This is a genomic window from Bifidobacterium sp. ESL0745 (assembly GCF_029433335.1).
Classification (GTDB): domain Bacteria; phylum Actinomycetota; class Actinomycetes; order Actinomycetales; family Bifidobacteriaceae; genus Bifidobacterium.
Window position 1 is genome coordinate 1,613,781 of record NZ_JAQTHX010000001.1, and the last position, 57,671, is coordinate 1,671,451.

Sequence of the window (57,671 nt, forward strand, 5' to 3'; positions counted from 1 at the left end):
TAGCTGATCTCTGCGGTGACCTCTGTGTTCGCCGGGGTGCTCACCTTGAGGGTCCTTGTTGCTTCGCTCATCTTGTCTGCTCCTTGCCTTGCCGACAATGTCCATAATACTCGGATATCCGAGTAAAGAAAATCGGACAAGCCCGGGAGTGTCGCGATTTGATTTCTTAAAACAGGCTGTATCGAAAATGTGAGCTCCAGTCAGCGCAGTGCATGGAGCGCCGTCGTAATCAGTCTCCCAAACTGATTACGACGGTTCCTTCCACCCGATTTGCTCAAGTCCCAGCTTGTTGTCCATCTTCTCCATCGCCCGCATGCGCTCACTGTCATCGGCGTGACGGTAATGTTCCACCATCGCAATACTGCTGTGGCCGACGATCTCCTCGATAAGTTGAAAATCAACGCCTGCGCTCGCGAGAAGCGTAACCACGCTATGCCTTGTCTCGTGGCCGGTGTGTTTTGTCGGGTCAATGCACGAAGCGAGCATCAAGTCGTCAAAGCGATTGTTGTCGACATGCCCGCTTATCGGTGACCCATCCGGCTGACGGAAGATAAGGCCATAGGGATTCGGCTGGGTCCTTGTCGCTTTCCGGTATCTTTTCAGCGCCTCAGCGAGCGGAGGGATGATCGGCACGATTCTTCCGGTCTTGCTTTTGGGCCTTGATAGGACGAAAGCGCCGGTAAGAGGGCGCATTTCGTAGCCGTCTGGCACGCGCCATACCGCTTTCGGGCATAGGCCCCCTTTGCCTTTCCCACACGGATACCGGCCATTGGCATCCGGAAGCCCACAACCATGATCTCGCGGTGCTTCCTGTAGTTTCCAATTGACCTTGTACTCGTTTTTCCGAGCATCATAATCGTCCCATGTCGCCCCAAGAATCTCGCCCTGGCGCATACCAGTCAGCAGGCGGAACCACCATATCGTTCCCTCCTCGATGGGCATGTTTGCCGACACACGAAGCATAGCCTGCATCTCCGGCACCGAAAATGCCGTGCGCTCGCCGGTATCGTCCTTTCGTTTCGGCGTCCTGACGGCGGAGACGGGATTGACAGATATAAGCCGATCCGCGAGCGCCGCTTGCATGATTTGGTTGATGCAGGTGTGGGTTTGGCGTTTGAGGCTGATGCTTGCGGGGCCTTTGGGGTTGCCGTGTTTGTCGTAGGCTTGGAGGTTGTTGAGTATGGTGTTGATGGTGGTGGGGACGATTTTGCTGAGTGGTGTTTGTCGGTATGGGTTGAGGTGGTATTTGACGATGGTTTTGTATCCGGTGTAGGTTTTGGGGTCTACTTCGTGGATTTTCTGTTCGAGCCATCTGTCTGCGTAGTCGCCGAGTGTGATTCTGCTGTCGAGTGGGGCTCCGTTCTGTTTGATTTCGTTGAGGAGCTCTTCTGCTTTTGCCTGGCATTCGCGGTAGGTTGCGGCGGTGACGGTTTTCTTCTTCCGATTGCCGTTGGGGTAGTGGCCTATGTCGATGCGGACGCGCCATCTTTCGTTGCCGTTCGAGTCTGTGTATTTTCGTGCCTTGTATTTTCCCGTCGCGCTTCTTGCCATTGCTAACCTCCCCATGTATCCCTAATGTATCCCAAACGATTATATAGCGATTAACAAGTGATTGCTTCCATAAGTGCCCTAAAACATTGGTATTTCAACGTTCCTGATTTTTCATCGTTGAAATATCACCGTTTTAAAACAGTATACATCCTGACTCTTAATCAGCGTGTCCGGGGTTCGAATCCCCGTGGGGGCACCGATGAAATCCGCAGAATCGCAAGGTTCTGCGGATTTTTGATTCTTCAGTGGTCTAGCCTCGCGCCGCAGTATCGCGGTATCGCGCCGCGGTCCATAGTGACACTTTCGCTCCCTGTCTCTTCAAAAAAGACAGGGAGCGAAAGCCGGGCGTCTCCGCGCCTAGCGTCTCCGTGCGCCGCACCTGTGGAACGCGATGGCGATTCCGACAATGAACGCGGCAGCCAAAGCCAGAATTGTCAATTCTGCGGGGACAGCGACACTTGAGCCGGTTTGAGCCAGCTCAGACGTCTTAGGTTTGTCCGAGTTTCCGGATGCAGGCGTTTGCGTGGGAGCCTTTGAACCATCACCGTTGGCATTGTTTACCTGGGTGGGAGTACCCGGTTGAGGGATGGCTGGCGTAGTAGGTTTGACCGGCTGGCCGGGACTAGTTGGCTTTGTCGGTTGCTCCGGTTGGCTGGGCTGTTCGGGCTGGCTTGGCTGATCCGGTTTGCTAGGCTGCTCAGGCTTTCCGGGTTTCGCCGGTTCGACCTTCCATTTGGCATACAGGGTGATGTCAGCGGTCACCGGCGTCGCAGTGTCGTAATCGCTGTAGGTCTCGCCCTGCTTGGTCTGCCACCCCTGGAAAACATGGCCTTGATAGGTCGGCGAAGTAACGGTGCCGATAGGGTCGCCGTCGGGGACGGTGATAGGGCTGACCGGCGTGCCGCCCCGGGTGTCGAAGGTGACGGTGTGAACGGCTTTCCATTTGGCGTACAGAGTGATGTCCGCCGTAACGGGCGTGGAAGTGTCGTAATCGGTATAAGTCTCACCCTGCTTGGTCTGCCACCCCTTAAAAGCGTGACCTTGGTAGGTGGGCGAAGTGACAGTGCCCAGCGGCTGGTTATCGTCGACGAAAGCTTGGTCGATGGGTGTTCCGCCTTGGGTGTCGAAGGTGACGGTGTGCATGGCGATGGACCCTCGCGTGATGGTTCCGTCGAATGATTTGGCTACCGATCCGAAAGCGATGTCTTTGGCGAATTTGAGCTGGACGTTGTTGGGCTGGCCTTTCATAACGTCCCTCGTCCAAGTGACGATGCCCGTGGCGGAGTCGTAGGTTCCTCCCGCAGGCGTGATCGTTGTCGGCGCGATAAAATTTCCATTCTGGTCTTTAGCGGTTTTGAGCGTTACTGGCCACGAAGTCGCAGAACTTTCCGTAACGTTTTGAAGGCCTAATACGACATGGTGGTCATTACTTTCTTCAAGATTGGTGAGATTCTTTAGCGGCGTGATATCGGTAATCTGGCAGCCGTATATTTTAAGCCCTTTAAGGTGGGTGAGCCCGGCCAACGGCGTGATATCGCTGATGGGGTTGTACCACATGCCTAGATCGACAAGGTTGGTGAGTCCGGTCAGCGAGGTGATGTCGCTGATGTTGTCGCTAAAAATTTCCAAGTAGGTGAGATGGGTAAAACGGCTGAGCGTCGATATGTCGCTGAGCTGCGGAAGCTGGCCCAGCTCAAGGTGTTCCAGCTTGGTCATGTTCTTCAGCGGCGTGATGTCCTTGATGCTTTGATGTTCGGTCGTTCCACTAACCCTAGCGTTGTTGTTGCCCAAAGTGAGGGTGGTGAGATCGGTAAGCCCTACAAGGTCGCTGATATCAAGGATTTTGTTGGTACCGAGCCGCAGTTCGGTAAGCGTGGTCAGATTTTTAAGTGGTGAAACATTGACGATCCGGTTGGTGTTGATGCAGAGTCGATTGAGATTAGTGAGGTTGCTGAGCGCCGAGATGTTGCTGATGCGGTTGTTGTTGAGATTGAGGTCGTTTAGGTTGGTGAGGTTCTCGAGATCTGAGATGTTGCTGATGCTGTTGCTATAAAGGCTGAGATAAGTCAGACCGGTGAGGCTCCTGAGGGGTGAGATGTCGCTGATCGAATAATTCTCGCTGGCATCAAGGCTGGTCAGGCCATTGAGGTCGGAGAGAGATGAGAGGTCTGAAATCTGGTTTTCCGCAAGGTTGAGGTTGGTTAGGCTGTGGAGATCCCTCAGGTCGGTGATGTCGGTCAAGCTGTTTTTGCTGAGGTTCAGCTTGTTGAGGTGGGTCAGCTCTTTGAGATTCCCAAGGCTGCTGATCGAGTTTTCGCTGAGATCGAGGTCGGTGAGGTTGCTGAGGTCTTTGAGGTTGTCAAGCGGGCCAAGATTGCTGATGAGATTATGGCCGAGATCCAGCTTGGTGAGTCCGGTAAGGGGCTTGAGATGACTGAGAGTGCTCAGGTCGCTGATTTGATTGCCGCTGACATCGAGCTCGGTAAGGTTGGTGAATTTTTCCAGTCCTGTGAGATCTTGGATTTGTCCGCCGCTATCGCTGTGCAGGTTCAAGGATGTAGTGTTATTGATTGTGGTTTGGAACAATACGTCTGTGGTCTGTTCGGATAGCCGTGAGGCCACGTATTGTGCAAGGTTCTGGTCGGGGAAACATTCGGCAATGGTGCTTGTGTCTACCGTGCATCCGCTTCGGACTTCAGGTTCCTCTTGCGCGCTCGGCGTTGCAGGCGCGATTGATTTGTTAACCTGTGTGGTATCGCGACCGGCTTGGCCGGTTTTGGCCAATTGCTGGTCGCTGGCATCGGCATGCGCGTCGGGCTGTTTTTGTTCCGACTTGCTGGCTTCGCTCTTGCCTGTTTCTGCGCTCGCGCCGGCTTGTGCAGGCTGCACGTTGCTGCTTTGCTGACCTTGCGTTTGTGTCGGCTGAGTGGCGCTGGATTGCTGGTTTTGCGTTTGTGCAGGCTGAGCGATGCTGGATTGCTGGCTTTGCGCCGGTACGTCACTTTGAGATTGTGTATTGGTTTCTGCCATAGCGCTGGCGGGTATCAACATGGCGAATCCTGCGATTGCAACGATTGACGCTCCCAGCATTCTCCGGATCCCGGCCCTGCTTGGCAATTGTTTCTTTGTTGACAAAACGGAATTATCCCTTCCTTGAGTAAGACAATTCGCAGTACTCTGTAAATCATGATGCTGTAATTTTGTATAATAGTTAACACAACTTATTGTATGACTTTAGTTATCTAATTTTTCTTGTTTTTCGTTTGCTGCGTTCTTATTGCATAATTTTGATTCCCTTATGACAACGATTGACGACACCTGCAAACATCTATAAGGCCACTCAACCCACCTCGTTCAGGGACGTCGACCGCCGCACTGTCTATAGCGGACCCGTTACGAATGGCCCTACCCGCCAATCTGCTTCAAGCTCAGACGCCGTCTCCTGCACCCTCACCAAATCAACCGGGGCGCTGCTGCCCGGGGCCTGCCTGCTCATGCTCGGCGCAACCGCCGTCCTGCGCGACCGCCAACACAACAGTCGCCCTATATGAATACTTTCCAGCAACACTTGAAAATCAAGGATCGCGAATCTGATACCGCTGTGCCAAGTTTGCTGTTATGGCTGAAACGGGCTCATTGCGAAAGGACATCACTCAAGTTGCCAAAGGATTTGCCTCATTGACTTCGCCAATGACGTGGCCTATTACTTTGTCTTCCACTCACCGGTATGTGCGTGTCGACGGCTTCGTTGGCAGCCAATATAAACTTACCAAGTTGTAGCCGACTTGCCGTCTCTGGCTTTGGCTTGACGTGTCTTTTTTACCTAGTAATAGAGTCAATGCTGCCTTGTATGTCATGGATATTAGATAATATTATGGTATTACGTTTGGGCAGTCAGTCCGCGTTGTTGGGGTATTGATCAGGCTTATCGGGGAGTTGAGGGCGATGCTACGCAAAAGGGTCGTGTCCGCGCTGCTGTGCGCCGCCGCCGCGCTCGCATGCCTCGCCCCCATGCCCACGACCATGGCGGGCCAACCCGACCCGGCCACGGACACGCCAACATCCACGTCCACACCGGCATCCTCGAAACCGAAGAAAACCCGGAACGCTTCCGACACCGGCAAACAGTCCACACCTGCTCCCTCCTCCCCGTCGACGGCGAAAACCCCAAGCACCTCTGATACCGGCAAGCAGACTGCGGTCGGCAAAACCGGAACAGGACAATCCGAACTTCCAGGGAAACAATCACAGACGCCGACACAGCAGCCGACGGTCGGCCCGCAGGACAACACCTGTACACCTTTGACCCGCACCTGGAATGGCAGCGATCACGGCGGCTCCTCTGGCGACACCATCAACTGGAACATCACCACCGACTGCAAGATGACCATCACCAGCGGTACCCTCAGCCAAAACTACAACGCAACCGACCTGCCATGGCAACAGACCACGTATAAAACCCAGATAACTGAACTCACTGCTCAGAACCTCACTCTAGGCGTCTACTTTAACAGCATGGCCAGCTGGTTCAGCGGCATGACCTCCCTCGCCACCATTACCATCCCCGACCTGGACATCACCCACCTCGACGGATCCACAGGGATGAACGGAATATTTGCAGGCTGCACGGACCTCACCACCATGAAAATGGAAGGTTGGCAGACCAATCAAGACACCTACAAGCTAATCCCAACAGCCATCAGGACCTCACCAATCAAAACCGAACCAATTGTCACCACCGTCGACCTCGCTCGACTGAACACCGGCAATGCCACCAGCATCTCCAAGATGTTTGCCACTGATAACCTCATAGAAGGGCCGTCGGCTACGGACTGGGACCTCACCGGCTGGACACTGCCCAACGTCAGCAGCTCGGATGGATCGACTTCAGCTACAGCATTGTTTTCTGGTAACTCTAATGTCAAGCGCATCACCGCCACCGATTGGCACTACCGGTGCGACGGAATCAGTCTCAATAATATGTTCTACAACTGCACGAATCTTGAGACCGTCAACCTCAGTCACCTTGTCACCAGCCACAACAACAGTCTACACAGCTTCTTCGCGGGCTGTCCCAACCTCGCCAGCCTTGACCTCAGCGGTTGGGACACTAGCAACGTCTACAACATGGAATACATGTTTCAAGGCTGTGCGAAACTGGAGAGTCTGAACCTGTCCGACTGGGACACCAGCAATGTCATCACTATGCCATCTATGTTTAACGGTGACACCAAACTTTCCGACCTGGACATGAGCAACTGGAACATCAGCAAGCTGAACAGAAACAGTACGAACAACATGTTCACGGGATGTTCGAGCCTGAAAACCCTGAAAATGAAAAACTGGACAATCAGCGATAGCATCGTCACAAACCACACACTGGCGAAGGCCATAGCCAGCGCGCCCGCTGCGACCAAAGCCGACCTCGAAAAGCTGGACGTTGGCACAGCCACCTCTTTACTCGACATGTTTGCCAACACCAGTACGGGATCTACAATCACGGATTGGGACCTCACTGGCTGGAACCTCCGCAACGTCACTGATGCCAGTAACCTGTTTGAGGGAAACCAGACCGTCACGCATGTCACCGCTACTGATTGGTCTTATGGCTCTAGTGTTGAAACCAGCATCAGAGGCATGTTCAACGACTGCGTCAATCTCGAATCTGCCGACCTCACCAACCTTGCCACTAACAACGTCACCGACATGAGCTACATGTTCCAAAACTGCTCCAGCCTCACCAGCCTCGACCTCAGCAGCTTCAACATCGGTAGCAGCACCTCTATAGACTACATATTGTACGGCTGTAATGGGATCACGCAGCTGCGTTTGGGCCCGGACGAGGACAAATTGACGCCGCAAGTGCAGAGCGGTGTATTCACCACGGGCCGCGCAGCGATCGTCATGGTCGAGGGACGACAGACCGGTGACGGGAACCAGTACTCCTTCTACTCAGACAAAACCCCCGAAAACGTCTATCAGGTAAGCGCAGCGACTTGGTTCAAGGTCGCCGACAGGGGCATCCGGTACGGGCGTCCCACCGATACCGGATTCTTCCCGCCGGCATGCGTCAATTGGGACAACAAACCGACAGGCACCTGCACCGTCGCGGGATCGGACGGGATGACGGTGCCTGCGAACCAGAAGCTCAAGGACTGGAAGTCCATCGACGGCAGCACCACCTACATACCCGGCGGCACCGTATCGATGCCCACCACTGCGCGTTTCATCACCGTCGAACCGGAATGGGAAGTACAAGTGACGCCGGTGTCCTCGCTGCCCTTCACCGGCGGCAGGCACTGGATGCTCGCCGGGATGCTGCTGCTCGGAGCCTCCCTGCTCGCACTGACCGCGACCGCCACTCTCCGCGACCACCAACGCAACAGCCACTCCTTATAACGACAGCATAAGATGACAATTCGTTGCTGTGTCGGGATTGTTGACTTTGCACCTTCAATCGTCGCAGCCTCAATGGTCTTATTCCGACCTTGATCGACCGTAAGGCTGACCGGTCAAGTCTTCCAATGTAGCGCGGACCGAAGAATTAACGTCGTGCGGGTCGCCGCCGGCACGAACACGAGCGGACTCGGCGAGCGCGATGCCGTCCGTATGCTTATCGAGGTTGAAACGGCGAACAACGATGATGCAGATGACGATCGAAAGAGCGTACCAGCCAATCATCAACGCCCCCAAACCGTTACACGCCAAAGCGGTCTGCACTTTGCTCGAGGAGTCGAAACCGACGAAGCCCAGAATGGCGCCGACGGCAATCGCCGAAAATCCCGAAACCAGCTGACGTAGCCCTGCCTGCATACCGCTGAATGTCGAAGCCCGATATTTGCCCGAAACGACCTGATCGACATCGGCGATAAACGGAAAGACAGCCCACGGCAAGTAACCGGAAGGCGCTTTGGCGACGAAGAAAAACAGTGCGCCGGCCACCGCGAATACCGTCCACCATGGCTCTGGAAGCACCCCGACCAAGCGCCACGCGGCGAAAATCCAGAACAGGCCGATGATACTCACGGCAAAACTCGCCTGATACATGCGTTTCGGGCCGACTTTGATCATGGCCGCGCCGAACAGCGGATTCAACGGCACGGTGATGATCCCGGAGCTCAACAGCAGCGAGGCAAAGGCGGCGGATTTGTTCCAGTCGTAGATGACGAAGAAGACGAAGGTCTGGCTGAACACGTCGCCGGCGGTGAGCATCAGCAGATAAAGCGCCAGATGGCGGCGGAAAATCGCGATGCGCAATGTGCTGACATATTCGCGGACCATGACAGCCAAGCGGTGTCTCCAAAGTCTGGCCTCGGCCTGCACCGACGGATGTTCGGGACTGGCGTGCCCGGCAGTCCCCTCGGCCGCAACATACTCGCCGAACCCCGCTTCCTCAGGGGTCATCTCCCAAGTGCTTTTCCAGCAGACGAAAACGGCCAGGGCGAAACAAATCGTGATGGCGATGGTGAAAATCATATATCCCAGCGGCCTGTGCTCGCCGAATACCGAAAGCGTGCCGCCCCCAATCAGCAGGATCAGTGTGCCGGCGGCCCCGGAAATCAGGAGGCGCACCGTCGAAAGCTTGGTGCGGTCATCGAAACCATAAGCCATCTCGCCGGGCAGCGTGTTGTAGGCCGAGGCGAAAAGCTGGGCAACGCTGACCCAGAGCACGTAGACCAAGCAATAAACTGCGAACGGCAGACCAGGGATCCATAGGAGAATGCCGAGCAGAATAAGCGGTGGCACAATCATCAGCGGCAAATGGCGACGGCCGAAACGACGGCCAATTGAAAAACGATAAAGGTTATCGCCCAAGATGCCGAATGAAAGTGCCGCCACGCCACTGATAATGGCGCTCAGACCGACCACCGATTGCGCCAACGAGATGGACATGCCGCAGAACCGCGTCCAGAAGAGCACCAGATAGGTGCCGATCAGCGTGAGTTGGCCGCCGCCATAAATGTCACCAACGCCGTAGCCGATGGCATTGGCCAGCGTGATTGGGTCTTTGCGGGAGTGATGATGCGGGTGAAGGCGAAGGCGGTGCTGACGGGGTTGCGTTTCTTTAGGTTGCGTTTGCGTAGGCCGTGGTTCCGCTGGGTGTATTTCCATGGGTTGCGATTGCGGAAGTTCCTGCTGACGCTCTTGGTTGTCTCCTCGTCGAGACTGGATCAAGGTCACACGCTCCCCACGTCGGATATCATAAATTCCAACTTTTATAATAGACAAATGGTGTGGCAACGCGCGGTAAAACGCGATATTCCTCAGGTTTGGTAGGTGGAGACAAAGAAAATAACCGGAAACGCGAAGCGGCCTGCAAACGTTCGTAGGAGACAATCGACATTGGCCGGTGACGTCAATGCCGAAATTCCTACGAAAGCCTGCAAGCCGCTTTGTGGATACTACTGCGTTTTATATCCTAGCTTTTCCTATCGGTTCCTATCAGCTCCGATCAGTGACCGAACGGAGTCAGCGGTTCGATGCGATTGGCCAGGCCGTGCTTCTTCAGCAGCTGGCAAATCGGCACCAGCCCTTCGGAATGATAGGTGCGGGCGAAGGCGTCCACATCCGCCTGGGTGTGGTTGTCGTCCGGCTCAAGCACCAACTGCTCGACAGGCAGCGGGCGCACGCCGGTGATCTTCACATCGATGACCACCGGGCCGTCCTGCGGCTTGGCGGCTTCGGCGAACGCCGCGTCGAGCTCGGCGAGCGTGTGGACTTCAAAGCCCTTGGCCCCCAGGCCCGCGGCCGCGTCGGCATAGTTGGCATCGATCAGGTCGACGCCGGAATGAGGCTGGCCGTTGTCATCCTGCTCACCGACGATGAAGCCCAGCTGCTCGTTGGTCAGCACGATATTGATAATCGGCTCATGATACTTGACCTGCGTCAAAATATCCTGCATGTTCATCGCGAAACCGCCGTCGCCGCTAATAGAGAAGACCTGACGGCCGGGGTAGCTTTCCTGCGCGCCGATGGCCGCCGGCACAGCGTTGCCCATGGTGGCGTACCATGCCGAGGTCGCGATCTTCTGGGTGGGCTTGACCTTGAGGTAACGATACGACTCGATGGTCACGTTGCCGACGTCCACCGAGAAGATGGCGTCGTCCTTGGCCATGCGGTTGATGCGGGAGAAAACGGTGTCGATTTCGAGCGGGGTGCGCTCAAGGTCTTCGCGGGCGGCGAGCCAGTCGACCCAGTTGGCCTGATCCTCGACCAGCACGTCGTAATACGGACGCGAATCGACGGTCGGCGCGACGTCGACCATCGCCTTCAACGTCTCCTTGGCGTCCGCCACGATGCCCAGGTCGACGTGATGGCGCTTGGCGATGTCGGTCTGCTTGTTGTTGACCTGAATGAACTTCGTATCCGGATGCACAAAGTACGAGGTGAACGGCATGTTCGTGCCGATAAAGAGGACCGCGTCAGCGCTGGAAGCCGCGTCCACGCCCGGCTTGGAGGCCACGCGACCGGCGCTGAGGACATACGCCTTCTCGTCTTCCGGCAGCACACCGATGCCCAGCACCGACGACATCATCGGAATCTTCATCTTGTCGGAAAGCGCCTTCAGCTCGGCGGCGGCGTCCTTGGCTCCGGCGCCGAAGTAAATCAGCGGCTTTTCGGCGTTGTTGAGGATTTCGACGGCCTTGGCCACGTCTTCGGCATCCGGCTTGAGGCAGGACTTGCCAAGCGTGAAATCGTGCGCGGTGGAATAGACGACGTCATCGATCGGGGTCCAACCCAAGTCCTTGGGGATCACGACCACGGCGACGCCGGAGTGCTCGTAGGCCTGGCGAATGGCCTGATCGACCACACTCGGCAGTTGCGCGGCGGTCATCACCGTGCGATCGTACACGGAGACGTCCTCGAAAATCGGTGCTTCGTCAATCTCCTGGAAATTATCGGTGTTCATCTTCACCGTCGGCACCTGGGCCACCAGCGCGAGCACTGGAACGTGGTCGTGCTTGGCGTCGTACAGGCCGTTGAGAAGATGGACGGCACCCGGGCCTGCCGAACCGAAGCACACACCGATCTTACCGGTGAACTTGGCCTCGCCAGCGGCGGCAAGCGCGCCCGCTTCCTCGTGGCGAACCTGAATGTATTTCATGTTGTCACGCTCGTCATACAGCGCGTTCATGGTCGAATCGAACGATCCTCCCGGAAGACCGAAGATATGGGTCACGCCCCAATCCTCAAGTACCTTGATCATCGCGTCTGATGCATTGATTTTGTCAGCCATCATCGGCCCCTTTCGCTTCTTTGCCGTTTCTTGATTCACGATGTCGGGCTGCGTTCGCTGCTGCCTTACGCCATGCCGCCCCGCGCTCGTCATCAAAACGTGAGGCCGTGCAACCGCTTCGTTGGCAAGGAATCAACAAACGCTTTCGCATCGGTTGACTCATAGATTAATGCAACTACTTGGTATTTGCACAGACGTCAAAGCATTTTCCAGCCGTAAGCAAATGTGATGTAACTGACCATGTGATGTTCCTCGCATTAGGTGAGCTTTTGTTAGAAAGGGTTTACAGTGGATTGACTTTACTTTTACCGGCAATGCAACCAAGCGATAACAGGGAAGCGAATAAATACGGCGGCTCAATCGACAAGACCGAACAAAAAACGTGAGGCCGTACCCGTAACGAAACGGGACGGCCTCACGCCAACATGTCAGATGAAAGGTGGTTTGTCTTAAGCGTCAGACTCGCGGAATCAGCCGCAAATCAGCGCTCGCGTATCGCCTCCCTCAGCGGCAGGACGCTGGTCGGGGAAACCGACAGCTCGTCCAGGCCATGCTCGAGGAACGTTTCGGTCAAATCCAAATCGGCACCGAGCTCGCCGCAAATGCCGCACCAGATGCCGGCGGCGTGCGCGGCGTCGACGGTCATCTTGATCATGCGCAGCACGGCCGGCGAATGCGGGTCGGCGAAACGCGTGAGATTGGGGTTCTGTCGGTCGCAGGCCAGGGTGTACTGGGTCAGGTCGTTGGTGCCGATGGAGAAGAAATCGACTTCCTTCGCCAGCTCCGGCGCCATCACGACGGAGGCCGGAGTCTCCACCATAATGCCGACGTTGATGCCGTCATTGAAAGCGATGTCTTCGCTGCGCAGTTCGACCTTGACCTCGTCGATGATCTTCTTGGCGTCGCAGACCTCGGCCACCGAAGTGATCATCGGCAGCATGATGGCGAGGTTGCCGAAAGCCGAAGCGCGAAGCAACGCACGCAGCTGGACCTTGAAGATCTCCGGTTGCGTCAGGCAGATGCGGATGGCGCGGTAGCCAAGCGCGGGATTGTCCTCGTGCTTCAGGTTGAAGTAACCGACCTGCTTGTCCGCTCCGATATCGAGGGTGCGGATGATGACCAGGCGGTCCCCCATCTTCTGGGCGACTTCCTTGTAGGCCTCGAACTGGAAGTCCTCAGTCGGGAAGTCCTCGCTCTCAAGGTAAAGGAACTCGCTGCGATAGAGGCCGATGCCCTCGGCATCGTTGGCCAGAACCGAGGTGACGTCGGAAGGGCGTCCGATGTTCGCGTAAAGGCGGACGGTCTGTCCCTCCTTGGTCTGCGTAGGCTTGCCCTTAAGCTCCTGCAGCAGGCGAAGATGATCCTCGTAGCCCTTCTTCTTGTCCTGATAGGACTGGAGGCTCTCTTCGTCGGGATCGACCAGCACGAGACCGGCCGAACCGTCGACAATGGCCATCTTGCCGTCGTCCTCCGGGTCGAAATCCTTGCCCAAACCGATGACCGCGGGCAGACCCATGGTGCGGGCCAGAATCGCGGTATGCGAGTTGGCGGAACCCTTGGCGGTGACGAAGCCCAAAACCTTGGATCGGTCGAGCTGTACCGTTTCGCTCGGGGTGAGGTCGTCGGCCGCGATGATATGCGGGTCGTCCGGATCGGTTTCGGCGGTGTCGCGGCCTTCGAGAATCGTGATGACGCGCTTGGAGACGTCACGCACGTCCGAGGCGCGGGCCTGCATATACGAGTCGTTCATCGCGGCGAACATCGCGGCGAACTGCTCGGCGGTGCCGTTGACGGCGAATTCCGCGTTGACCTTGGAGGTGGTGATCATCCCTTCGATGCTCTCCACATAGTCGGGGTCTTTGAGCATGAGGCGGTGGGCGTCAAAGAGTTCGGCCTTGCCTTCGCCCAGTTCGGCGGCGGTCTTGTCGCGCAGCTTGCCGAGCTGATCGATGGCGGTATCGCGGGCGGCGCGGAAGCGCTCGACTTCCGCCGCCGGATCGCTGACCACGCGGCGCTCGACCGACCCGTCTCCGGACGCGAGCACATGGATGGTGCCGATGGCGACCCCTGCGGAAACGCCAGTTCCCTGGATCTTGCGCATCACAGATTCTCCTTAAGGAATTGTTCAAACTCGACGAAAGCGGTGGCTTCATCCTCACCGTCGATGTTTACGGTGATGGTGTCGCCGCACTTGGCGCCGAGTCCCATGACGCCGAAAATGCGCTTGGCATCAACGGTTTTGTCGCCGTCGGTCAGCGTTATCGAAGACTGATAACTTTGCGCTTTTTCAACGACTTTGCCCGCCGGACGTGCATGCATGCCTTCGGGGTCAGTTACGGTAAAAGTGAATGAGGTTGCCATAATTATTCTCCTAACGGGAGCCGGTGCCAATATTGGCTTATCAGCGCCAATACCAGAGCCGGCCCGAATGTGAATCGTTCAGTTTTTCGAGACGAAACGGCCCGTGTCGAAACGGAAGCCGGTCGACTGCTCGTACTCGGAAACCATCTGGTTCCAGGAATTCTCGATGTTGTCGGTGAGCCCGAAGAGGCCGCTACGACCGATGACGTAGATGTCGGGAGCCGCATCGGAAATCATCTTCCAGTGCTTGAGGTTGGTGGAACCATCCATCTCGATCTCGTAGCTGTAGCCCTTTTCCTCGCGTAGGTGACGAAGTTCGACGATCTTGTCCAGCGTAGATTTGAGGAACGGCTGGCCGGCGAAACCGGGATCGATGGTCATGATCATGACGCTGTCGAGCTGGTCGATATAGGACATGATCGCGCTGATCGGCGTCTCCGGGTTAAGTACGACTCCGGCTTTGAGGCCGGCGTCATGGATCTTCTTGATCAGGCTGAACGCCTTGCCATTGATCACTTCGGAGGGCATGTTGATGCGCTCGCATTTGATTGCGATAAGCTGGTCGACCCAAAACTCGGCATCGGTCACCATGAGGTGGGCGTCCATCGGCACGTCCGAAATCTTGCGCACCTCTTCAAGGAACCACGGCGACAAAGAAATATTCGGCACGAAATGACCGTCCATGATGTCGATGTGGTAGGCGTTGACCTTGTCGTTCAGGAACGTGACCTGTTCCTTGAACTGGTCCAAGTCCATCGTCATCAGCGATGGTGCCAGCTGGATCTTGCGTGTGGTGTTCAATGTCTCTGTCATTACTATGTTTATTACCTTCCGATAATGAGACCGGCGCTTTGTTCGACCGCTGGTTGTTTTGCGACGTGTACCGGCCGGTTACCGGCCACCCGCCATTTGGCTGCGGGCCGGTAACCGACCATGCGACGGCCGACTTACGCCGGCCGACCGCGATTGACGATCCGCGGCTCAGTTGCTGATCTGGATATCGTCCAGATCGAGCTCTTCCTCTTCCTCGTTGGCACCCGCGGTGATGCCCGCGACTTCCTCCGGGGTGAGATTCTTCTTGATGAGCGCGTAGACGACGCCGGTGACCAGGACGTTGGCGGCGATGGCCAAGAGGCCGACCCACCAGTTCTTGCCCATGGTAGGCAGCATCAGGAAGCCACCGAACGGAACCGTCGCGCCTTCCCCGCCGGTCAGCGACATCAAAATCGCGCCTTCACACACACCACCACAGGCAGCGGCGACGATGCCACGGACGATGTCGTTCATGACGATCGGGATGGAGCCCTCGACGATGTTGACCACGCCCATCGGCACGGCGGACTTCAGGGTCTCCACCTCTTCATGCGTGTAGATGTTCTTGCGGAAGAGCTTGGCGACGAGATAGGCGAAACCGAAACCGATCGGGGTCGCAGTGTTGGTCAGCTGCAGGGCGGTGACCGGACCGTTGATGCCCTGCGCCTGCAGGGTCAACGCAAAGGCGAATACGGTCTTGTTGATCGGGCCGCCGAAATCGACGATGGACAGGCCGCCGATGACCGCGCCGAGCGCGAGGTTGGAAGCGCCGTTGAGGCTCTTCAGGAGGTTGGTGAGCCAGTCGGTGAACCACGAAACCGGCGTGCCGATGACGTAGACCATCAACAGGCCGCTCAACAGCGATGCAATGAACGGCACGATCAGTGTCGGCATCAGGCCCTTGGCCCAGTTGGGGACCTTGAAATACTTCAAGACCGCGAAGGCGAGCCAGCCGGCGATGTAACCGCCGATGATGCCGCCGATGAAGCCGGCGCTGATGGCCACGGCCGCGAGGCCGGTGACGAAACCGGGGGCGATGCCGGGCTTACCGGCAATCGAGAAGGCGATGCCGACGGCGATGATGACCGGCAGCAGGCCAAGCGCCTTGCCACCCAAGGTCGCGAGCGCCTGGAAGAAATCGAACTTGCCGATGACCAGCGTGTCCTGCGCCTTGCCGCCGAACGCCATGCCGATGGCGATGATGAAGCCGGCGCCGCACACGATCGGGATCATGTACGAGATGGCGGTCAGCAGGTGACCCTTGAAATTAGCTTTTTTCCAAAAATCCTTCATAATTGACTTTCCTGATCCCTTTTACTTTCCTGCGATCTCATGCATCTTGGCGATGAGCTTCTTCGGGGACTTGATCGCGGTCTCGGTAGAAACCTTGACGACTTTATGGCCTTTGAAACGCTCTTCGCCGGAAATCTTGACGTCCACCGCGAGGATGGCGATGTCGGCGTCGTCGATCTCTTCCTGCGTCAAGGCGTTCTCGATGCCGATGGTGCCCTGGGTCTCGATCTTGATCTCGTCCCCGGCGGCCTTGGCGGCGTCCTCGAGTTTCTGCTGGGCGAGGTAGGTGTGCGCGATACCGATCGTGCACGCGGTCACTCCAACAATCTTCATGTTGTTCTCCTTGTGATTTCAGCGATCATCGATGATGATCATTGATATTGCTTTCTTGATTCGGGCCTTGCTCTGTTGCCCGGCCCTTCAAGTCTTTAAAACCGGTATTCGAACCGCCGGCTAAGGTACATAACCCTGCGCTTCGGTTTCCGGTTTCCGGTTTTCTAGTCCTGGGTCAGTGCCGTGATGACGTCGTCCACGCTTGCGGCCTTGAGCAGGGCCGAAACGACCTCTTCCTTGCCGAGCTTGCGGGCGAGCATCGAAAGCAGCTGCAGGTGGCGCTTGCTGCCGGCATCGTCGGCCCCGACGGCGAAAAGCACCACGACTTTGGCGCCGGTGTCGTCAAGCGATTCCCACTCGATTTCGTCGTGCAGAATGGCGATGGCGATGCCGTTCTTCCTCACGGTTTCGCTGCGGCCATGGGGAATGGCGACATGCTCGCCGATGCCGGTGGCCCCTTGCGTCTCACGCTCATAGATCGCCTTGACGAACTCGTCGACGGAGGCGATATAGCCGTTGTCGCACAGGCGCTGCGAAAGCTCGCGGAACACCGCTTCCTTGCTGTCCGCATGGAAATCGGTGACGATCGTCCCGCGGTCGAGTGCCTCATTCAGTGATAAAGTCTCCACTGCTGTTTTCCCTTCATTCATTGGTTGCTGGTTGTTTGAATGCAAGCCGGTTGCCGGTTGCCGGTGGTTGATTGCCAGCCGGTCGGTTGTTGGTTTGGATTGGTTTGGATTGGTTTGGATTGGTTTGGATTGGTTTAGATTGGTTCGGATTGGTTCGGATTGGTTCGCTGGTTGGCCGCCCGTCAAGTGATGGGCGACGTTTGGTTGGGTCGATCGCTTGCGAAAACGACGAACGTTTCGTTTTGTGTTTCATCACCATCCGGAATCCCCATCAGGCCTCAGCACGTCTTCGACGTCCGAAAGCGGACCGGTAGCGATTTTTCGCATGGCCTCGTCACAGGCAAGCCGGTGGTACAGGTCCTTCAACGGCTCGATATCGGAGGCGACAGGATCGCCGGGTATCAGCGTGAAAAGCACACGGTCGACGGCTGCCGGCCCCTGCCACCCTGTACAGACCCGCTTGAGCTTGAGGAACACCATTGCGGTCTCAACCACCGAATCGCTCTGGATATGCGGATTCGCAAGGGTCGGAGCAAGCAGGGTCTCCCCTGCGTATTCGCGGCTTACCAGCAACGCGGCCACATTCTTACGTTCCGCAACCAGTCCTTTTTGCCACGCAAAGTCCGCAAACCAGGCGAACAACAACGGCTTATCACAAATGGATAAAACGTCCGACGGCTCCCATTCGATCAGGCACTTCATCGCAGCACCGCCTTTCGACGGATCGTGTCGGCCTTGCGCTCCATACGTTCCTGGTCCTCGAGGGTGAGCATGGCACTGACCACAAGTGTCGGCACGCCGATTGTGTCCGCGAGGTTGACGGTGGAAATCACCAGGTCGACTTCCGGGTGCTCTTCAAGCGCAGTTTCCAGATCTTTGGTGGCCACCGTCATGACGATGTTAAATTGCGAGAAGCGACGCTCGATTTTCGATTGCAACAGCTGTGCAGTGCCCAATCCCGTGGTGCAGACCAAAAGGATATTGACCGGCGTCTGCTGGCTTTCCAACGCCTGTGCGAAATAGACGACGATGAAACCGACTTCCTCGTCATCGATCGCTGCCAGCCCGAAATGCTCGGCCATACGCTTTGTCGCCTGCTTGACCACGTCGAAAAGCCGCGGATACTCCAGCCGTATCTGCTCAAGCAGGTTGTTCTTCACCTTGATGCCATTGGTGAGCCTGTTGAGCAACGGTTTCATATGCTTGGCAAGATTCGAGTAAAGCTCATCGCATTCGATGTTGCTGTAGCCGGGATCCGCTGTCACTTCGTCAATGAGATAGCGTGTGACCTCGCGCACCTTGTCGGGGATGTCCTGCGAACGCGCCAGTCCATTATCGATTCTCGATGAGGTGAGATATTGATAAAGGTAATACGTTTCGATTTCCGGAAGTTCCGTGTCGAGATATGTATCGAGATTGCCGATGATCTTGCGGCACACATCCGCCATTTTCGGATGCTTGGCGAAATCCTCTTGCGCCTGCGCACTGAAACCGTCTTCGGCAAGCAGACCGACCTTGCGGTGCCGTTCGATCAGGATGTAAAGGTGAGTGAACAGGTTGACACTGTAAGGGTACGGAATTTCGGCGCGGGTCAGGTCCTCGATCAGGTCGAGCTGATGGGAGACGAACGCCGCGTCGCGCTGGTGGATGCGCTGGTCGGGCTGCATGAACCTGCCGCTCTCTTCCACGTTGTCGTCGTCAAACAGCAGATCGGTGATGGCTTTACGGACGTTTTTTTCCACGCCCGAAACCCAGACGTAGTCGTTGACGTGTTCCAACGAAAGCGCGAATCGTGAAAGGATGTCCCGCAGGGTTTTCATATCAGAGGCGATGGCGGAATCACTGATATAGAATTTCCCCCACAGCTCGCAGATACGGTAGCGTTGCGGCGAGGTCATCAACAGGCGCTTGAGCACTTCGTCCCGACGCTCGACCGGCGTGAGCTTGCCGACGCGCTCGAACCGCTTGGCATCAGCCTGCTTGTGCTCGAAATAATGGCGGTAATTAAGCCGGTAACCACGCCCGCGCACGGATTCAACCATCACGCCCTCGCCTGAGTAGCGTTCGTTGATCTGTGAGACCAGTCGCGTCACGGTTTTGGTGGAGACGCCGAGCATGGCCGACAGTTCGGTGCCCGAAACGAATGTTCGCCGGTTCAACAGATATTCGATAAGATGCTTTTTGCTGTCAGTCGTCATCGCCACGCCTCCTTACTCGTCCGATGCTAATGAAACAGGGCGGGGAAACTCCGGCTTGACGTGCACAAGTGAGTCCGTAGCTAACGGACAATTCCCCCATAACCCAAAATGGGCATGAGGGTATATAGTAACCAATTATTTTTGGGTGAGGTGGAAGCGTAAAGGCTTTAAATCATGCGGAAAATATGATAATGCATGATTTATATTCGACATAAACAGATATGTCTAAATAAATTGTCGAATTGTCGAATTGCGAGTCTGTCCGGCATCTGTAATGACCACTTTTTACTTACTTGCTGCCGACAGCCAGCGAGAACGGACGGGGCACGGGGTCAATTTGAGGAAAACAAAACGCGACGAGCCTGCAATCCGGGCGAAATCAGCGGTCAGACTTCGACCTGCTGCATTTCCACCTTAGGATCCTTGCGAATCTTGATGGAGATTAATGTAATGCATAGCGCCACCAGTGCAAGCACAATCACCAGGCCGAAGGCGTTGGTCGCGCCCGCCGCGGACGCCGCCTTGGCATCGTGTGGAATGTGGGCCTCGCTCAACGAAAGCGACGCCGAAAGCACCGTGGTCCCCAGCGACCCGGCGTACTGCTGCAGCACATTGAACAGCGAGTTGAAATCGGTCTGCTGCTCTCCCGAAACGAATTTGCTGGCATCCGACATCGTGTTGCCGTAACCGAAGTTGAAGCCGGCGCGCATGAACATATAGAGCAGCGTCAGAATCACGACGGTCGCCTTGCCAGTCAAGGCCCATAGGGCGCTCGCGCCGATAATCAGCGAGATATTGGAGACCAGCAGCACCAGCGTCGGGCCGCGGCGGTCGTAAAGCCTGCCGACGAACGGGGCGATGAATGCGCCGAGCAACGAGCCGGGCAGCAGCATCAAGCCGGCGGCCAGCGAATTGATGCCAAGGAAGTTCTCGGCGAAAACCGGCAGCAGGAACGAGCTGCCGATGTTGATGAACTGCAGGATGGAATAGTTGGCGCCACGAAGGGCCACGATCGGCTTCTTGAACAGGCGCAGGTTGAGCAGCGGGGACTTGAAGCTCAGGCACCGCCAGACGAACAGCGCCAGCAGGACCGCCGCCACGCAGATGGCGATGCCGACCTTGTACGACCAACCGCCGTTGGCGCCAAACTGGTCGAAAATTTCGGTGAAGCTCAACATGAAGAAGCTCAGCAGCACCAGCCCGATGCCGTCGAAGGATTCGCTCGCCCCTTCGGCCTTAAGCCTCAGATTGCCTTCGCCAAGTGCCCAGGCCACGACAAGCAGCGGCAAGGTGAATACGAAGATGATGCGCCAAGAGAAGTAGTAATTGATCAGACCGCCGTAGGTGGGCCCGAGCGCGGGTGCGAACGACGTGACCATATTGGCGACGCCGATGTAGGCGCCGCGTCGGCTCACCGGAACAAGGGAAAGGATGACGTGGATCATCAACGGCGTGGAGACGCCGGTGGCCGCGGCCTGAAGCAGGCGGCCGAGCAGCAACAGCCAGTAATTCAGGGGCAGGCAGCACAGCACCGTACCGACAAGGCTGACGATAACGGCGCAACGGAAGAGCAGACGAGCGTCGAAACGCTTGAGCAGGAACGATGACGTGCTCATGACGATGGTGACCATCAACAGGTAGCCGGAAGTCAGCAGCTGGATGGTCGAAAGCGGCAGGCCGAATTCGCGGGTCATCGTCGGGAAAGTGACGTTCAGCGAGGTCTCCGTAAGGATACCGGTGAATGAAAGCAGGGCCGCCGCGGCGATGGATAGTTTTGTCTGTGTGGAAACACGTTCTTCTTGCAAATTCGTTAAACCTCAACATACTTCTGCCGCAATTTGGCATTGAAGGGTGTGACAAATAGTCGGCGCGTCCCGACCCCCCGAACGCGCAACTTATCCATTATACGCCAAGTATCGTTATCACTTCAAAACATTTGTGTGTTCAATGAGGCTAATGAAGTCTGAGAGGCGACACACATTCCCGACTTTTACCCGCAGACATTCCGGTAGGATTCAAAAACGCTTTGGAAATTTTAAAAATATCAAAAATACTGATAGTTCATTTAAAAGAACAATCCATTATCGGAAAGCATCAATCAATTTGCGCAAAATTATGATAATTGGATATAAAAATTCCTCAAGTGATAGACTAAATGTGCAATAACCATACAATGAGGAGGTTAGATCATGGTAGATCGTCTTGATGGCAAAGTCGCATTGATTACCGGAGGCGCTTCCGGAATCGGACTTGCCATCGCCAAGAAATTCGTCGACGAGGGCGCACAAGTGGCACTTGCCGATATCAATGCAGATACCGGCGAAAAAATCGCGGCACAGATCGGCGACAATGCGATGTTCGTCACGCTCGACGTGACCCAGGAAGACCAGTGGGAGGCGGCGTTCAAGGCCGTTATCGCAAGGTTCGGCAAGGTCAACGTCGTAGTCAACAACGCCGGTATCGCCATCGGCAATAACATCGAGGACATCCCGCTTGAACAGTGGAACAAGGTCGTGGCCATCAACGGCACCGGCATGATGCTCGGAACCAAACACGGCATCCGAAACATCAAGAACTACGGCGGCGGTTCGATCATCAACATGGACTCGATCGAAGGCTTCATCGGCGAATCATTCAACCTCGCCTACGACTTCACCAAGGGTGGCGTGCGCATCATGAGCAAGTCCGCGGCGCTGTACTGTGCGGAGAAGAAGTACGACATCCGCGTCAACACCATCCATCCCGGATACATCCACACCCCTATGGTCGACGTCACTCCCGATTTGGTGAAACTTGAGGAAGCGAAGACCCCGTTGGGTCACCTCGGCGACCCGAATGACATCGCCTACATGGCTGTTTTCCTGGCCAGCGACGAGTCCAAGTTCGCAACCGGTTCCGAATTCGTGGTCGATGGCGGCTACATCGCTCAATGATTGTGGTTTGAAATCACTGTTTCACTGTTGTCGCGGAACCCTACCGCAGCTTTCCGTTACGGTAGGGTTCCGCATATCTCATGGCAGAAAACCGATTTTAAAGCCAAGAATTCCGGTTTATCACTCTTCGAGGCAGAAACGCCCTAGTTCGGATACGAAAAATCCCGCCTGCACGATTTGACATGCGGCGGGATTTTCCTTGCTTAAGCTTGCGGTTTCTAAACCGCTATACATACAAACCGAAAATTACTCGGCGACGACCTTGACGGTGAAGTTCGCGGAGATTTCGGGGTGCAGGGCCACGGTGGCGGGGAATTCGCCGGTGGTCTTGATGGTCTCGACTTTGATCGCCTTCGGATCGACAGCAGCCTTGGACTCAAGAGCGGAAGCGATGTCCATGGTGGAAATGCCACCGAACAGCTTGCCGGACTCGGAAACCTTGGCGCTCAATTCGACAACGGTGCCGTCGATGGCGGTCTTGGCGGCCACGGCGTCCTCACGGGTGGCCACGGACTTGGCGAGCCTTGCGCGCTTCATCGCTTCAATCTGGGAAGCGGCACCCTTGCTCCACGCGAAGGCGAGGCCTTGCGGAATCAGGTAGTTGCGTGCATAGCCGGACTTGACCTCGACGACGTCACCGGAGTGACCGAGGTTCGGAACGGACTTGGTAAGAATAACCTTAGTTTCAGCCATTGTTCTTGCCTCCTATCAGCGGCCGTTGGTGGCGTACGGCAGCAGAGCCATCTCGCGCGCGTTCTTGATGGCGCGAGAAATCTCACGCTGCTCCTGAATACTCACGCCGGTGATGCGACGCGAACGGATCTTGCCGCGATCGGAGATGAACTTGCGCAGCAACGCAGTGTCCTTGTAATCAATCTCGGTGATCTTCGCAGCCTTCAGCGGGTTCGGCTTTTTCTTAAACGGCTTGACTGGTGGTTTTGGCCTTTTACGTGACATATCAATGTCTCCTTAACACTTGTTTAAAACGTCTATATCTTGCTTTTGAACTTTACTGGCACGCTAACGTGCCTGGAAACGTTACCGCTAGAACTCCGGCTCATCGGAACCCGCGCCGAAATCGGAACTGGCTCCAAAGGTCGAGAATTCGTCGCCGGAATTCGCGGAACTGCTCCACGGATCGGTTCCGGTAGCCTGGGATTGGCCGCCTTGCTGTTGCGGCGCGGCCGATGCGCCACCGGAGTAGCCTGCGCCACCCTGATAGCCGCCATTGCCACCGGCACTGTAACCGCCACCGCTATAACCGCCGCCATTGTTGGAGCCGCCGTTATAGCCTCCGTTGTTGCGGGAACCACCCTGGAACCCGCCATTGGAAGAAGCGGAGGACTGGCGCTGCACCTGTGCGGTGGCATAGCGAAGGGACGGTCCGATCTCGTCGACCGTCATCTCCACGACTGTGCGGTTGCTCCCGTCATTGGCGGTGTACGAACGCTGCTGCAAACGGCCCTGCGCAATCACGCGCATGCCCTTGGAAAGCGACGACGCACAATGATCCGCCATATCCCGCCACGCCGAACAACGCATAAAGAGGGCGTTGCCGTCCTCCCACTGGTTCGTCTGACGATTGAACGTACGCGGCGTCGAAGCAATCGTGAAACTCGCCACCGATGCCCCGCTGCCGATCGTGCGCAGCTCCGGGTCGGCGGTCAGGTTGCCGACGATCGTGATAACCGTATCTCCTGCTGCCATGACGTGCCTTCCTCAACAGTTTTTGGCGTTCTCTCTATGATTCAGAGAGAAGCAAAAAGCAAATAGACTAAATTTTAATATTTCCCAATACGGGCTTACTTGACATCCTTGCGAAGAATCTTCGTGCGAATGACGGACTCGTTCAGGTTCAGGACGCGGTCCAGCTCATCGTTTGTTGCCGGCTCGCAGCTGTAGTTGACCACGACGTAGTTGCCTTCGGTCTTGCCATCGATCTCATAGGCAAGCTTGCGGCGTCCCCAGATATCAGGGTCGGAAACGGAACCGCCCTCTTTGGTGACGATTTCCATGTACTCATCGGTCAGCTTCTTCAGGGCTCGTTCGTCAAGCTCCGGATCGGCGATGAACATCAGTTCATATTTGTGTGCAGACATCACCCACCTCCTTCGGACTAAAGTCGGCCGCGGTCTTTCCGCGACAGGAGTGTGTATGCGTGCCATCTCAAGGCGCAAAACCCGCGCCAGACATAGCTTTTCTATATTACGGGCGGGTTGCGACAGAGAATCGGAATTCCTGTTGAAATCAAGAAACGAAATCGGGAGAAAACATTCCCCCCAATTCGGGCATCCACCGACGCTTACTGCAAACCACAGATCTAGTCAACCTAATTGTCACAACTTAACACAATCAAACCATGAGAGTATCAGCTATCGATCTTCACTCCCTTGGAGTCAGGGCCATCGAACGACGGCATAGTAAATGATTGTCCTTTACTCAGCATCTGAAGAGCATAAGTACGATCATCCTCGCTCTTGTCTTTGCTATTGTAGAACCCATAGAATGTCTTATCGTACACGGGATAGGCTCCACTGGCACCAGCAAATCCCATCACCCGATCTCCCTGTTTCCACTTAGGAGTGTCATAAAAGGCTTGGCCTTTTCTGCATATGCCACTGTCAGGGCACTCGTCTCCCTCCTTATTAGTAAACATTCCGTAACTATGGTGATCGGTATCCTTTTTGTCGCCATCATCTTCACGTAGCTTGCCATCATGTGTAAAAAGCAACTGATTAGCAGTAAAATGCAACGTCTCATAGGTTGTCGTATTGCCAGTGTCATCGGTAGTAATGGACAGACTAAAAGGTTGTGGCTCCGGATTCTTGAATTTGCTCATCTCAATATTGGTCAGTGAGACTTTCAAATCAGACAGTTCTCGTTTACAACCGGGATCGGCAGCACTTGCCTCGTAATGGGCCCCATACAGGTCATAGTCCTGCTGATCTCCAACGGCAACACACGCCTTTTCGTTTGGATCATTTATCTCCCGCTCAAGACTCTGTATAGTCTTATTGACATCATCCTCACGCTTTTTGTTTTGTTGAGCGAACTCTTCACGTGCCGAACTTTTCAACTTAGGCAGCAGCTCATTATCACTCATGCCACGAAGACTTGCATATGTGAACTCAGAGGGATTGACATCATAAGTCGTCACCTTCCCTTTTTCGAATACCAGTACCACTCGTATAAACGAGTTCTTGGTCGGCTTGTCGCCAATGAACCAGATAGATCGCCCACTGTTAAGATACTTGGACAGGACGGTCGGTTTCATCGGCTTCTCTTGCTTCTGTTGAGATGATGTAGTAGGACTCTTTGTTCCATCGCTCTGCGATGTATTTTTTGTCTGTCCACAAGCAGACAATCCCATCAGCAATGCCACACCGCAAATCGCCACCATGATTTTTCTAACGCGAAAACCTTTCATAAATCCTCTCTTCTCAACTATCGGATTCTTTTCGTTAACCAGTCTATCCCCGGGATCCAAAGTCATACAACACCATTACCGACCGAAATATCATTTTCAGCGTTCCCCGCAAAACCCATGTCTTCCGTCACCGAAACCCCGCAGTTCGGGCAATGCCGCATGTCGGACGATTTCGTTCACGACACCTGGTTCTGCAGCTCTCCACCCGCTTTGCAGAACGCGTCACCGTCCTGCACCATGCTTCCGTACTTATTGCAACGATGCATTCTCTTTTTCTCCCTTTTGTTTATAACCATGATACCGTCTATGAATGCTCACTTACCCCAAGAAGTGACTGTGCCTGCAAAAACAGGAAATGACAGAGAAATTTGTTGAAATTCCAACGAATACGATTTGCTGTCTTCTCCTTTTGCAACCAGGGTTTCAGGCTCATTCAGTAAGGAATCCCTCATCCGTTTTTTCCTCTGAATATCTCATGCTTTCGCGACGCGAAAAATCCCTACTGTTTTCTACCACTCAATCTAAACGTCAATGAACTCGGTAGAATGCGACTATTTATTTATCTTAAAAATGATGGTTTACCACGGTATTTGTCTACTGCGAAAAGCGATATGTCAGCGACTGTCAAAGCGCAGATCGACGTGATGCCAAACGTGATCGTAAGTTCCAGAATCCGCGTCCAACCCGCCACTACGGATTTGCGCGGGGGCGGCTGTATCATAGGAGAGGTTTCTTATAATTCATCCTTGCCCTATTGGGTTCGACGTCTGTGTGTCGGGCTAACAATTCGGGCATAAGGTCAATGTATTGGAAGGCGAGATATGTCGGCAATTCTCGATGGTAAGCCCAAAAAACGACTGGCATTGGTGACAGGTCGGGCGTATCCCGAGCAGGCCGAGGCCACGGCGGAATGCCTCGGCACGGTGCCGCTTGAAACCACTGCCTACGACTTTGCGAACGGCGAGATGTACGTGCGCTATACCGAACCGGTGCGCGGTGCCGACGTTTTCGTGCTGCAATCGCATACCGACCCCATCAACAAGTGGATTATGGAACAGCTTTTGATGATCGACGCCCTGAAGCGCGCATCGGCCCGTTCCATCACCGTCGTCGCCCCGTTCCTCGGCTATTCGCGCCAGGACAAGAAGGGCCTGGGCCGCGAGCCCATCACCGCCCGCCTGATGTTCGATCTCTTCCAGGCGGCCGGCGCCAACCGCATCATGACTGTCGACCTGCACGCCTCGCAGGAGCAGGGTTTCTTCGATGGTCCCGTCGACCATCTGACCGCGATGCCGGTGCTGCTCGATTACGTCAAGAACTCGATGCCGCTCGACAACGCGACCATCGTTTCCCCTGACGCGGGACGCATCAAGGTTTCGGAACGCTGGGCGGCCAAGCTCGGCGGGTTGCCGCTGGCCTTCATTCACAAGACCCGCGACGTCACCCGTCCGAACCACGCCGTGGCCCACGGCATCATCGGCGAGGTGCGCGGACGCGACTGCGTGGTCGTCGACGACATGATCGACACCGCCGGCACCATCTGCGAAGCCGTGCGCACGCTACGCGAGGCCGGCGCAAAATCCGTGACGCTGGTCGCCACTCACGGGCTCTTGTCTGGTCCCGCCGTCGAACGGCTCAAGGGCTGTGGCGCTCGCGAAATCGTGTTGATGGACACCGTGCCGGTGCCCGAGGAAAAGCGTCTGCCGAACATGACCGTGCTCTCCATCGCGCCGCTGCTGGCCGCCGGCATCCGCTCGGTCTTCGAGTCGGAATCGGTTTCGGGCCTCATGGACGGGCTGCCCGAGGACATGCACCCGCGCAACATCTACGCGTGAAGACGCCGCGTAAACATCTACGCGCGAAAGCACCACGCCGTCCACGCTCTCACCATCACCGCTGATGACGGCAGGAAATGACCATTCCCAACATATTTTTCGTTCATTTCCTGTTGTCAAAATCGATTACGGCAGGATTAAGGCAAAAACACACGGATTCTTGTTCATTTTCTCCCGTTGTGAACCCATCAAAGCACGATTGGGACAGTAAAGTAACAATTTTCGTTCATTTCCTGCCGCTATAGGTGGGAGAACGACGGTTTCAGCTGGGATCCGGGGCGATTAGCCGGGGCCGGAGAATCAGCCAGGACCACAGCGATTCAGCCTGAGCCGGGGTGACGAACTCAGAAACGGAATCCTGGCCGAGGAAAATCTGATTTGACTTCTTTGATAAAACGTTTCATCCTCTATAGTAGCTTTTAAATCTTCGAGTTACTGCATCGCTGCGAAACGAGGACAATATGAACGCGAATACCATATCCATGCTTGATCGCATTTCCGGTTCAATCAGCATTGTGGGATCAATGAACGCGGACTATACCGTCACCGCCAAGCGCCTGCCAAAACCCGGCGAAACCATTGCCGGAGGCCCGCTGCGCATCCTTCCAGGCGGCAAGTCGGGCAACCAGGCTGCGGCGGCCGCGCGAATCGGCGCGAGCGTCAGTATGTTCGGGGCCGTGGGGAGCGACGCCAACGCCGACTTCCTGCTCGGCAAGCTCAATGACGCCGGCGTGGACACAACGCACGTCCGCCGCGCCGACGGCGCCAGCGGCACGACCGTGATCACCGTCGACGACAACGGCGAAAACACCATCGTCTATTCGGCCGGTTCCAACGCAACCGTCAGCGTCGACTACATCGAAAGCCGGAAAGACGTGCTGCTCAAGTCATCGGTGCTTGGCCTGTGCCTGGAAAGCCCGATCGAAACCGTCACCGCTACGGCGAAAATGTGCCACGACGCGGGGATCAAGGTGCTTTTGAACGACTCCCCCTTCACCGACAAGCTGCCAAACGAGCTCATCGCATACTCGGACATCCTTCTGGTCAACGAACACGAGATGGCGCAACTGCTCAACATCGCCGAACCCAAGAACGACGACTGGCTGGGGATGGACTGGAATTACATCGCCCATGTCATGCACGATTTCGGCTTCAAACAGGCCGTCGTCACCCTCGGCGCTGACGGTGCGATCATCATTGAAAAGGATCACACTTACCACGTCGACGCCGCAAAAATCAACGCCGTCGACACCACCGGTTGCGGCGACGCCTTTATGGGTACCCTGCTTGCGGGCCTGTCCTCGGGCTTTTCGCTCAGCGACTCCGCGTCACTGGCTTCTTACGTGGCCGCCTACGCCGCCACCGGATATGGTGCGCAGGCTTCGTACGGAAGCGCAAAGCAGATTAAGGATTTCTTCACGTGTCCAACCCAGCAGAACGCATAAAACACCCTATACATGAATAAGCCGCATTAAAGGCCCGCAGCCTTGATTTCCGGCGGCTTCTCACCGATAGGTTCGTCAGCTTTGAATGGTGCGATGGCGTGCCGCCGCCGCTGTTGACTTGCCAGTGCGAAGCCACCATCAAAGGCGATGCCACAATAACGAAAAGCGGAAGTCATGAAGAAAAAGATTAATCTGGTTAATCCACGGACAGGCAGGGTCGTACATGGTGAGTGCTGACCCTGCCGTTTTGTTAATCTACCGCGCTTCAAATCAGACTTTACATCGCAGCTGTGTATGGAATTTCCCTATGACCCTACCGAGACAATTATCGAATCAGTGAAATCGAAAAGAAACAAAAAATCGGCATATTCTTATTATTATGATAGGGACAAAATCTGATTCTTTAGTCGCAAAAAAGCATACGATCAGAACGGCTAGGGATGACAACGCGGCTCAGCGTCGAGAACATTCCAAACGCCATCACCAAAAACTCTGGCTGCCTGATCAACCGGGGGCCTGGGCAATGGCGCTGTTCCCGGCTATCGGAGGAATCGTGGTCGGCGGGGTCTCCTGGCGCAATGTCTGGCTGACGGCGGCATGGACGCTGTGTTATTGCTTCCAATTCAGCGCGGCTCGATGGCTGGGCGTTCGTGCGCACGAAGCCAAGGACGTGCGGAAACGTCATTCAACCATCTATTTCGTGCCGGCGGCCGTCTACCTCATCATCACCGCCATTGTCGGCATTCCGGTTTTCGTTTTCGCCCCGAAACTGTTGTGGTGGATTCCGGCCTACGCCGTTTTGGCGGTGCTGTCGTTCTGGGCCGCGTGGAAGCGAAGCGAACGCACACTGTGGGGCAATGCCGTCGCTGTCATCGCAGCCGGAGGCATGGCCCTGCTTTCGGCCTCTCTTGGATCACGATTCTTTGTACCCGCCGCGCCGCACGAACGCTTTACGTCACGCCTGTCGCCGGTCTTGGCTCCCAACAGCGCTGCTGCCACAGACCCGAACAGTCCAGCTGCCGTGGCGGTATATCAAAGCAATCCCTTGCCCGGTCCGCACTCCGCAGGCTTGGCACAATACTATTTCAGCTCGCCGCTGTTGCCAAAAGCCGGCGTCATCGCGGCACTCGCGTTTATCCTTACCGAATATGCTTCAGTCTTATTCGTCAAGACGATGATTCGTGAACATGGACACGTCGGTTATTATGCACTCTCCATCGGCTATCACGTTTTGCTTGTCGCGCTCGGTTTCACAAGTCCGACACTGCTACGTGCGGCAAGCGGCCTCGCACTGCCTCGCAGCACTTTTGCCTCTACTTTGCTTTGGGGCGTTCCCACCGTCATTTTGCTGCTGCGGGCCACGATTTTCCCGCTGACGCATAAGCGCATGAAACCTGTGCACATCGGCATGATCGAAGCCGCCACGAGCGTGATGAACCTCGTCGTCATTGCACTTGTGCTGATCTGAACTTTCGAATTCAGCGTGAAAGATAGGGATTACCGGCGACGACGAAGCGTCGCGGGCGGTCCTTGGCCTTGCTGATACCAATGCGCTGTGTTGTTTCAATGTGTTCGCAGGAGCGCAGGGAGCCAGTTTCGAGGCTCAGCGGCGGCTTGCGCAGGTCGTGGCCGTAGAGGTCCATGGTGATGCCAAGCGACTTGCAGATCTTGCCGGGTCCGTTGAGGCAGTCCTTGATACGCCGGCCACCGCGACGCTTTTCGATGATTTCGACGGTTCTGCTGTCCATCGGTTCGGCGGCGCGAATCAGCGCGCCCGCGCCGAAGCCTTCCTCGAACGCGGTGACGTTCATGCAAAGGTTCATGCCGTAAACCAAATAAATGTAGGCATGACCGGACGGGCCGAACATTGCGCGGTTGCGCTCGCTTTTGCCATGGAAGGTGTGACTCGCCGGGTCAAGCTGGTCGTAGGCCTCGGTTTCCACGATGCGCACAGTCAGCGTTTCGCCGTCAATCTCACGGATCAATAGACAGCCGAGAAGCCCTTGCGCCACGGTTTCGGCGTCCTCACTCAAAAAATCAGGGAACATGGTTCCATTGAAGCCCATCCCCAAGAATTCAAAAGTCGCGGTATCGCCCCTTCTTGGCGCGCCAAGAACCCCGAAAAACGGCAAATTGTCCTTCAATCTTCGAAAAATGGCCAACTTGGCGCGCCAAGAACCCCTATTTTGGGCATATTAAGCATGAATCTCCCGAAAACGGGCCTCTTGGCGCGCCTACATACCCCAAAAATTAAGAATTAATGAAATGGATGATTCGGAACTTTTCAAAGCGAATGACACACACCGGATTGTGGCAGGTTATTGACGTCGCGCAAGCGCTGACAAGTCGACACCCAGCAGATGTGCCTCTTCGGCGGTTTTGCCGGTGACCAGCAGATCCGTGCCGCGCAAATCGGCGACGGTTTTCGCACCAAGCAAGGCCATCAGCGAACGCACCTGAGCCTTCCAACCGTTGATTTCGACGGTCAGCCCGGCTTCTCCGGAGGCGCTCAGCACTTGCAGGAAGTGACCGGAGACACCGACAGCCTGTGCGCCCAACGCGAGCGACTTGACCACGTCAAGCGGGTTGCGCACACCACCGGACGCGAGTACGGTAACGTCGATTCCGTTGGAACAATTCTGTCTGCGGTCGGTTTCATTCGCGCTATCCGCACGCAAACCAGCACCGGCAGCGTCAAGTCGCTTGGCGCCATTTGCGCTTCCACTGGAACAAGATGCAAAGTCGCGAGAGCTATTAACGTTTTCTGCATTACACTTTTCAGGTATCAATGAAAGCAAGCACAACGCCGTGGACTGGCCCCAACCGGCCATGTAACTGTACTCGTGACCTGCGCGCCGCGCGTTCTCGATACGCGCGAAATCAGTGCCGCCCCTGCCGCTGACGTCGACCGTGCGAACGCCCAACTCGGCCAACTGTCCTACGGTTCGCGCGCTCATGCCGAAGCCGACTTCCTTGACCATCACCGGCACCGGCGAAGCCTTGACGATGGCGGCGATGCGAGACGGCCACGCCTCAAAATCGCGCGACCCCTCAGGCATCACCAGCTCCTGGGCGGCATTGATGTGGATCTGCAATGCATCAGCGCCAATCATCTTGACGGCCTGCAGCGCGTCTTCAACGCTCGCCGACAGCCCGACATTGGCAAAAACGAAGCCAGACGGATTATGCTCACGGATTGTGGTGAACGTTGGTTCAAGTTTGGAATTACGAATGGCGACGGATTGTGATCCTGCGGCCATGGTCAAACCGGTCGAGGCAGCGACACGTGCGAACGCAGCGTTGATAGCTCCGGTTTTGGTTGATCCGCCCGTCATCGCGTTGATGTAGAACGGCACGTCCCATTTTGCGTCGCAGACTTCGGTGGACATGTCCACTTCGACTACATCGACGCTGCCCAAGCTGTGATGGACGAAAGCGAGGTCGTCAAAAGCGTTGCGTTGCTCGTCGCCGTGTTCGGCGAGCGCAAGACGCACGTGGTCGTTCTTGCGGTTCGATCCGGCCCCGGAAACCCGCGAATCTTCGTTGAAAATGTGGCCTGCCACGGCGTTCGAGAGCGGCAGATTCTGCGTTCCCGAACCGTCGACACCGGCACCGCGAAAACCAGCGATACCAGCACCGTCAACGTCATTGACACCGCGGGTACGAGGGATATCGGCGATACCATCAATGCCAGTGGCCTCGCCACCGCCAACCCGTTCCGAAAAATTTCCTTCGGTGCGCATGCTTTCGGCAATTCCGCCGAACATGTCCGGAATGGTACCCGTCCAATCGGCCAGCTCGACCTGTGGATCATGGACCGATAAATCCAGCGGAACGATGCTTTTCTCCTGCCAACCGCGCGTAACGGCGTCGCAATCGGCGGTCGGTCCGGCAATTGCGATGCCGCAGTCGCCGCCGCCCGCACCGGAACTTTTTGCCGCGGCACCATGGCTTTCGGCCACTTCGACCAAATCACGTAAGGCTGGCGTTTCGATGACCACGCCCGTAAATGACGACAGGTCCTGCAACAGCTTGCGTGCCTCACGCACGCGGGCGATGACGGCCTGCTCGTCGTTACCGATCAAGGCTTGCGCCAAGGCATCCACACAGGCATCGCTGCCGTTAAGAAAGTCCTGATACATCCGCTCGTGTTCGGCGGCGCTTTGCTGCTGGACATGGCCTACCAGCGAGGGCGTGGAGGCGGGGTTGCCGGTCCATCCGACCATCAGGCGCAGACTGGATCCATCCCCGAACGTCTGAAGCCGCGCGATACTCAATCCCGGCCACGGCATGTCAATCAGGTCGCTCAACGCAGTATCCTGCAGGCGATTGGTGACCCACTGCCGGTCAACCGCCGTGAAGCGGATGCAGCCGCCGAACAGGCTTGCCGCCAAATCGCCACCGGAACCGACCTTCTGTGCTCGGCTGGCCGAGACGAACGCCAGTTTGTATTGCTGCATCGGGTCAAGTTCAAGGCCATAGAAGGCCGTCAGCGCCTTCATCATCGCCACCGTCACCGCGGCCGACGAGCCCAGGCCGTACTTGCGCCCGGAGGCGTCGTCAAGTTCGCTTTCGATGTTAACGTCGTAGATTTTGAGGTCCTTGCCTTGCTGCTGGGCCAATTCCTCAACCGCGTGGATGACGGAAAGAACGAACGCGGCGCCCGGCTGCTCCACATCGGGCACCGCACGTCCCGCACGACGCCGCCATGTAACCGATGCCTCAGGATGACCTGCGGAATGGATACGGCCGACCGGATCGACACCAAAAGTCTGGGGTTGTTCGTGCTCGGTGATGCGAGCAGTCAACAGACGGTTGACGGCAACGAGAATCGCGGGGTGGCCGTGCTCGACTACGGCATATTCGCCGGCGATATAAAGCTTTCCAGGAGCCGTTGCCACGCTGCTTTTCGGTTCCTGGGCCTGCTTATCGCTCATCGTTATGCCGTTCCTTCCCTCTCATATCGCGGGCACGTTGCAATTTGACCTTCGCGTTACGTTGAGTATCACCGTGTGATACTTTTCCCCAGGTCGCACGACGCACCTAGCTATCCTTACTCAATGTAGACGTAACCGGCACGTCGTTGAACCTCATGGGCACACTCTGCACCAAATACCCCGATAATCTGCGCAGCACCGCCACATTGCAGCCATTGCCAACTTCCTGCGTATACGAAAAATGGGAATGTTCATAGCCCCGCAATCGAAAACGGTTACTATAAAAGCACGTGCAGATTCATAACGACAAAGGAGCTATCATGCCAGTCATCCACACCCACGTTTCCGTTTCCACCACACCGTCGCAGCGCGAGGCCCTGAAAGCCGCGTACGGTAAGGCCATCACCGCCGTCCCCGGCAAGACCGAGAGCTGGCTGATGTGCCCGTTCGAGGACAACATGCCGATTTACTTCGGTGGTACCGATGACAAGCCAGCGGCCTACGTCGAGGTGAACGTGATGGGCGCGCCCGGCAGCGTCGACCGTTCCGTTTGGGAATCGATGTCGAAGCAGATCATGACCGCGCTCAACAAGGAGCTCGGTGTGCCTGAGGACCGCACTTATATCCGCTACACGGCCACAGGCGACTGGGGCTGGAACGGCGGCAACTTCTGATTTTTGCGCCGGCGCTGAATAGTGCCGATAACAATCATTTAAAGGCGATAAACCAACCAAGCATTTTATTGGTTCGGCTCATCGCCTTGTTGTTATGGAGTTGCTCAAGAATTTTGACAGCTACTTCAACCGGCAAGCATTGCCCAATCGTTTTATGGTTTCAATGCAATCACGCCACCGGCTACCGCGTGAACAACAGGCAGGCCACCGAATTCCGCCGATGGGCCACGGCCATGCTGTCGGCTGCAGGAACTCCACGGCCGATAGATACAGTCCGCCTACTTGAAATCGAGATAGCGTGCGAAAGCGCGGGGATGGTCTTTACCGTTATTGACGTTGGCGAAACCGAAAAGCGCCGATTCCGGCAGACCTTTGGCCTTCCACGTCTGTGAGCGGGAAAGGTCGAAAGCGACGGCGGTTTTGGCACTCGTGGCAGGGTTGCCTTGCGCGTCGACCAGAACCCCCATATCCAAATAGTGCTTGAGCTCTGAAGCGGTGAGCACTTCCGACGGCTTGTTGACCAAGCCACGTTTATACAGCGTCGCTATCGTCTTCTTGTCGGAAATCATCGCGTTGATCTGGCCGGCGGAAATCTGGGTCATGATTTTCGCGGAATCGTCGGCATAGCTGTTTTTGGCGATGTGCAGATCGCTGCCGAAATCGATCAGGCGCGAGTCCTTGATGTTGTCGTATTTGACGAATCCGTCTTTCAACGCGCTGATTTGCGACGAATCCTGGTGCATATTCACTGCTTCGAGTGTGAACACCGGGGTGGGTGGCTTCGTCAGATACGTGACCACCAAGGAAACGACGATGACAACAGCCGCGACGATCGCGACCGTGCCCAGCAGGAAATTCTGGACGAAAAACGAGCCTTTCTGACCTGCGGGCAGCTGGCGGAACGTGGTCCACTTGGACTGCCTGACGTAGACATTGTCTTTCGCCAGCCCGGAAATGGCCGTAAGCTGGTCGGCATTCAGCTTGTTGGTGCCCGAAGGACCTTGGACGGCGGACTTGCCGTCGGCGGATTTCTGGGCCGAAGCCTTGCCGTCCGCAGGTTTTTCGCCAGCAGACTTGTTGCTTGTTGACTTAGCTTCCAAGGATTTGCCGCCTGCAGACTCGCCGCTCAACGTCTCGCTCTCTACGGATTTGCCATCTACAGTCTTGTCATCCGCAGACTGGACATCCAACGACCCGCTGCCATCTGCAGCCTTGCTGTTTTCAACCTGACCTTGTGGCGACTTGCTTTCGTCATCGGCGTCATGCTCAGCCATGCGACGGCCTCAGACGATTTTCGGCATCGGGGTGGTAAGCGAGGTGGTGAGGTTGACCTGCACCACGCCGGCGCCGAGATGCGGCTCGACTTTTTTAAGAGTGACGGTGCGTTCGTCGGTTGCGGCGGAATCGTCGTCGGTCATGGTGGCCGGGGACTTGACCGCCACCACCGCGAGGTCGTCGATACTGGTGCCGACGCCGTTGCAAAGCTCGGTCGCTTCGGCAAGAGACTGCTCGAATCCCAGCTTGAACAGCACACGGTCCGCGGGAACGCCGTACGCGTTGTTGGCAATCCATTTCACGTCCTCGACCAGGCCCATGCCCTTGTGGCTGGCGCGATTGTCGGCAGCTTCGGGGTCGGCGGCATCGGCGGGGGCGTCTAAGACATTGACGGTGCTGGCATTGGCGGAATTATTTGTATTACCAATCGCACCGACAAACGCATCAAGCTGCGGAGCCAAAGCCTCGCCTCCGTCACGGAACAGGTTGCCGATGATCGGGTCGCGGAAGTTGAGCGACTTCGCCGTGTCGCGCAGGGAATCGATCTGGTCGTCTTCGCCGTCCCAGAGATTGACCAACGGGAAGGTAGGAATACCAAGGCTTTCGAGGCGATGGACGTGGAACGGGTAGCGCCAGGCGAGCTTCGGGTCGTCGCGCCAGGTCGAGGCGCGGGTGACGACCACAGCAGCCGCCGGCCACTGAGCTCCGAACTCGCGGCAAGCGATGTCAAGCCATTTCTGGGCGCCGGCATCGGCACCGTATCCGGCTTCGACCACCACGACGTCGTGCAGCGCGCAGGCCATTTCCACGGAAATCAGGCTCGGAATGCCAAGCGACACGTTGGCGAAGGGGCCGCAGTGCACATAGACCGGGGAGCCGTTGACGGTTTCGGTCTGCGCCGGCTTCACCGCGTCACCGAGGATACCGGTGATGCGCCAAAGGTCAATGAATTCGCCGAAGGTAACGGGGTTACCGTCCTTGGTGCCGGCCACCATTGACGAAACGCGCTCGGCAATCTCGTCCATGGAATGCGAGAGCACGACAATCTGCATGAGCTCGCAGGTCGGGGTCAGGACGACGCGCTCAGGCACGTTGCCTTTGCCACGGTCGACGGCGATCTGGCGCAGCGAGCGCGAGGGCACTTCCGAGACGCGCGGCACGAGAATCGTGTCGATACGGCCTTCGTCAATGGCCTTCTCCGCGAAGGAGACCAGCAGGTTCTGCGCGTTTTCGATGGCGGCCATTTCGCCGCACAGACCCCAGTCAATCAGCTCGGGATGGGAAAGCGAGGACTTGCCGCCGCCCGATGCCCCGCCCTTGGAACCGGCCGCGGTGATGCCCATGCTCGGCTGACGCAATACGGCGGTCGCGTCGATGCCACGGGCGCGCAGCGCGTCGATCAGCGCGATGGTGGTGGTGGTCTTCCCTTCACCGCGCGAAGCCTTCAGCGGCGTATCGGCAGTAACAAGGATGACCTGTCCGTGCTTGCGCGGTTCGTCGGCGTGGTTCTTCAAGTAATCGAGATAACCAAACGCATCGATTTTTTTGACCAGTCCATATTGGGTAGTGAATTGATCGATCAGAGCCATGCCATACCTGCTTTCAACGCGCGTAAAAACTATCCAAAGTTGCTAGACTCTATCACTGCCAACGCAAAGCTATTTCAGCGAATCAACGCTGCCGATAAACCCGCAACCAATACCCAAAGCCTATCAGCAGCCGCGCCCGCAGGTGGGACGCATGCCAAAAACAAAACCCTCGATCCCAAATCACAAAACTATTCTGACGAAAGATAAAATAGCCACGAATTACTGGGGCGATGCTACGCGTGATGAAAATGCCGAAACTCTCGAATCACTGACATGGAAACTTCCCGGATACCGACTTGGAAGTTTCCATGATTATGACATAGGAACTTTCAAATCATTGATGTAGGACACTCCACAATCATGACGTAAGAATTTTCAAATCAGCGACATAGGCACACAGCCAATCACGCTGTTGCAGTTGGAAAACAGCAAAAGGTCGATCGATATAACATCCAGAACCGCGGAATACCGCCGTTCTTTGATTTCTATCGACCGACCTTGTTGCAATTTAATGAACAATCGGCTTGCCAGGGCCAACGCAGCCGCAAACATAAACGCCGCAGCCGCACAAACCTCAGCAGCACCTACCTAAGCCTTAGTTGTCGGAACGGTTGAAGCCGTTGGCCATCTTCATCGAGACCGTGTAAAGCACGGAATCAAGCAGCTTGTCCGTCTCCTTCTTGATTTGGTCGGCCATCGACTGATTGGCGGCGCGCAGGACCTCGCGCACCTCGGCGTTGCGGGTGGCGGCGATGATCTGGTCAGGTTCCATCGGTTCGACGTCGCCTTCGGGGTTGCCTGCGTTGAGCTCGGTCTGTGCCATCGATTCCGCGCTGGCCTCCTTGTCGCCGCCGAGCCTGGCGATCTGCTCGTCGGTGGCCGCAATCATGCGATGGCCCATGGCACCGGTGAGCTCCTGATAGCGCTCGATGGCGTTGGAGGTCTCGGCGAACGCGGAATTGCAAAGGGCCGCGATGATGCGGTTCTCCCAGTAAAGGTTCTCGCTGGTCACGCGCGTGGTGGTCGCTTCGAGATAGGCCGGCGTCGTGTCGACGTTGGGATAGAACGGAACCAGCGCGTTGAACGGGTTCGAGCCCAAGGAAATCCACTGAACCGTACGGTCGGACTGCGGACGGTACGGGCGAATCTGGATCACGGAAAGCTGGCTCTGGCGGTTGATGCCGATGCAGCGGTACATATGGCGGGTGTGCTCGTCGCCCTTGTGGCCGTAAGGATCGTAAGGCGTGCCCTGATAGTGCGAGCTCAGCACATACTTGACATCCTCGATGGTGACCTTGCGCTCGGGCTGGCGGGCCCACGGGATGTCGTCGGATTCGGGGGTATGATCGGCGTCCGGGCCGTCCCACACCTCGTCGTACGGGTTCAGCGTGCGCTGCATGTACCAGGCGCGCGGGGTGTTGTAGACGTGGTCGGAATCGGAGTGCGAACCGAAGGCGTCGCGCGGGTTGAGCGGGGTGGTTGCCTCGACGGCGAGATCGAGATGGTTGGCCTCGATGAATTCGTTGAGGTCAGTAGAGCACATATAGTCCTCCTGCTCGCCCAAGGCATCTTCAAGGTCGAACTCGTCGATGCCCAGCTGGTTCGGCATGGTGACATAAGCCTCGTCCGGAACGCGCTTGGCGATCCAATGGTGACCGCCGACGGTCTCAAGCCACCAGATCTCGTTGACGTCGCTGAAGGCGACACCGTTCATCTCGTTGGTGCCATACTGTTCGAGCAGCGAGCCCAGGCGTTCCACACCTTCGCGGGCGGTCTTGATATACGGTAGGACGATGGAAAGGAAATCTTCCTCGCTGATACCGCCAGCGACTTCAGGCACATAGTCCGGCTCGCCCTTCTTGCCCTTGGCCGGTTCGAACTCGACGAACGGATCGGCACCGAGCACACGCTCATTGGTGGTCAGCGTTTCGGTGGCGCTCATGGCCACGTTCGCCTCGTTGACGCCGGCCTCGCCCCAGATGCCGTTGGTAAGGTCGGCATTGGGCATCGAAGTGTATTGCAACGGATTGTCCGGCAGCTCAATGTCGAGATGGTTCAGGACGCTGCGATAATGCCGGGGCTGGTCCTCCGGCTTGACCACGACGAAACGCTTGGGGTTGAACTCCCCGTTCGCCGAATCCTCGTTGCGCGCGATGATGGTCGAGCCGTCATAGCTTGCGTCTTTGCCAATCAGAATGGTGGTACATGCCATATTTTCTTATTCCTCCCAATGAATTATTGAATGCTGGTATCAATGATAATGGAGGCGGTGCCATCATGGATGCCGTATCACATCCCCGTTGCGCTTCTTTCTTACATTCACCGCCCATTCTCCATTTTTAAGATCTGTTGGCGCGCCAAGAACCCCAAAAAATCCAAAATGATGCCCAATTCTTCGGAAAAAGGGGGTACTTGGCGCGCCAAGAAGCCCGAAAACCGAAGATTAGAGGGTAAATCTTCAAAAAATGAACCTCTTGACGCGCCAAGAGGTTCTAAAAAGCGAGATTTACCGGAAACTCTGCAATGGGGAAAAATCCGTTCGCCCGGAAACGCCTACTTTGCCGGATTGCCGATGAAAGTGATCTCGGCGTCGTCGATGGGGCCGCCGTAGGCAAGAATCTTATGATACAAATCGTTGAGCCAGAAGCCTTGACGCATGTCCGGCAGCGGGTCGACGGTAGCCCAGACGTGCAGCACGTAGCCATGTGGCTTGTCGGGCGGAGTCGGACCGTTGTATCGCATCGTCACCGCTGGATTGCTCGAACCCACGAACTTGCTGGCGGCGCTGGTACGTCCCTGCGCGGACTCGGGAATCATCGTCGGCAGTGTGCGCGAGAAGTCCGGCGGAATCTGCAGGGCGTGCGAATCGTTGAAATCGAACATCAGCGCGTCGATCGGCACGTTGGCCGACGACCAGTGAATCCATTCGAAACCGCAGACGGGAATCGAGTCAGGGTCGGTCAGCTGCCAGTGCAGATAATGCATGTTCGCCTGCACCTCGTCGATGTAGAAGGGGAACGAGACGATCGGCGTGCCGTCGACCTTGTATTCGGGTGCCGCAGCCCCGGTGAAATCGTCGGGAATAGTCGTAAAATCTGCTGAAATCTTCATGTCTTAAGTATCCCTCAGCCTTGTGACGAAACGCAGCCCTCGCCTAATCAATAGTGAACATATTTTCTACCTACGTTTCAGTAACGTGAAGCACGCGAGAACACAGGGACAGCTACGTTTCGATACCGGGTCGCAACCGGCCATTCCTATCACGCGAGCAACGCGCAGAACAGGGCCTCGAAGAGAAGAGTTTGGTTGCCATTGCCGTTGAGTCGGCGGCGGGCGACGGCAATGGAATCGAGGCGGTTGACCACACCCTGTCGGGTCAGGCGCTCGGCAAGGTTGCCGATTGACGAACGCTTTTCCATATTGATGAGGCCGGCTGTGCCTTCCGCATTGTTCTGCACCACGGACACATCCCGATAGATGCTGGCGATGGTATTGAGGTCACGATCGAGCACATCACGGATGCGTCTGGTCGCACGGCGCTTGATGTCGGTCTTCTTGCCGATCTGATTGAAGGCTGCACGTAATTGCGGCGGAATCCGGTCCTTTTCACCCAAGCCGTTGATGCGGCGGAATTCCGCTTCCTGCTTGCCTGCCTGATCCTCGACATCGGTTTGCGCCTGCGCCTTGGCATTGTCGATAAGCTGACCGGCAAGGAGCACGGCATCGGAGGCCTTGGCAAGATTCAGTACGCCGGACACCAGTTCGGCCCGGTCACCCCTTACCCGTTCGTTGGTGGCATAGAGCTTGGCCACTCCGATATGCCCTTCGGCCAAACGTGCGGATTGTGCGGCAAGGGCGGGCTCGATATGCTCTTGCATTTCTAGGAACTTCGCAACGGATTGTGTTGAGGGCACCGCAAGATTGATGACGCGCGTACGCGAGCGAATGGTTGGCAGCACGTCCTCGGCGCTGGGGGCGCACAGGAGCCAAATGGTATGCGGGCTGGGTTCCTCAATCTCCTTCAAAAGCACGTTGGTGGTGCGCTCGAGCATGCGGTCGACATCTTCGATGATGATAATCCGCCAGGGCGCGATGCTCGGGGTCTGCTCAGAGGTTTCAATCAGGTCGCGCACCTCGTCGATGCCGATGGTGACCTTGTCGGTGGCCAGAATGGTGACATCGGGGTGTGAACCGGCCAATACCTGCTCGCTCGAACGTTCCGGTTCGTCATTTAAACCGTGGCTCGGGCTTTCCAGCGCGGCCGCAAACGCACGCGCAACGTTGGACCTGCCGGATCCGGGAGGACCACAAATCAGCCATGACTGGGCGATGGCCTTGGGGTCGCCGGACGCGACGGCACGCAGCCGCCCGACCACTTGCTCCTGGCCGACGATCGAGTCCCATACGCTCATTGTTCCTCCAGTTGTTCCGTCATCACCACACTATTTCAGACTACCGATAGATACCACAATTGTATTACTTCAAAGTTTCGTTCGAACCTGCCGGCATCGGCGGATTCGCACATGCCCTACGACAATGCCCCCCCAAAACACCGCAAACCAAACCACTTAACCAGCGAAGCGGCCACCCGGCACATTAAGTATTACATTATGTAATCCGACATGGCTTAACGACTTACGCCCATACACCGGCCTGTTGAAAGAACGAATCGCCGTCCACAAGTTCCGACAGTTCCATCGATCACAGCCCGCACGACCAATCGGCCAGCAAATCATCGGCATCGGCACGAATCTGGTTCCATACCTCATCAACGGGCTTTGAGGCATCAATAACTTTGAACCGCGATTTTTCTTTCGCCGCCAAATCCAAAAACGCCTGACGCGTACGCTCTTGGAACCCGTCACCGGCCGACTCCATGCGATCCTCACTGTGTTCGAGCCGCCCGTGCGAAACCGTTGGATCCATATCAAGCAAGTATGTGCGTTCGGGCAGCAGGTTGTTCGTCGCCCACAGGCTCAGCTTTCGCACATCATCTTGCGTAAGCTCCCGGCCACCAGCCTGATAGGCCAGCGACGAATCGATATAGCGGTCGGAAATGACCACGGCCCCACGTGCGAGCGCCGGCCGAATGACCTCGGCGACGTGCTGGGCCCGGTCGGCGGCAAACAGCAACGCTTCGGTGCGCGGCGCGATATCGCCACCGTGCAGCAGCAATTGCCGCAAAGCCAGCCCCAGCTTCGTGCCGCCCGGCTCTCGAGTGACCGCGACCTCACGCCCCATCTCTTCGATATAATTCTTCAGGCGCTCGACCTGCGTGGTCTTCCCCACTCCATCGACGCCCTCAAACGAAATAAACACCCCGCTCATAATCCTCAATCCCGCCTGATTCGATATATCCAGAGAACAAAACGCGTTCTCCAATATCACCCTATCTTGAAAGCAATAAACCAACACAACAGTTTAATGAAATTACCATGCTTTATTTATCGAAATGATGTTCGCCGAATGTCTTGTCCCAACTGTTGACAATAAGCGGATATCGATGCATTAACGCAACTTGAATGGCCCTCACCATTTTGGGCGATAATTTCCCTTTGTCATGGGACAACACAACATTGCCGTCTTTGGCGAGTATAAATTTCGCCATATCCCTGCTTCGCCCTTGAGAAACATGCACATGCACACCATGACCACCATCATGGATATTGAATGAGACCTCATAGCCATGAATAAAGAATTCCTCAGTCATCGCCAAACTCCCTATCTACTTCGCGGGAGCCCTGCACCAAATCATAATTCAGCTTGTAATAGTTCAACAGAAACGGCATGAAATCTTCCGGAAAATTCGACGAAAGAAGATTGCCTTTATTATCGAACACTGCTTTGCGTCCGTAATCCACTTCGGTAATCGTGACGGTGTCCTCGGTATAGCCGAGCCGCACACCGTCCATCTCAAACAAGTCATCGCACTGCATATTGCACCTCCTTTCCTCCTGCAATACCGCCAATTGTAGCGGGAAAACAGGAGGACGCGAGGTGTTGCCAGCGCGACGAGAACGAGCCGGAACCTTCACGTTTTCAGGCCTTCTACGTTTGCTGTTATCTGACATCGATCGGGTCGTCATACTTGTTTCTTTCACTCGGTGGAAATTCACTCGGTGGAAATCATCATTGACTCCATCGAAGCACAAAAGGCAAAATCACCGGAACAAAACCAAGCACTGTGGTCGGATGATAGGGGTTATCCACATTTCAGGCGTGTCGCGACCTACAGCGGCGAGTCGTCCACAAAAATCCGATAATAGCCGTCCATTATTCACAACCATCGGTTATCGGCATTCGCCATCCACGACCATTTACCGAATAACGCATTTCCCCAATAAGCGGAAAATCTCTCCGGTCAATAACCGCTAAATAGCCGATGGGCATGTACAGGCACGAATTCCCAGCCTTTGCCGTAACCCGTAGCCCTACCAAAACGAAACAAAAGCGATACGTAAATGCAAATCGGAAGATATTTTTTTCTTCAAATCTTTGAAGATTATGTAATACAGAAATTTACCCCGCCCTGAATGAACAGGAACGGGATAAATTCGTCGACGCAGGCTACAAAGATTAGCCCTTACTTCTTGGCAGCCGTCTTGCGGGTAGCGGTCTTTTTAGCGGTCGTCTTGCGCGCTGTCGACTTCTTGGTACTGGCCTTACGCATGCTGGTCTTTCGCGTGGTCGCCTTGCGACGGCCGCGGCGCTTCGTCGGCCCGGCGGCGCGCTTTTCGGCGAGCAGCTGGAAGGCGGTGGCCGGGTCGATGGACTCCGGAGTGTACTGCTTGGGGAGCGTACGATTGGTCTCGCCGTCGGTGATGTAGGCGCCGTAGAAACCATCCTTGATGGTCACGTTCTTGCCGTTCTCCGGATCAGCTCCGAGATCGCGCAGCGGCGGCTTGGCCGTTCCCCTGCCGCGACCACGACCGTACTTCGGCTGGGCGAACAGCGCCTTGGCTTTGTCCAAATCGACGGTGAAAATCTCATCCTCGCTGCCAAGCGAGCGCGTATCGGACTTGCCGTCTGCGCTCTTCTTGGTGAGATAAGGGCCGTAACGCCCGTTGCTTGCGGTGACGACGGCCTCGCTGGTTTCGCCGGTTTTGGCATCGGTTTCGTCATACTTGCCGACTTCACGTGGCAGGCTCAGCAGCTTCAGCGCCTCGTCAAGCGTCACTGTATCCGGACTCATCGTCTTGAACAGCGACGCCATCTTGGGCTTGGGTGCCGTGGACTTGGCAGTTTTCTTGACACGGGTCTTGGTGGACTTGGCGGTTTTGCCGGTTTTTGCCGTCTTGGAAGCCTTGCCTTCCTTGGCGTGAGCCGTATCCGCCGCGTCTCCGGCTTTCGCCGCGGCGGCCTTGGCCTCGCGTTCGGCCTTCATCTCCGCTTCGGCTTCAGGTGAGATCAGCGCAATATACGGACCGAACCGTCCGTTGCGGACTTCCACTGTACCGCCGGTGGCTGGATCCTTGCCCAGCACACGCGGCCCGCCAGCATTGTTCTTGATAAGCTCATGGCCGGCCTCGACACTCAGCTCGTCGGGAGCCATTGTCTCGGGAATCGAGGCACGTTCGGGGTTGCCTTCGGCGTCCAGGTTCTTCGTGTCCTCGAGATAAGGGCCATAACGGCCGACGCGCACCTGCAGACCATCGCCGATCTCGATGGTGTTGATGGCGCGTGCGTCGATGTCGCCGAGCTGCGCGACCTGCTGTTGCAGGCCCTCATGCGCCTCGTCCTGAGATTTCGCCGCGTCGGATCCGTCGCCGAAGTAGAAACGGGTGAGCCATTCCTTGCTGGTTTCCTTGCCCTGCGCGATCTTGTCAAGCCCGTTTTCCATATCGGCGGTGAACTGATAGTCCACATACTTCGGAAAGTTGGTTTCCAGCAACTTTGTCACCGCGAAAGCCAACCAGGATGGAATCAACGCACGCCCACGCTCGTAGACATAGCCACGGTCAATGATTGTCGAAATGATGCTGGCGTAAGTGGACGGACGGCCGATTTCCTTGGCTTCGAGCGTCTTGACCAACGACGCCTCGGTATAGCGTGCCGGGGGCTGGGTCTCGTGGCCGTCGGCACTGACCGATGTGGCGTTGAGCACCTCACCGGTTTTCATCGGCGGCAACGCCTCGTTTTCTTCGAAATCACGCGATTTGACGGAATCCTTGGTATCCTTCGCCTTTGCGGCGGACAAACCGGATGCCAGCGAAGCAGACGAAGAACCGGAGGAACGACGCGGCCATCCGGAGGCCTTGAGGAATCCGGGAAACTCGATGACGGTACCGGAAGCCTGGAAAATGGCCTCTCCCCGATCACCGGCGGGCGCAGAAAGCCGCACGGTAGCGGTGAAGCCGGTGGCATCGGCCATCTGCGAGGCGAGCGTGCGCTGCCAAATCAAGGTGTAAAGCTTCAGTTGATCCGGCGGCACCTTGGTGGCCAGTTCGGACGGATCGTGGAATTTCGAGCCGGCAGGGCGGATGCATTCGTGCGCTTCCTGCGCGCCGGCGGTCTTGGTAGCATATTGCTTGGGTTTGTCAGACAGATATTCCTTGCCGAAGTTCTTCGTGACGGACTCGCGGGCGGCGGTGATGGCCTCCTGCGAAAGCGTCACGGAATCGGTACGCATGTAGGTGATAAAGCCGTTTTCATACAAACCTTGGGCGGCACGCATAGTCTGGCGAGAGCTCATCGAAAGCCGGTTGCCGGCGGCCTGCTGCATGGTCGAGGTGGTGAACGGCGGCACCGGACGGCGGTGGTACGGCTTGGATTCCATGGACACCACGGTGAACGGTGCATGTTCCAGCTCCGCGGCTATTGCCTTGGTCTGAGCCTCGTCAAGCTGGCAGACGTTGTCTTTCCGCGCGGCGGCGGTCAGCGCACCGGTGGATGTGAAATCACGCGAAGTTGCCAGACGAGAGCCTCCCAGCGAAACCATACGAGATTCAAAATCGACATTCTCGCCCTGCTCGTCGGGTGCACAAAGCTCGGCGATGACGTCCCAATACGGCGAGCGCACGAACGCCATGCGTTCCCGTTCGCGCTCGACAATCAGACGAGTGGCAACGGACTGCACACGTCCGGCGGAAAGCCCAGGGCCGACCTTGCGCCAAAGTACCGGCGAAAGTTCGTAGCCGTACAGCCTGTCAAGCACACGCCGCGTTTCCTGGGCGTCGACCATGTTGGCATCCACGTCGCGGGTCTTGCCGACGGCCGCTTTGATGGCGGATGACGTGATCTCGTGGAAGACCATGCGGTGCACCGGCACCTTGGGCTTGAGCGTCTGCACCAGATGCCACGCGATGGCCTCGCCTTCGCGATCCTCATCAGTCGCGAGATAGAGTTCGCTGGCGTCTTTCAGCGCGCTTTTCAGTTGCGCGACGGTTTTCTTCTTTTCAGGCCCAACAATGTAATACGGCTCGAAACCGTCGTCGACATCGACGCCGAACCGGCCGAACTTCGCCTTTTTGGAGGCGGGAACCTGGCTGGGCTGCGCCAAATCGCGGATATGACCGACTGAGGCCATGACCGTGTAATCCTTGCCGAGGTATCCACCGATCTTCTTCGCCTTGGTCGGAGACTCCACGATGACAAGTTTCTTACCAGCCGCCATAACCGCTCCTTCACGTTTCGAGGTTACGTTCGTCATATTACTTACCACTTACCCACAGCATACAGCGAAACATCAGTGTAGCGCGTGGCGCAACATATTAATAAGGACTACCATACCGCACCGAACATTCGTACCATCATAGCCAACCGTGGTGCACCCGCGGGAGATATCATCAAATCTTCAATCTTCGAGGTACCCAATCGCGGTGAAGCGCCCATACCTCTATTTGCCATCTCCTTGGATTTTCAATCATTTCGGCAATGATGAGCGAACGGCAGAAATTAATGGATAAAACAATGTTTCGTCTATTTATTCGTCCAATATACGCATTACTGTATTTTTTTGGGGGAAGGGAATAAGGCATTTATATATTAAATGCCGAATTCTTACTTACTTGAAAATTGAAGGGGAGAAATATGCGCAAGGATATAAAAACTGCGCTTGGCATCGCCGTTGCTGCGGCGATGCTGGTGACGCCGGCGTTTGCCAACGCCAACGACATCGGCGGGATGCAGCCGCAACAGGATCAAGCATCCCAGGTAGCGACACCGAGACAAACAAACCAAAACCAAAAACTGCCTGCACAAGCGGCACAGAAGCCAAGCGAAAAGCTGCAGACGAAGCAAGGGCAACCGACGTCGAACCAGCAGACACAGTCGCAAGACCAAGCCCAATCCGACAAGACGAAGACATCGACGACCGACACGAATAAGGCACAAGGCCAAGACGCCACAACGAAGTCGACCCCGGCAATTCCAAGCATCTCCGCCGCACCGTCACTTGCCAAGCCGACACCTTCCGTCGGTGTGCAGGACGAATCCACCTGCAGCGACAATGGCGCGACGCAGGGGAATCTTGCAGGCGGAAGCTGGGAACTTTTGACGACGAGCGACACCTGCACCCTCACCATCAACGCCGAACCTGGCCAAGAGGCGCAGATACCCGATAATACGTTCTTCAAGAACCTGTATACCGAAGGCCATGCCGCATATACGGACGTTGACTTTGCCGGCAAGACCCAGCTGCCTGTAGACAGCAGCTTTTTGTTCAACGGCATTTCCGGCCTTAAGCATCTGAACCACACCGGCAACGTGGACGCAAGCCATGTCACCGATATGTCTCAGATGTTCGGGACCAGCGATTTCGAAAAGCTCGACCTAAGCGGCTGGAACGTCGGCAACGTCACGAACATGTCGCATATGTTCGACAGTTGCTCAAGCCTGACCAGCCTTGATCTGAGCAGCTGGGACACCGGCTCGGTGACCGACATGGGCGCGATGTTCCGCCAATGCCAGCATGTGACCTTCATCGATTTGCACAATTGGGACACCAGAAACGTGACTACCATGGACAGGCTGTTCAGCGGTGACGACAGGCTCGCCGCCGTCGACCTCAGCACCTTCATCACCAACAACAGCACCACTATGGACAACCTGTTCGAGAGCGATTTCGCCATCAAGCAGATATCCATCGGCCCTCACACCCAATTGGGCGGCTGGCAGCCTTCATTGCACGTTTCGTCCAACGAACCCTACACGGGCAAATGGGTGAAGGTCTATCAGCCAGGAAGCACGTTGAGCGCAGAAGACACTGCACGCACTTACGATTGGAACGATATCCAAAGCGGGAGCCTCACCGACGCCGCCCAAGCCGCCGGGACATACGTCTGGCAGGAAAACCGCACGCTGACCCTGAAGCCCGGAACATCGCTGCCTGCCGGCACCCATCTCACCGACACCGCAGCCATGCAATACAATATCAGCGGAGGCCATGCCACGGGCGTTCACGTCGACGGTAAGTCCGCCCCGCAGAATGTCAGCACCCTGGGCAAGACGCTGCCGGACAAGAATTCATACAAACTGCTCGATGCCGACAACGCCGAAGCCAAAGGCTATACGTTCACGTGGAACACCAAGGAGGATGGCACCGGCAGCTCATACAAGCCCGGTGACGTTGCAAATCTGGCTGACGGCGACACCACCCTCTACGCGACCTGGAAGGCCATACCGAAGCCGAAGCCGATCCAGACCATCACCATCACGCCGACACCACAGCACAAGCCCGCTCACAGCACAACGGTCAACCTGAAGCCGAAGCCCAGTGACAAGCCCGGCAAGCATGACGGCAAACCTGGCAAAACCGGAAAGACAGGAAAGACCGGAAAGACCGACAAGCCCGGCAAGCATGACGGCAAACCTGGCAAAACCGACAGCAAACCTACGCACAACGGCCATATTCCCTCTACGGCCAGCGATTCCAAGCCAGCCGGCAACAGCAATTCCAAGCCGACGTCCTCGAACGTGACGGCCTCGCCAGACAAGACGGCGTCTTCAAATGAGCAGCATCGTCACAAGTCCACTGCGGCTTCAGACACGTCGGGCGTTGTCCTCATCACACCTTCCACCTCCAACTCAAACGTTCCTGGATCGCAGGCCTCATCTTCGGCAACCGATTCCCCGCGTCATGCAACCACGAACGGTGCCAAAGCGAATGCCGACGGTGCCGACACAAGCGTAAACGGGATTCGCATGAACCCCGCCAACGGACGTGCGAACACGAACCTTCGCAGTGCTTTCGGCCTCGCAGTAGCCACCCCGCAGCTACCGATACCCAATGATCAGACACTCGGCGAAGGCGGCAATGCTCCAGAGGCCACAAGCCCGAAGAAATCACAACAAGGCTGCGAACCTATCGCTTATCTCGGTGGTTCCGTCTCTCCCGTCGCCTATCGGTGCGACGCGCAGGACAAAGCCGCTCAGGGCGCCATGGCACAGACCGACTCGATGAGGACGGTACCGGTCTGGGCATTCATTCTGCTGGTTGTGCTCGCTATTTGCGCGATGGTTTATGCCTATGAACGCAGAAACAGCACCATCAGTTCACAACACCGTGCCAACCAATAAAGGAGCCGCCAATAGCACCATCACTCAATAATCCGAGAAGGAGGGCCGTGCAGCGTTCGCCGTTGCGCGGTCCTTCTTTATGTGCGGTCGGATCGGCTTTTCATGCCAATCTTACGGTACAAAACGCGATAGAACGTTTACTCCAGCAAGGCAAATCGCATTCCTGCACCCCATGCTCCAGCCTTTAGGCCATTTATAACTACTGGTCAAATTCCGATTCCAAACACCGCTCTTAGACCCACGATCCAGAGCAACGCACGCAACGAATCCGCCGTACCTGTTTCAAACTGCTTCAGCGCACCATCGGCGACACACTGCACGATCCTGATCGCGTAACGAAAAGCACACAATCGGCACTGGAAACCTATCTTTTACGCCATTACAATGGCAATCGAAACGCCCGGAAACCAAGAATTCAGAGAATCGGCACAGTGACCAAAACGCCAATGACAAACGAGAACAACCGAACGGATAAAACGGCAGACAACGAACAAGCGTATGACAAAAGCGAACGCAGGCGCATCAACCGGCAGATCCTCGCGCTGGCGATCCCCACCTTCGGCCAGCTCATCGCCGACCCGCTGTTCGTCCTGATCGACACGGCCATCGTCGGCCACATCGGCGACACCGCGTTGGCCGGCCTTTCCATCGGTTCCACCGTGCTGCTCACCGTCGCCGGACTTTGCAACTTCCTTGCCTACGGCACCACTTCGCGCGTCGGGCAGCTGATGGGCGCCGGGCGCAAGCGCGAAGGGCTTGAAACCGGCGTCGACGGGCTTTGGCTGGCACTGATTATCGGGGTTATTATTTCGGCGGCGTTCTTCGCGGGGGCGCGACCGTTATGTTCCCTGATGGGCGCGCGCGGCGAGGTGCTCGACAACGCGACCATTTACTTGCAGGCCGTCATCTTCGGGCTTCCGGGAATGCTACTGGTCTACGCGGCCAACGGCATTTTCCGCGGGCTCAAGAAAGTACGGATCACGCTGGTCGCCGCCGTTCTGGGCGCGGCGCTCAATACCGCACTTGACTTTCTCTTCGTTTTCGGGCTCGACATGGGCATTATGGGCTCCGGGCTGGCCACGCTGATCGCGCAGTGGTTTATGGGGATTTATCTGGTCATTCCTTCTTTGAAATGGTCGCACGATGCCGGTGCATCGCTCGCACCTCGAATTTCCGGTATCACCGCCACCGCCGCCGACGGACTGCCGCTGTTCATCCGCACGCTCGCCCTGCGCATCTGCCTGGTGGCCACCGTCGTGCTCGCCACGCACATGGGCACGCAAGTGCTCGCCGCCTATCAGGCCGTCAATTCCAGCTGGAACTTCGTACTGAACATCCTCGACGCCATCGGCATCTCCGGACAGGCGCTGGTTGCCACGGAAATCGGCGCAAAACGCTACGGACGTGCACGCGAAATGACACGGATTTCGGCACGGGCAGGGCTTTATGGCGGCATTGCGGTCGGCATCGCGCTTATCGCACTCGGATTCGCCGCCGCTCCCCTCTTCAGCCCGAACACGGCCATCCAACATCTCATCGTCATCGGCATGATTGTCGTCGCGATTTTCCTGCCGCTTGCGGGCTGGATGTGGGCGCTCGACGGCATCCTCATCGGCGCCGGCGACTACAAATACCTCGCCGTCACCTGCTCGATCGTCACCGTCATTTATCTACCGCTTGTCCTTGTCTTGAACTTCATCGACGGCGCCTACAATCCCAACGCCACCGTCCGCATGATCCTGCTCTGGGCCGTCTTCAGCGTCGTCTTCATCGGCGGCCGATCGATTTTCAACGGCCTTCGCGCCCGCGGCGACAAGTGGCTGAAGAAGTAAGATTTCAAGGCTTATTCGCCATTACAATAAATCAGTTGTTCAGTAAAACGAAAAATGCAAAAGTGTTTGGAACTCGAAACGCTATTAGAATGTTTCGAATTTAACACAATTTAAAAATGTTTGGAATTCGAAACATTTCATAGTATAATTCTATTGAAAATTGGAACATTTTGTAAGCAGGGGTCTCAATGGACATGTTCAAAACGCAGATACGTTCCATCCCACAACTCTCTGCTACTTTGCGTGACGCGCGAAAAGCCAGGGGCCTTACCCAGTCGCAACTCGCCAATCGAACGAATATCCCCCGTTCGTGGCTCAGCCGAATGGAAAACGGAAAAATAAAAGATCCAAGCACTCAAAAAATCTTTAGCCTTTTCCGAGAACTCGGAATTACTGCCATCCTTCAATATGCGCCCGCAGATTCTTTTTCAAAAAGCGATGCATCGAAAGAACCGAAAACTCTCAAGCCTCAAAAAAAACAATCAGACAACGCCATCCAAAAAACTGAATCCCATAACACACAGGCCGAATCTGCAATGGGAAAAGTGACGCTTTCAGAACTGGCGGCAAGAGGACAACGGAAAACCGAAGCATTCCTCGAGCAAATGGCCGAACGCACCCGAAATGAATCTAGACAAAGTTCTCGATACTATAGATATATCCGCCACTGTCAATGAGGATAATTGCGAATGGGGAAACAATGAAGACCAACGAATTACGTGTGTATCTCGAAGGAAGACCAATCGGTTCACTAAGAGAAGACAAAAACGGCAAACATAGCTTTTTATACGACAGCAATGCAGAAGGTCAATTATCCTTATCCATGCCGCCACAGCTTGAACCATGGACCGGAAAGCCTGTCGAAGCCTATATCGACGGCGTATTGCCAGACGATCGAACTATGCGCCAACGCATTGGACGACTTTATGACGTAAGTGCCAATAATCCCTTCGCTCTGCTTACCGCAATCGGACTCGATTGCGCAGGAGGCGCCCAATTCGTGTCTCCAGATAACCTTGATTTACTTGAGGAACCCGAAACACTCCGGCCAATCACCAAAAGGGGAATCGGCAAACGGCTCACCAATCTCGCAAACGATGTTCCCACAACTTGGCAAGGACCAAACGAACATTGGTCGCTGAACGGGGCACAGGGCAAAATAGCATTACGCCAAAATAATGGTGAATGGTTTGAGGCGTTGGGAGCAGCGGCAACCACACATATACTCAAGCCAGGCGTCTCGCAGCTGCACGAGCAAGCCTTCAACGAATATATTTGTATGAAAACGCTTGGAAATCTTGACATTTCCGTTTCGGAATCGGCATTCCAAAGTTTTTCCGGGACGCCAGCCATCGTAAGCACACGCTGGGATCGCAGGCAAAAGCCAGGCTCGAACGGACAAATTCATATCACAAGAATTCACCAAGAAGATCTTTGCCAAGCCATGAGCTATATGACTCGTCAAAAATATCAATCCGATGGAGGGCCAAGCGCTAACTCCATCATCGCTTTTCTACGTATCAATGCGCTCGCCGAGACTGATATCATCCAATTCACCACTGGGCTTATGCTGAACTTCCTCATCGGGGGAACAGACGCGCACGCCAAGAATTACGCCATTTTGGAACCGGTCGGCGAAGCGTCTCGGCTCGCGCCGTTCTATGACATCGCCTCGATTTTTGCCTACGACCAACGCGGCGACCGCAAAGGCGAACGCAAGATGGCCATGTCGATCGGCGGCGAATACCACTACGAGCGCATCACGCTGAAACATTGGCTCAAGCTCTGCAAAGATGCCAAACTCGACGCGGAGCTCATCGCCGGATTGCTCCGCCACTATGCCGAAATCCTGCCTGATACCTTCAACGACACCGCGAAATCCGCCCTCACCGATGTCGCCAAACTCAAGATCTCGCCGGAATCGCTCAGGACCCCCAACGGCAGCTCGGCAATCGAACGTAAAGAACTTGTCAAACGCATCGGCGCAGGCATCAGGCGCCAATGTGACATGGTGCTGAACTGGTAATGGCGCGGCGCTCATCAAAACAGGCGATTCATCCATGCTGATTCCGGCGACGCCGACCGTACCAGCCCGCTTTCACCGACGCCAACCGCATCCAGCCAACATTCTGCGACACCAACGGCATCCAGCTAACATCCTGCGACACCAACCGCACCAGCCAACATCCTGCGACACCAACCGCACCAGCCAACAAACACGGACCAAGTATCGGCAACCATCGCAAAACATGCTTAAATCGCCATCGAAATCACGACGGAGGAATCTAAGCACATTTTTGAGCGAAAATCGCGCTTGAAATGCTATCGAAACTGTAACGCAGGATTTTAAGCATATTTGGGGGCGAAATATGTGCTTAAATTCCTATTTGACGCAATCCGGCGAACATGCCAAGACCAGCAGTCCATATCAAATGTCCTGACCCTCGATATTATTTGTTAGTTAGCTAACGAATTAATTTTTGTCGGGCCAGCCATGCGCCGCCCGACTGTCGAGAAGGCAAGAAGAATATGACCGATACGTCGGACGGGCGGCCGGAGAACTACGGGCGCCTGCTGCAGCAGTCCTCGAGCGCGATGTCTCAGCAGCTCGGGCGGTTCGCGGCGCGTTACGGGCTCACCGAAGTGCAGATGTCCGTCATCAACTTCATGAGCTCACAACCGGGCGGTGAAGTAGCCCAACACGCCATCGAAGAGGAATTCCACATCCAACGATCCACCGTTACCGTCACCTTGCAACGCATGGAGGCCCGCGGATTGCTCACACGAGAACAGGCACCTGACGACGCCCGTCGCAAAACCGTAAAACTCACTCTGCGCGCCAAGCAGAGTATCGATGCCATCCACGGCTATATCGACAACGAGCAACGCGAGTTCGAGCGCCGCTTCTCCCCCGCGCAGATCGCCGAGTTCAAGGAAATGCTGGCATTTTTCGCCCGCACACGCGACGACGATCCCGGAATCGAACTAGCGCCTCCTCGGTAATCGCGATAGCGCTATTTACTCCAGATAATCATTGCCCCAACGTAAAGCCAGAATCATGCGACACCATACTTATCCATCATAAATCCGCGTAATTTGTACTTCTTGGCGCGCAAAGAGACCCATTTTTGGAAGAATTGCCTACATATCTTCCAAAATCAGCGGTCTTGGCGCACCAAGAGGCCCAAAAAATGAAGATTGAGAGCCAAATCATCAAAATTCGACCCTCTTGGCGCGCCAAGTTGTATCAAATCAGCACTTTGGGCAACAACATAACATTCAATACAAATCAAGAAAGTCACTATTTATGACATCGAATACGCAAACTACAATGCAATCAACGGCTGCCGCGCAACCACAACGGCAATCCGAGAAAATCCCGGGCAAAGTCTTCGGCGCCATCATCGCGGCCGGCCTGCTCTCGCTGAGCGGCGTGACCGTCGAAACCGCCATGAACGTCACCTTCCCGACGCTGATGAAGGAATTCGGCATCAACACCGAAACCGTGCAGTGGGTGACGACGGCCAATCTGCTCACCATCGCCATCGTCGTGCCCTTAAGCGCCATGCTCAAGGCTCGCTTCCGCACCAAGTCGCTCTTCATCGTGGCGAACCTTTCGTTCCTCGCCGGCCTCATCATCGAGATCTTCACGCCTAACTTCGCGCTGCTCGTGACCGGCCGCGTCATCCAGGGCATCGGCGCCGGCATCGCGCTGCCGCTGATGTTCAACATCATTCTCGAAACCGTTCCACCTCAGAAAATCGGCCTGATGATGGGCTTCGGCACCTTGCTCACCGCAGTGGCCCCGGCCATCGGCCCAACCTTCGGCGGCATCGTCGTCTCGAACACGAGCTGGCGCGTCATCTTCGCGTGCCTGCTGCCGGTCGTGCTCATTTCGCTCGTGCTCGGCATCGCCTGCATCCAGCAGAAGAGCAAAATCCGTGACGTCAAATTTGACATTTTGAGCATCGCCCTTATCGCCATCACCTTCGCCGGCCTCATCTTCGGATTCAGTTCCATGACCACCAAGCCGATCATCAGCCTGCAGGTGGGCGGCGCCATCGTCGTCGGCATCATCGCCCTTGTGCTCTTCTGCATGCGCCAGCTCAAGATCGACGCCCCGATCATCGACATCCGCACCTTGAAGAACCTGCGCTTCTCCGGCTTTGTCATTGCGTTCTTCCTGCTGCAGGCCATTTCGTTGAGCCTGTCGTTCGTACTGCCGAACTATCTGCAGCTGGCCGACCACTCCTCGCCGCTGATCGCCGGCCTCACCCTGCTGCCGGGCGCGGCGCTGGGTGCCGTCCTTGCGCTGCTCGGCGGTCGCGTCTATGACGCCGTCGGTCCGAAGCCGCCGCTGATCCTCGGCGGCACCTGCGCCATCATCGCGGTGTTGTGCTTCTTCATCTTCGGTCACCATCTAAGCAGCGGCGCAGCAGCCGGCATCTACCTGCTTTACATGTTCGGCATCGGCCTGAGCTCCGGCAACATCATGACCACCGGGCTCTCGCACCTGAGCACCCATCAGCAAAGCATGGGCAACGCCATCTTCAACACCGCCCAGCAGTTCGCAGGCGCGGTCGGCACCTCCATCGCCGCCGCCATCCTCGCCGCCGGTCAGGCCGCCACCTCCGATATTGCCGTGGGCACAGCGAACGGTGCGACGATGGCCTTCGGCGTGCTGCTTGTCGCCCTCGTCATTGAATTCGTTGACATCCTCCGCTCGCTGTTCTAACGCGGGAGACAACGGCTACAAGGCCATAAACAAATCGCCACGATTATCAATAATGGTTGTGATGACAATTTCTGAATTGTCATCACAACCATTATGTATTGCAAATACGGATAGCTTGATAGGATATGTTGAGTACCGGCCCCATCCGCACGATCAGAGGCTCCAGCATTCTGCCGTTTCTCAAATCACGAATCGACAAAAATCGGTAGATCCATTCTCAGAACCTGCAACATTCTGCCACTTTTGGAATCGTACCCAACTACCTTTGCTCAGTCGTTTACTGCGCAAGCGTTTCCTTGATTGTACCGACGAAGGCATCGAGATCGGCGGGCTTGCGGGACGTGATGAGTTTGAAGCCGTTGGCATCGTCGACGTGGACCTCCTCGTCGACGTACTTGCCGCCGGCATTCTGAATATCCGCGACGATATAGCGGCAAGATGTCAGCGTCTTGCCCTTCAAAAGCCCGGAGTTGACCAGCAGCCATGGGGCGTGGCAGATCGCCGCAATCGGCTTGCCTGCTGCAGCGAAGTCCTTGGCAAGCGTTTGCGCCACCGGATCGATGCGCAACCGATCGACGTTGCAGGTGCCGCCGGGCACAACGAGCATATCGAAGTCATCGGCGGAAACCTCGGAATAGACGGTGTCCGGCTCGACGATCTCACCGACATAGCGGTCGTGCCGCACGGTTTCAACCGGCTTGGGCTCGTCCGCCGCCAACGTCACCTGCGCGCCCGCAGCCCGCAATTCGCGCAGCGGCCGTGTCATCTCGGTCTCCTCGATGCCCCAGTTGCGTACGATAATCAGCACCTTTTTATCACTCAACGATGTAGCCATAATCCTGTCTCCTTACCATTCGGTTATCAACGTTATCAAACACCTTCATTGTATATAACGGAAGCGGAAACCGGGGACTTGCAAACCCGTAAAACCATTATCTTGCACACATTGGGCGTTTACTTGCCGCATGTGATGCGGTAGAGCGCCCAGTCTTTGGCATAGTCGCCTTCGGAGCTGAAATCCTTGACCTTGACGAGCGTGCCGTTTTTCACGTAGCCGT

47 protein-coding genes (2 of these 47 cut by a window edge) are annotated in these 57,671 nt (G+C 56.1%); 13 read left to right on the forward strand and 34 right to left on the reverse strand.

Annotated features, from left to right (window positions below; translation table 11 throughout):
* From PT275_RS06505 to PT275_RS06515, 3 genes are all read right to left on the reverse strand, one after another.
* On the reverse strand, positions 1-71 hold the beginning of the coding sequence (locus tag PT275_RS06505; RefSeq protein WP_277153438.1) for a hypothetical protein. It extends 511 nt beyond the left edge of the window; the window shows 71 of its 582 coding nt (coding positions 1-71); its start codon is at positions 69-71; the stop codon falls past the left edge of the window.
* 175 nt (positions 72-246) lie between these two features.
* A complete protein-coding gene (locus PT275_RS06510; RefSeq protein WP_277153440.1) occupies positions 247-1,551 on the reverse strand; it encodes a tyrosine-type recombinase/integrase in 1,305 nt (434 codons plus the stop codon).
* A gap of 357 nt (positions 1,552-1,908) precedes the next feature.
* The gene (locus PT275_RS06515) at positions 1,909-4,581 is read right to left on the reverse strand and encodes a leucine-rich repeat domain-containing protein (protein WP_277153442.1); all 2,673 of its coding nucleotides are present in this window, start codon (positions 4,579-4,581) and stop codon (positions 1,909-1,911) included.
* A 278-nt stretch (positions 4,582-4,859) separates the two neighbouring features.
* On the opposite strand from PT275_RS06515, the gene PT275_RS06520 reads away from it, so the two are divergent.
* Both PT275_RS06520 and PT275_RS06525 read left to right on the forward strand, forming a co-directional pair.
* The gene (locus PT275_RS06520; protein ID WP_277153444.1) at positions 4,860-5,102 is read left to right on the forward strand and encodes a hypothetical protein; all 243 of its coding nucleotides are present in this window, start codon (positions 4,860-4,862) and stop codon (positions 5,100-5,102) included.
* A gap of 394 nt (positions 5,103-5,496) precedes the next feature.
* Positions 5,497-7,950 carry a BspA family leucine-rich repeat surface protein gene (locus PT275_RS06525; RefSeq protein WP_277153446.1) on the forward strand — a complete coding sequence of 818 codons (2,454 nt, stop codon included), beginning with the start codon at positions 5,497-5,499 and terminating at the stop codon, positions 7,948-7,950.
* A 78-nt stretch (positions 7,951-8,028) separates the two neighbouring features.
* On the opposite strand, the gene PT275_RS06530 is transcribed toward PT275_RS06525, so the two are convergent.
* From PT275_RS06530 to PT275_RS06585, 12 genes are all read right to left on the reverse strand, one after another.
* A complete protein-coding gene (locus PT275_RS06530) occupies positions 8,029-9,663 on the reverse strand; it encodes an MFS transporter (RefSeq protein ID WP_277153448.1) in 1,635 nt (544 codons plus the stop codon).
* Between the two features lie 340 nt (positions 9,664-10,003).
* The gene (gene spxB, locus PT275_RS06535) at positions 10,004-11,788 is read right to left on the reverse strand and encodes a pyruvate oxidase (RefSeq protein WP_277153450.1); all 1,785 of its coding nucleotides are present in this window, start codon (positions 11,786-11,788) and stop codon (positions 10,004-10,006) included.
* Between the two features lie 481 nt (positions 11,789-12,269).
* The gene (gene ptsP, locus PT275_RS06540; protein WP_277153452.1) at positions 12,270-13,889 is read right to left on the reverse strand and encodes a phosphoenolpyruvate--protein phosphotransferase; all 1,620 of its coding nucleotides are present in this window, start codon (positions 13,887-13,889) and stop codon (positions 12,270-12,272) included.
* On the reverse strand, positions 13,889-14,149 hold the full coding sequence (locus PT275_RS06545; protein WP_277153454.1) for an HPr family phosphocarrier protein: 261 nt from the start codon (positions 14,147-14,149) through the stop codon (positions 13,889-13,891). Before PT275_RS06545 ends, ptsP begins: the two co-directional genes overlap by 1 nt.
* 78 nt (positions 14,150-14,227) lie before the next feature.
* On the reverse strand, positions 14,228-14,962 hold the full coding sequence (gene alsE, locus PT275_RS06550) for a D-allulose 6-phosphate 3-epimerase (protein ID WP_277153456.1): 735 nt from the start codon (positions 14,960-14,962) through the stop codon (positions 14,228-14,230).
* A 168-nt stretch (positions 14,963-15,130) separates the two neighbouring features.
* Positions 15,131-16,255 carry a PTS fructose transporter subunit IIC gene (locus PT275_RS06555; RefSeq protein WP_277153458.1) on the reverse strand — a complete coding sequence of 375 codons (1,125 nt, stop codon included), beginning with the start codon at positions 16,253-16,255 and terminating at the stop codon, positions 15,131-15,133.
* A gap of 21 nt (positions 16,256-16,276) precedes the next feature.
* Positions 16,277-16,588: a fructose PTS transporter subunit IIB gene (locus tag PT275_RS06560; RefSeq protein ID WP_277153460.1), complete on the reverse strand. Its 312-nt coding sequence runs from the start codon at positions 16,586-16,588 to the stop codon at positions 16,277-16,279.
* A gap of 164 nt (positions 16,589-16,752) precedes the next feature.
* Positions 16,753-17,217 carry a fructose PTS transporter subunit IIA gene (locus PT275_RS06565; protein ID WP_277153462.1) on the reverse strand — a complete coding sequence of 155 codons (465 nt, stop codon included), beginning with the start codon at positions 17,215-17,217 and terminating at the stop codon, positions 16,753-16,755.
* 13 nt (positions 17,218-17,230) lie between these two features.
* Positions 17,231-17,476 (reverse strand): hypothetical protein, encoded by a 246-nt coding sequence (locus PT275_RS06570; protein WP_277153464.1) that lies wholly within the window; start codon positions 17,474-17,476, stop codon positions 17,231-17,233.
* Positions 17,470-17,919, reverse strand: coding sequence for a PTS sugar transporter subunit IIA (locus PT275_RS06575; RefSeq protein ID WP_277153466.1), 450 nt, complete (start codon positions 17,917-17,919; stop codon positions 17,470-17,472). Before PT275_RS06575 ends, PT275_RS06570 begins: the two co-directional genes overlap by 7 nt.
* Positions 17,916-19,415: a PRD domain-containing protein gene (locus PT275_RS06580; protein ID WP_277153468.1), complete on the reverse strand. Its 1,500-nt coding sequence runs from the start codon at positions 19,413-19,415 to the stop codon at positions 17,916-17,918. Before PT275_RS06580 ends, PT275_RS06575 begins: the two co-directional genes overlap by 4 nt.
* Before the next feature lie 386 nt (positions 19,416-19,801).
* Positions 19,802-21,220 carry an MFS transporter gene (locus PT275_RS06585; RefSeq protein WP_277153470.1) on the reverse strand — a complete coding sequence of 473 codons (1,419 nt, stop codon included), beginning with the start codon at positions 21,218-21,220 and terminating at the stop codon, positions 19,802-19,804.
* A 384-nt stretch (positions 21,221-21,604) separates the two neighbouring features.
* Between PT275_RS06585 and PT275_RS06590 the strand changes: the two genes are divergently transcribed.
* Positions 21,605-22,348 carry a glucose 1-dehydrogenase gene (locus PT275_RS06590; RefSeq protein WP_277153472.1) on the forward strand — a complete coding sequence of 248 codons (744 nt, stop codon included), beginning with the start codon at positions 21,605-21,607 and terminating at the stop codon, positions 22,346-22,348.
* A 246-nt stretch (positions 22,349-22,594) separates the two neighbouring features.
* Here the strand turns inward: PT275_RS06590 and rplI are convergent, their stop codons facing one another.
* From rplI to PT275_RS06615, 5 genes are all read right to left on the reverse strand, one after another.
* The gene (gene rplI, locus PT275_RS06595; RefSeq protein WP_277153474.1) at positions 22,595-23,041 is read right to left on the reverse strand and encodes a 50S ribosomal protein L9; all 447 of its coding nucleotides are present in this window, start codon (positions 23,039-23,041) and stop codon (positions 22,595-22,597) included.
* A 15-nt stretch (positions 23,042-23,056) separates the two neighbouring features.
* Entirely contained in the window at positions 23,057-23,305 is a 249-nt protein-coding gene (gene rpsR / locus PT275_RS06600; RefSeq protein WP_277153476.1) for a 30S ribosomal protein S18, read from the reverse strand.
* A gap of 87 nt (positions 23,306-23,392) precedes the next feature.
* Positions 23,393-24,055 carry a single-stranded DNA-binding protein gene (locus PT275_RS06605; protein WP_277153478.1) on the reverse strand — a complete coding sequence of 221 codons (663 nt, stop codon included), beginning with the start codon at positions 24,053-24,055 and terminating at the stop codon, positions 23,393-23,395.
* Positions 24,056-24,150: 95 nt separating this feature from the next.
* A complete protein-coding gene (rpsF, locus tag PT275_RS06610) occupies positions 24,151-24,447 on the reverse strand; it encodes a 30S ribosomal protein S6 (RefSeq protein WP_277153481.1) in 297 nt (98 codons plus the stop codon).
* A gap of 269 nt (positions 24,448-24,716) precedes the next feature.
* Positions 24,717-25,841: a hypothetical protein gene (locus tag PT275_RS06615; protein ID WP_277153483.1), complete on the reverse strand. Its 1,125-nt coding sequence runs from the start codon at positions 25,839-25,841 to the stop codon at positions 24,717-24,719.
* 755 nt (positions 25,842-26,596) lie between these two features.
* On the opposite strand from PT275_RS06615, the gene PT275_RS06620 reads away from it, so the two are divergent.
* The gene (locus PT275_RS06620) at positions 26,597-27,610 is read left to right on the forward strand and encodes a ribose-phosphate diphosphokinase (protein WP_277153485.1); all 1,014 of its coding nucleotides are present in this window, start codon (positions 26,597-26,599) and stop codon (positions 27,608-27,610) included.
* A 461-nt stretch (positions 27,611-28,071) separates the two neighbouring features.
* A complete protein-coding gene (locus PT275_RS06625; RefSeq protein ID WP_277153487.1) occupies positions 28,072-29,055 on the forward strand; it encodes a ribokinase in 984 nt (327 codons plus the stop codon).
* A 26-nt stretch (positions 29,056-29,081) separates the two neighbouring features.
* Here the strand turns inward: PT275_RS06625 and PT275_RS06630 are convergent, their stop codons facing one another.
* Positions 29,082-29,231, reverse strand: coding sequence for a hypothetical protein (locus tag PT275_RS06630; RefSeq protein ID WP_277153490.1), 150 nt, complete (start codon positions 29,229-29,231; stop codon positions 29,082-29,084).
* Between the two features lie 203 nt (positions 29,232-29,434).
* On the opposite strand from PT275_RS06630, the gene PT275_RS06635 reads away from it, so the two are divergent.
* Positions 29,435-30,523, forward strand: coding sequence for a YwiC-like family protein (locus tag PT275_RS06635; protein ID WP_277153491.1), 1,089 nt, complete (start codon positions 29,435-29,437; stop codon positions 30,521-30,523).
* 10 nt (positions 30,524-30,533) lie between these two features.
* Here the strand turns inward: PT275_RS06635 and PT275_RS06640 are convergent, their stop codons facing one another.
* Positions 30,534-31,103 (reverse strand): DNA-3-methyladenine glycosylase, encoded by a 570-nt coding sequence (locus PT275_RS06640; protein WP_277153493.1) that lies wholly within the window; start codon positions 31,101-31,103, stop codon positions 30,534-30,536.
* A gap of 270 nt (positions 31,104-31,373) precedes the next feature.
* On the reverse strand, positions 31,374-33,992 hold the full coding sequence (locus tag PT275_RS06645; protein WP_277153508.1) for a phosphomevalonate kinase: 2,619 nt from the start codon (positions 33,990-33,992) through the stop codon (positions 31,374-31,376).
* 320 nt (positions 33,993-34,312) lie between these two features.
* Between PT275_RS06645 and PT275_RS06650 the strand changes: the two genes are divergently transcribed.
* Positions 34,313-34,666 carry a phenylpyruvate tautomerase MIF-related protein gene (locus PT275_RS06650; RefSeq protein ID WP_277153509.1) on the forward strand — a complete coding sequence of 118 codons (354 nt, stop codon included), beginning with the start codon at positions 34,313-34,315 and terminating at the stop codon, positions 34,664-34,666.
* A gap of 278 nt (positions 34,667-34,944) precedes the next feature.
* On the opposite strand, the gene PT275_RS06655 is transcribed toward PT275_RS06650, so the two are convergent.
* From PT275_RS06655 to topA, 9 genes are all read right to left on the reverse strand, one after another.
* The gene (locus PT275_RS06655) at positions 34,945-35,940 is read right to left on the reverse strand and encodes a hypothetical protein (protein ID WP_277153510.1); all 996 of its coding nucleotides are present in this window, start codon (positions 35,938-35,940) and stop codon (positions 34,945-34,947) included.
* 9 nt (positions 35,941-35,949) lie between these two features.
* Positions 35,950-37,530 carry a formate--tetrahydrofolate ligase gene (locus PT275_RS06660; RefSeq protein WP_277153511.1) on the reverse strand — a complete coding sequence of 527 codons (1,581 nt, stop codon included), beginning with the start codon at positions 37,528-37,530 and terminating at the stop codon, positions 35,950-35,952.
* A gap of 595 nt (positions 37,531-38,125) precedes the next feature.
* Positions 38,126-39,742, reverse strand: a complete 1,617-nt coding sequence (locus PT275_RS06665) for a C69 family dipeptidase (RefSeq protein ID WP_277153512.1) — start codon at positions 39,740-39,742, stop codon at positions 38,126-38,128.
* A 341-nt stretch (positions 39,743-40,083) separates the two neighbouring features.
* Positions 40,084-40,641 (reverse strand): YbhB/YbcL family Raf kinase inhibitor-like protein, encoded by a 558-nt coding sequence (locus PT275_RS06670; RefSeq protein WP_277153513.1) that lies wholly within the window; start codon positions 40,639-40,641, stop codon positions 40,084-40,086.
* 149 nt (positions 40,642-40,790) lie between these two features.
* Complete coding sequence (locus PT275_RS06675) at positions 40,791-41,942, reverse strand: DNA polymerase III subunit delta' (protein ID WP_277153514.1); 1,152 nt, start codon at positions 41,940-41,942, stop codon at positions 40,791-40,793.
* A gap of 289 nt (positions 41,943-42,231) precedes the next feature.
* A complete protein-coding gene (tmk, locus tag PT275_RS06680) occupies positions 42,232-42,858 on the reverse strand; it encodes a dTMP kinase (RefSeq protein ID WP_277153515.1) in 627 nt (208 codons plus the stop codon).
* Positions 42,859-42,970: 112 nt separating this feature from the next.
* A complete protein-coding gene (locus tag PT275_RS06685) occupies positions 42,971-43,240 on the reverse strand; it encodes a hypothetical protein (protein ID WP_277153516.1) in 270 nt (89 codons plus the stop codon).
* Positions 43,233-43,601, reverse strand: a complete 369-nt coding sequence (locus PT275_RS06690) for a hypothetical protein (RefSeq protein WP_277153517.1) — start codon at positions 43,599-43,601, stop codon at positions 43,233-43,235. Before PT275_RS06690 ends, PT275_RS06685 begins: the two co-directional genes overlap by 8 nt.
* 512 nt (positions 43,602-44,113) lie before the next feature.
* The gene (gene topA, locus PT275_RS06695) at positions 44,114-47,143 is read right to left on the reverse strand and encodes a type I DNA topoisomerase (RefSeq protein WP_277153518.1); all 3,030 of its coding nucleotides are present in this window, start codon (positions 47,141-47,143) and stop codon (positions 44,114-44,116) included.
* A gap of 416 nt (positions 47,144-47,559) precedes the next feature.
* Here topA and PT275_RS06700 point away from each other — a divergent pair, with 416 nt between their 5' ends.
* From PT275_RS06700 to PT275_RS06725, 6 genes are all read left to right on the forward strand, one after another.
* Complete coding sequence (locus PT275_RS06700; protein WP_277153519.1) at positions 47,560-50,046, forward strand: BspA family leucine-rich repeat surface protein; 2,487 nt, start codon at positions 47,560-47,562, stop codon at positions 50,044-50,046.
* 446 nt (positions 50,047-50,492) lie between these two features.
* Positions 50,493-51,878 (forward strand): MATE family efflux transporter, encoded by a 1,386-nt coding sequence (locus tag PT275_RS06705; RefSeq protein ID WP_277153686.1) that lies wholly within the window; start codon positions 50,493-50,495, stop codon positions 51,876-51,878.
* 188 nt (positions 51,879-52,066) lie between these two features.
* Entirely contained in the window at positions 52,067-52,555 is a 489-nt protein-coding gene (locus tag PT275_RS06710) for a helix-turn-helix transcriptional regulator (RefSeq protein ID WP_277153520.1), read from the forward strand.
* 23 nt (positions 52,556-52,578) lie between these two features.
* Entirely contained in the window at positions 52,579-53,904 is a 1,326-nt protein-coding gene (locus PT275_RS06715; protein ID WP_277153521.1) for a type II toxin-antitoxin system HipA family toxin, read from the forward strand.
* 503 nt (positions 53,905-54,407) lie between these two features.
* Positions 54,408-54,881, forward strand: a complete 474-nt coding sequence (locus PT275_RS06720) for a MarR family winged helix-turn-helix transcriptional regulator (protein ID WP_277153522.1) — start codon at positions 54,408-54,410, stop codon at positions 54,879-54,881.
* A gap of 328 nt (positions 54,882-55,209) precedes the next feature.
* Positions 55,210-56,613, forward strand: coding sequence for an MFS transporter (locus tag PT275_RS06725; RefSeq protein WP_277153523.1), 1,404 nt, complete (start codon positions 55,210-55,212; stop codon positions 56,611-56,613).
* A 277-nt stretch (positions 56,614-56,890) separates the two neighbouring features.
* Here the strand turns inward: PT275_RS06725 and PT275_RS06730 are convergent, their stop codons facing one another.
* Entirely contained in the window at positions 56,891-57,448 is a 558-nt protein-coding gene (locus PT275_RS06730; RefSeq protein WP_277153524.1) for a type 1 glutamine amidotransferase domain-containing protein, read from the reverse strand.
* 119 nt (positions 57,449-57,567) lie between these two features.
* On the reverse strand, positions 57,568-57,671 hold the 3' end of the coding sequence (locus tag PT275_RS06735) for a DUF6541 family protein (protein ID WP_277153525.1). Its footprint extends 2,149 nt past the window's final position; only the last 104 of its 2,253 coding nucleotides appear in the window; the start codon falls outside the window, past its right edge — the gene reads right to left on this strand; it ends in the stop codon at positions 57,568-57,570.

Coding starts and splice junctions, on each gene's coding strand:
- PT275_RS06510 (WP_277153440.1), bottom strand. CDS start 1,551: ATGGCAAGAAGCGCGACGGGAAAATACAAGGCACGAAAATACACAGAC.
- PT275_RS06515 (WP_277153442.1), bottom strand. CDS start 4,581: ATGGCAGAAACCAATACACAATCTCAAAGTGACGTACCGGCGCAAAGC.
- PT275_RS06525 (WP_277153446.1), top strand. CDS start 5,497: ATGCTACGCAAAAGGGTCGTGTCCGCGCTGCTGTGCGCCGCCGCCGCG.
- PT275_RS06530 (WP_277153448.1), bottom strand. CDS start 9,663: ATGGAAATACACCCAGCGGAACCACGGCCTACGCAAACGCAACCTAAA.
- spxB (WP_277153450.1), bottom strand. CDS start 11,788: ATGGCTGACAAAATCAATGCATCAGACGCGATGATCAAGGTACTTGAG.
- ptsP (WP_277153452.1), bottom strand. CDS start 13,889: ATGCGCAAGATCCAGGGAACTGGCGTTTCCGCAGGGGTCGCCATCGGC.
- PT275_RS06545 (WP_277153454.1), bottom strand. CDS start 14,149: ATGGCAACCTCATTCACTTTTACCGTAACTGACCCCGAAGGCATGCAT.
- alsE (WP_277153456.1), bottom strand. CDS start 14,962: ATGACAGAGACATTGAACACCACACGCAAGATCCAGCTGGCACCATCG.
- PT275_RS06555 (WP_277153458.1), bottom strand. CDS start 16,255: ATGAAGGATTTTTGGAAAAAAGCTAATTTCAAGGGTCACCTGCTGACC.
- PT275_RS06560 (WP_277153460.1), bottom strand. CDS start 16,588: ATGAAGATTGTTGGAGTGACCGCGTGCACGATCGGTATCGCGCACACC.
- PT275_RS06570 (WP_277153464.1), bottom strand. CDS start 17,476: ATGGTGATGAAACACAAAACGAAACGTTCGTCGTTTTCGCAAGCGATC.
- PT275_RS06575 (WP_277153466.1), bottom strand. CDS start 17,919: ATGAAGTGCCTGATCGAATGGGAGCCGTCGGACGTTTTATCCATTTGT.
- PT275_RS06580 (WP_277153468.1), bottom strand. CDS start 19,415: ATGACGACTGACAGCAAAAAGCATCTTATCGAATATCTGTTGAACCGG.
- PT275_RS06590 (WP_277153472.1), top strand. CDS start 21,605: ATGGTAGATCGTCTTGATGGCAAAGTCGCATTGATTACCGGAGGCGCT.
- rplI (WP_277153474.1), bottom strand. CDS start 23,041: ATGGCTGAAACTAAGGTTATTCTTACCAAGTCCGTTCCGAACCTCGGT.
- rpsR (WP_277153476.1), bottom strand. CDS start 23,305: ATGTCACGTAAAAGGCCAAAACCACCAGTCAAGCCGTTTAAGAAAAAG.
- PT275_RS06605 (WP_277153478.1), bottom strand. CDS start 24,055: ATGGCAGCAGGAGATACGGTTATCACGATCGTCGGCAACCTGACCGCC.
- rpsF (WP_277153481.1), bottom strand. CDS start 24,447: ATGTCTGCACACAAATATGAACTGATGTTCATCGCCGATCCGGAGCTT.
- PT275_RS06615 (WP_277153483.1), bottom strand. CDS start 25,841: ATGACTTTGGATCCCGGGGATAGACTGGTTAACGAAAAGAATCCGATA.
- PT275_RS06620 (WP_277153485.1), top strand. CDS start 26,597: ATGTCGGCAATTCTCGATGGTAAGCCCAAAAAACGACTGGCATTGGTG.
- PT275_RS06625 (WP_277153487.1), top strand. CDS start 28,072: ATGAACGCGAATACCATATCCATGCTTGATCGCATTTCCGGTTCAATC.
- PT275_RS06630 (WP_277153490.1), bottom strand. CDS start 29,231: ATGACTTCCGCTTTTCGTTATTGTGGCATCGCCTTTGATGGTGGCTTC.
- PT275_RS06635 (WP_277153491.1), top strand. CDS start 29,435: ATGATAGGGACAAAATCTGATTCTTTAGTCGCAAAAAAGCATACGATC.
- PT275_RS06640 (WP_277153493.1), bottom strand. CDS start 31,103: ATGTTCCCTGATTTTTTGAGTGAGGACGCCGAAACCGTGGCGCAAGGG.
- PT275_RS06645 (WP_277153508.1), bottom strand. CDS start 33,992: ATGAGCGATAAGCAGGCCCAGGAACCGAAAAGCAGCGTGGCAACGGCT.
- PT275_RS06650 (WP_277153509.1), top strand. CDS start 34,313: ATGCCAGTCATCCACACCCACGTTTCCGTTTCCACCACACCGTCGCAG.
- PT275_RS06655 (WP_277153510.1), bottom strand. CDS start 35,940: ATGGCTGAGCATGACGCCGATGACGAAAGCAAGTCGCCACAAGGTCAG.
- PT275_RS06660 (WP_277153511.1), bottom strand. CDS start 37,530: ATGGCTCTGATCGATCAATTCACTACCCAATATGGACTGGTCAAAAAA.
- PT275_RS06665 (WP_277153512.1), bottom strand. CDS start 39,742: ATGGCATGTACCACCATTCTGATTGGCAAAGACGCAAGCTATGACGGC.
- PT275_RS06670 (WP_277153513.1), bottom strand. CDS start 40,641: ATGAAGATTTCAGCAGATTTTACGACTATTCCCGACGATTTCACCGGG.
- PT275_RS06675 (WP_277153514.1), bottom strand. CDS start 41,942: ATGAGCGTATGGGACTCGATCGTCGGCCAGGAGCAAGTGGTCGGGCGG.
- tmk (WP_277153515.1), bottom strand. CDS start 42,858: ATGAGCGGGGTGTTTATTTCGTTTGAGGGCGTCGATGGAGTGGGGAAG.
- PT275_RS06685 (WP_277153516.1), bottom strand. CDS start 43,240: ATGACTGAGGAATTCTTTATTCATGGCTATGAGGTCTCATTCAATATC.
- PT275_RS06690 (WP_277153517.1), bottom strand. CDS start 43,601: ATGTCAGATAACAGCAAACGTAGAAGGCCTGAAAACGTGAAGGTTCCG.
- topA (WP_277153518.1), bottom strand. CDS start 47,143: ATGGCGGCTGGTAAGAAACTTGTCATCGTGGAGTCTCCGACCAAGGCG.
- PT275_RS06700 (WP_277153519.1), top strand. CDS start 47,560: ATGCGCAAGGATATAAAAACTGCGCTTGGCATCGCCGTTGCTGCGGCG.
- PT275_RS06705 (WP_277153686.1), top strand. CDS start 50,493: ATGACAAACGAGAACAACCGAACGGATAAAACGGCAGACAACGAACAA.
- PT275_RS06710 (WP_277153520.1), top strand. CDS start 52,067: ATGGACATGTTCAAAACGCAGATACGTTCCATCCCACAACTCTCTGCT.
- PT275_RS06715 (WP_277153521.1), top strand. CDS start 52,579: ATGAAGACCAACGAATTACGTGTGTATCTCGAAGGAAGACCAATCGGT.
- PT275_RS06720 (WP_277153522.1), top strand. CDS start 54,408: ATGACCGATACGTCGGACGGGCGGCCGGAGAACTACGGGCGCCTGCTG.
- PT275_RS06725 (WP_277153523.1), top strand. CDS start 55,210: ATGCAATCAACGGCTGCCGCGCAACCACAACGGCAATCCGAGAAAATC.
- PT275_RS06730 (WP_277153524.1), bottom strand. CDS start 57,448: ATGGCTACATCGTTGAGTGATAAAAAGGTGCTGATTATCGTACGCAAC.